General features: G+C 42.1%; 54 protein-coding genes, 2 rRNA genes and 1 riboswitch (2 of these 57 running past the window's edge). Of the genes, 47 read left to right on the top strand and 9 right to left on the bottom strand.

All coding sequences use genetic code 11. The features are described 5' to 3' along the window. The 5 genes in view from IGI66_RS12575 to IGI66_RS12555 are tightly spaced (at most 56 nt apart) and all read right to left on the bottom strand, a layout consistent with a single transcriptional unit that may run on beyond the window. Positions 1 to 629, bottom strand: the 5' portion of a protein-coding gene (locus IGI66_RS12575; RefSeq protein WP_438849156.1) for an ATP-dependent sacrificial sulfur transferase LarE. The gene continues 196 nt to the left of window position 1, outside the view; only the first 629 of its 825 coding nucleotides appear in the window; its start codon is at positions 627 to 629; the stop codon falls past the left edge of the window. A 56-nt stretch (positions 630 to 685) separates the two neighbouring features. Further along, complete coding sequence (locus IGI66_RS12570; protein WP_086306402.1) at positions 686 to 1,396, bottom strand: ABC transporter ATP-binding protein; 711 nt, start codon at positions 1,394 to 1,396, stop codon at positions 686 to 688. A gap of 2 nt (positions 1,397 to 1,398) precedes the next feature. After that, positions 1,399 to 2,184, bottom strand: coding sequence for an energy-coupling factor transporter transmembrane component T family protein (locus IGI66_RS12565; RefSeq protein WP_438849155.1), 786 nt, complete (start codon positions 2,182 to 2,184; stop codon positions 1,399 to 1,401). After that, entirely contained in the window at positions 2,177 to 3,160 is a 984-nt protein-coding gene (cbiM, locus tag IGI66_RS12560) for a cobalt transporter CbiM (RefSeq protein WP_438849154.1), read from the bottom strand. Before cbiM ends, IGI66_RS12565 begins: the two co-directional genes overlap by 8 nt. Before the next feature lie 45 nt (positions 3,161 to 3,205). Next, positions 3,206 to 3,862, bottom strand: a complete 657-nt coding sequence (locus tag IGI66_RS12555; RefSeq protein ID WP_010779579.1) for a Crp/Fnr family transcriptional regulator — start codon at positions 3,860 to 3,862, stop codon at positions 3,206 to 3,208. A gap of 161 nt (positions 3,863 to 4,023) precedes the next feature. On the opposite strand from IGI66_RS12555, the gene larA reads away from it, so the two are divergent. From larA to IGI66_RS12510, 9 genes are all read left to right on the top strand, one after another. Next, the gene (gene larA, locus IGI66_RS12550; protein ID WP_301516694.1) at positions 4,024 to 5,298 is read left to right on the top strand and encodes a nickel-dependent lactate racemase; all 1,275 of its coding nucleotides are present in this window, start codon (positions 4,024 to 4,026) and stop codon (positions 5,296 to 5,298) included. A 24-nt stretch (positions 5,299 to 5,322) separates the two neighbouring features. Then, a complete protein-coding gene (gene larB / locus IGI66_RS12545; RefSeq protein WP_438849153.1) occupies positions 5,323 to 6,063 on the top strand; it encodes a nickel pincer cofactor biosynthesis protein LarB in 741 nt (246 codons plus the stop codon). Next, positions 6,060 to 7,340 (top strand): nickel pincer cofactor biosynthesis protein LarC, encoded by a 1,281-nt coding sequence (gene larC / locus IGI66_RS12540; protein WP_438849152.1) that lies wholly within the window; start codon positions 6,060 to 6,062, stop codon positions 7,338 to 7,340. The genes larB and larC overlap by 4 nt, the downstream gene beginning before the upstream one ends. Positions 7,341 to 7,354: 14 nt before the next feature. Continuing rightward, positions 7,355 to 8,065, top strand: a complete 711-nt coding sequence (gene larD / locus IGI66_RS12535; RefSeq protein ID WP_010779583.1) for a D/L-lactic acid transporter LarD — start codon at positions 7,355 to 7,357, stop codon at positions 8,063 to 8,065. Between the two features lie 133 nt (positions 8,066 to 8,198). Beyond that, positions 8,199 to 9,008, top strand: coding sequence for an ATP-dependent sacrificial sulfur transferase LarE (gene larE, locus IGI66_RS12530; RefSeq protein ID WP_438849151.1), 810 nt, complete (start codon positions 8,199 to 8,201; stop codon positions 9,006 to 9,008). Positions 9,009 to 9,035: 27 nt separating this feature from the next. After that, positions 9,036 to 9,581: a DUF924 family protein gene (locus tag IGI66_RS12525; RefSeq protein ID WP_367378450.1), complete on the top strand. Its 546-nt coding sequence runs from the start codon at positions 9,036 to 9,038 to the stop codon at positions 9,579 to 9,581. Between the two features lie 296 nt (positions 9,582 to 9,877). Then, complete coding sequence (gene ruvA, locus IGI66_RS12520; RefSeq protein ID WP_010779586.1) at positions 9,878 to 10,471, top strand: Holliday junction branch migration protein RuvA; 594 nt, start codon at positions 9,878 to 9,880, stop codon at positions 10,469 to 10,471. 65 nt (positions 10,472 to 10,536) lie between these two features. After that, positions 10,537 to 11,538: a Holliday junction branch migration DNA helicase RuvB gene (gene ruvB, locus IGI66_RS12515; protein ID WP_010779587.1), complete on the top strand. Its 1,002-nt coding sequence runs from the start codon at positions 10,537 to 10,539 to the stop codon at positions 11,536 to 11,538. 11 nt (positions 11,539 to 11,549) lie between these two features. Next, positions 11,550 to 12,125: a TetR/AcrR family transcriptional regulator gene (locus IGI66_RS12510; RefSeq protein ID WP_010779588.1), complete on the top strand. Its 576-nt coding sequence runs from the start codon at positions 11,550 to 11,552 to the stop codon at positions 12,123 to 12,125. A gap of 2 nt (positions 12,126 to 12,127) precedes the next feature. Here IGI66_RS12510 and IGI66_RS12505 read toward each other — a convergent pair whose 3' ends face one another. Then, a complete protein-coding gene (locus tag IGI66_RS12505; RefSeq protein WP_288226125.1) occupies positions 12,128 to 13,096 on the bottom strand; it encodes a 2-hydroxyacid dehydrogenase family protein in 969 nt (322 codons plus the stop codon). A 53-nt stretch (positions 13,097 to 13,149) separates the two neighbouring features. Here IGI66_RS12505 and IGI66_RS12500 point away from each other — a divergent pair, with 53 nt between their 5' ends. From IGI66_RS12500 to thiT, 3 genes are all read left to right on the top strand, one after another. Beyond that, on the top strand, positions 13,150 to 13,608 hold the full coding sequence (locus tag IGI66_RS12500; protein WP_010779590.1) for a low molecular weight protein-tyrosine-phosphatase: 459 nt from the start codon (positions 13,150 to 13,152) through the stop codon (positions 13,606 to 13,608). Between the two features lie 72 nt (positions 13,609 to 13,680). Then, positions 13,681 to 14,043: a hypothetical protein gene (locus IGI66_RS12495; protein WP_010779591.1), complete on the top strand. Its 363-nt coding sequence runs from the start codon at positions 13,681 to 13,683 to the stop codon at positions 14,041 to 14,043. Positions 14,044 to 14,110: 67 nt separating this feature from the next. Further along, a riboswitch (TPP riboswitch) is annotated at positions 14,111 to 14,209 on the top strand. A 48-nt stretch (positions 14,210 to 14,257) separates the two neighbouring features. Beyond that, a complete protein-coding gene (gene thiT / locus IGI66_RS12490) occupies positions 14,258 to 14,845 on the top strand; it encodes an energy-coupled thiamine transporter ThiT (RefSeq protein WP_288226124.1) in 588 nt (195 codons plus the stop codon). Between the two features lie 38 nt (positions 14,846 to 14,883). Here the strand turns inward: thiT and IGI66_RS12485 are convergent, their stop codons facing one another. Continuing rightward, on the bottom strand, positions 14,884 to 15,654 hold the full coding sequence (locus tag IGI66_RS12485; protein ID WP_010779593.1) for a hypothetical protein: 771 nt from the start codon (positions 15,652 to 15,654) through the stop codon (positions 14,884 to 14,886). A gap of 267 nt (positions 15,655 to 15,921) precedes the next feature. Between IGI66_RS12485 and IGI66_RS12480 the strand changes: the two genes are divergently transcribed. The 20 genes from IGI66_RS12480 to IGI66_RS12385 all read left to right on the top strand — a co-directional run bounded on the left by IGI66_RS12480 (position 15,922) and on the right by IGI66_RS12385 (position 36,202). Beyond that, positions 15,922 to 16,626, top strand: coding sequence for a class A sortase (locus IGI66_RS12480; protein WP_010779594.1), 705 nt, complete (start codon positions 15,922 to 15,924; stop codon positions 16,624 to 16,626). Between the two features lie 117 nt (positions 16,627 to 16,743). Next, positions 16,744 to 18,360, top strand: coding sequence for a patatin-like phospholipase family protein (locus IGI66_RS12475; RefSeq protein WP_438849150.1), 1,617 nt, complete (start codon positions 16,744 to 16,746; stop codon positions 18,358 to 18,360). A gap of 61 nt (positions 18,361 to 18,421) precedes the next feature. Beyond that, positions 18,422 to 18,637 carry a YdbC family protein gene (locus tag IGI66_RS12470; protein ID WP_438849149.1) on the top strand — a complete coding sequence of 72 codons (216 nt, stop codon included), beginning with the start codon at positions 18,422 to 18,424 and terminating at the stop codon, positions 18,635 to 18,637. Between the two features lie 21 nt (positions 18,638 to 18,658). Then, positions 18,659 to 19,543 (top strand): YicC/YloC family endoribonuclease, encoded by an 885-nt coding sequence (locus IGI66_RS12465; RefSeq protein WP_438849148.1) that lies wholly within the window; start codon positions 18,659 to 18,661, stop codon positions 19,541 to 19,543. A gap of 109 nt (positions 19,544 to 19,652) precedes the next feature. Beyond that, positions 19,653 to 20,267, top strand: a complete 615-nt coding sequence (gene gmk, locus IGI66_RS12460) for a guanylate kinase (protein ID WP_010779598.1) — start codon at positions 19,653 to 19,655, stop codon at positions 20,265 to 20,267. A gap of 4 nt (positions 20,268 to 20,271) precedes the next feature. Next, complete coding sequence (rpoZ, locus tag IGI66_RS12455) at positions 20,272 to 20,574, top strand: DNA-directed RNA polymerase subunit omega (RefSeq protein WP_010779599.1); 303 nt, start codon at positions 20,272 to 20,274, stop codon at positions 20,572 to 20,574. Between the two features lie 147 nt (positions 20,575 to 20,721). After that, the gene (gene priA, locus IGI66_RS12450; protein ID WP_314579614.1) at positions 20,722 to 23,124 is read left to right on the top strand and encodes a primosomal protein N'; all 2,403 of its coding nucleotides are present in this window, start codon (positions 20,722 to 20,724) and stop codon (positions 23,122 to 23,124) included. Positions 23,125 to 23,449: 325 nt separating this feature from the next. Continuing rightward, positions 23,450 to 23,941, top strand: a complete 492-nt coding sequence (gene def / locus IGI66_RS12445) for a peptide deformylase (protein ID WP_086306415.1) — start codon at positions 23,450 to 23,452, stop codon at positions 23,939 to 23,941. Further along, positions 23,934 to 24,875: a methionyl-tRNA formyltransferase gene (fmt, locus tag IGI66_RS12440; protein ID WP_086306416.1), complete on the top strand. Its 942-nt coding sequence runs from the start codon at positions 23,934 to 23,936 to the stop codon at positions 24,873 to 24,875. Before def ends, fmt begins: the two co-directional genes overlap by 8 nt. Next, complete coding sequence (rsmB, locus tag IGI66_RS12435; protein WP_438849147.1) at positions 24,875 to 26,227, top strand: 16S rRNA (cytosine(967)-C(5))-methyltransferase RsmB; 1,353 nt, start codon at positions 24,875 to 24,877, stop codon at positions 26,225 to 26,227. Before fmt ends, rsmB begins: the two co-directional genes overlap by 1 nt. Positions 26,228 to 26,248: 21 nt before the next feature. After that, positions 26,249 to 26,992: a Stp1/IreP family PP2C-type Ser/Thr phosphatase gene (locus tag IGI66_RS12430; RefSeq protein ID WP_438849146.1), complete on the top strand. Its 744-nt coding sequence runs from the start codon at positions 26,249 to 26,251 to the stop codon at positions 26,990 to 26,992. Continuing rightward, a complete protein-coding gene (gene pknB, locus IGI66_RS12425; RefSeq protein ID WP_438849145.1) occupies positions 26,989 to 29,148 on the top strand; it encodes a Stk1 family PASTA domain-containing Ser/Thr kinase in 2,160 nt (719 codons plus the stop codon). Before IGI66_RS12430 ends, pknB begins: the two co-directional genes overlap by 4 nt. A gap of 217 nt (positions 29,149 to 29,365) precedes the next feature. Next, on the top strand, positions 29,366 to 30,247 hold the full coding sequence (rsgA, locus tag IGI66_RS12420; protein ID WP_288226128.1) for a ribosome small subunit-dependent GTPase A: 882 nt from the start codon (positions 29,366 to 29,368) through the stop codon (positions 30,245 to 30,247). A 79-nt stretch (positions 30,248 to 30,326) separates the two neighbouring features. Next, a complete protein-coding gene (gene rpe / locus IGI66_RS12415; RefSeq protein ID WP_010779607.1) occupies positions 30,327 to 30,977 on the top strand; it encodes a ribulose-phosphate 3-epimerase in 651 nt (216 codons plus the stop codon). After that, entirely contained in the window at positions 30,977 to 31,615 is a 639-nt protein-coding gene (locus tag IGI66_RS12410) for a thiamine diphosphokinase (protein WP_288226116.1), read from the top strand. Before rpe ends, IGI66_RS12410 begins: the two co-directional genes overlap by 1 nt. A 159-nt stretch (positions 31,616 to 31,774) precedes the next feature. Beyond that, complete coding sequence (mreC, locus tag IGI66_RS12405) at positions 31,775 to 32,635, top strand: rod shape-determining protein MreC (protein WP_010779609.1); 861 nt, start codon at positions 31,775 to 31,777, stop codon at positions 32,633 to 32,635. Beyond that, positions 32,632 to 33,162, top strand: coding sequence for a rod shape-determining protein MreD (gene mreD / locus IGI66_RS12400; protein ID WP_010779610.1), 531 nt, complete (start codon positions 32,632 to 32,634; stop codon positions 33,160 to 33,162). Before mreC ends, mreD begins: the two co-directional genes overlap by 4 nt. Before the next feature lie 218 nt (positions 33,163 to 33,380). Then, positions 33,381 to 34,835 (top strand): NlpC/P60 family protein, encoded by a 1,455-nt coding sequence (locus IGI66_RS12395; RefSeq protein WP_431378648.1) that lies wholly within the window; start codon positions 33,381 to 33,383, stop codon positions 34,833 to 34,835. 63 nt (positions 34,836 to 34,898) lie between these two features. Beyond that, positions 34,899 to 35,402: a VanZ family protein gene (locus tag IGI66_RS12390; protein ID WP_431378647.1), complete on the top strand. Its 504-nt coding sequence runs from the start codon at positions 34,899 to 34,901 to the stop codon at positions 35,400 to 35,402. 77 nt (positions 35,403 to 35,479) lie between these two features. Next, entirely contained in the window at positions 35,480 to 36,202 is a 723-nt protein-coding gene (locus IGI66_RS12385) for a YebC/PmpR family DNA-binding transcriptional regulator (protein ID WP_010779613.1), read from the top strand. A 352-nt stretch (positions 36,203 to 36,554) separates the two neighbouring features. Here the strand turns inward: IGI66_RS12385 and IGI66_RS12380 are convergent, their stop codons facing one another. Both IGI66_RS12380 and IGI66_RS12375 read right to left on the bottom strand, forming a co-directional pair. After that, positions 36,555 to 37,961, bottom strand: a complete 1,407-nt coding sequence (locus IGI66_RS12380) for a L,D-transpeptidase family protein (protein WP_010779614.1) — start codon at positions 37,959 to 37,961, stop codon at positions 36,555 to 36,557. Positions 37,962 to 38,170: 209 nt separating this feature from the next. After that, positions 38,171 to 39,151 carry an L-lactate dehydrogenase gene (locus IGI66_RS12375; RefSeq protein WP_010779615.1) on the bottom strand — a complete coding sequence of 327 codons (981 nt, stop codon included), beginning with the start codon at positions 39,149 to 39,151 and terminating at the stop codon, positions 38,171 to 38,173. Positions 39,152 to 39,499: 348 nt separating this feature from the next. Between IGI66_RS12375 and pth the strand changes: the two genes are divergently transcribed. The 15 genes from pth to IGI66_RS12300 all read left to right on the top strand — a co-directional run. After that, the gene (gene pth, locus IGI66_RS12370; RefSeq protein WP_288226578.1) at positions 39,500 to 40,057 is read left to right on the top strand and encodes an aminoacyl-tRNA hydrolase; all 558 of its coding nucleotides are present in this window, start codon (positions 39,500 to 39,502) and stop codon (positions 40,055 to 40,057) included. A gap of 99 nt (positions 40,058 to 40,156) precedes the next feature. Beyond that, positions 40,157 to 43,669, top strand: a complete 3,513-nt coding sequence (gene mfd / locus IGI66_RS12365; RefSeq protein WP_010779617.1) for a transcription-repair coupling factor — start codon at positions 40,157 to 40,159, stop codon at positions 43,667 to 43,669. A 39-nt stretch (positions 43,670 to 43,708) separates the two neighbouring features. Beyond that, complete coding sequence (locus IGI66_RS12360; protein ID WP_086306436.1) at positions 43,709 to 45,271, top strand: putative polysaccharide biosynthesis protein; 1,563 nt, start codon at positions 43,709 to 43,711, stop codon at positions 45,269 to 45,271. A 3-nt stretch (positions 45,272 to 45,274) separates the two neighbouring features. Then, positions 45,275 to 45,544 carry an RNA-binding S4 domain-containing protein gene (locus IGI66_RS12355; RefSeq protein WP_010779619.1) on the top strand — a complete coding sequence of 90 codons (270 nt, stop codon included), beginning with the start codon at positions 45,275 to 45,277 and terminating at the stop codon, positions 45,542 to 45,544. 74 nt (positions 45,545 to 45,618) lie between these two features. Further along, positions 45,619 to 46,053, top strand: a complete 435-nt coding sequence (locus tag IGI66_RS12350; RefSeq protein ID WP_010779620.1) for an FtsB family cell division protein — start codon at positions 45,619 to 45,621, stop codon at positions 46,051 to 46,053. Between the two features lie 56 nt (positions 46,054 to 46,109). Then, positions 46,110 to 46,556, top strand: coding sequence for a S1 domain-containing RNA-binding protein (locus IGI66_RS12345; protein ID WP_010779621.1), 447 nt, complete (start codon positions 46,110 to 46,112; stop codon positions 46,554 to 46,556). Between the two features lie 81 nt (positions 46,557 to 46,637). Further along, a complete protein-coding gene (tilS, locus tag IGI66_RS12340) occupies positions 46,638 to 47,972 on the top strand; it encodes a tRNA lysidine(34) synthetase TilS (protein WP_438849144.1) in 1,335 nt (444 codons plus the stop codon). 13 nt (positions 47,973 to 47,985) lie between these two features. Continuing rightward, positions 47,986 to 48,531, top strand: coding sequence for a hypoxanthine phosphoribosyltransferase (hpt, locus tag IGI66_RS12335; RefSeq protein ID WP_010779623.1), 546 nt, complete (start codon positions 47,986 to 47,988; stop codon positions 48,529 to 48,531). Positions 48,532 to 48,627: 96 nt separating this feature from the next. Further along, a complete protein-coding gene (gene ftsH, locus IGI66_RS12330; RefSeq protein WP_010779624.1) occupies positions 48,628 to 50,697 on the top strand; it encodes an ATP-dependent zinc metalloprotease FtsH in 2,070 nt (689 codons plus the stop codon). 224 nt (positions 50,698 to 50,921) lie between these two features. Next, positions 50,922 to 51,224 (top strand): bacteriocin immunity protein, encoded by a 303-nt coding sequence (locus IGI66_RS12325; RefSeq protein ID WP_438849143.1) that lies wholly within the window; start codon positions 50,922 to 50,924, stop codon positions 51,222 to 51,224. A gap of 255 nt (positions 51,225 to 51,479) precedes the next feature. Then, positions 51,480 to 52,364: an Hsp33 family molecular chaperone HslO gene (hslO, locus tag IGI66_RS12320; protein WP_438849142.1), complete on the top strand. Its 885-nt coding sequence runs from the start codon at positions 51,480 to 51,482 to the stop codon at positions 52,362 to 52,364. 11 nt (positions 52,365 to 52,375) lie between these two features. Beyond that, complete coding sequence (dusB, locus tag IGI66_RS12315) at positions 52,376 to 53,374, top strand: tRNA dihydrouridine synthase DusB (RefSeq protein WP_438849294.1); 999 nt, start codon at positions 52,376 to 52,378, stop codon at positions 53,372 to 53,374. 120 nt (positions 53,375 to 53,494) lie between these two features. Further along, positions 53,495 to 54,958 (top strand): lysine--tRNA ligase, encoded by a 1,464-nt coding sequence (lysS, locus tag IGI66_RS12310; RefSeq protein WP_086306438.1) that lies wholly within the window; start codon positions 53,495 to 53,497, stop codon positions 54,956 to 54,958. Between the two features lie 594 nt (positions 54,959 to 55,552). Then, positions 55,553 to 57,111 (top strand): 16S ribosomal RNA (locus IGI66_RS12305). A 242-nt stretch (positions 57,112 to 57,353) separates the two neighbouring features. Next, positions 57,354 to 57,671: ribosomal RNA gene (locus tag IGI66_RS12300) — 23S ribosomal RNA — on the top strand (it continues 2,595 nt past the right edge of the window). The 16S and 23S rRNA genes sit together here, the layout of an rRNA operon.

The following is a 57,671-nucleotide window of genomic DNA, read 5'->3' as shown; positions in this document are numbered from 1 at the left end:
ACGATGGGAAAGCCGATCTCACGTAAATATTTTTCGCCTTCAAAAACCTTTTCGATATCGCTGAGGGTCAATTTTTTTCCTCGAGGAAAACGGTTCGCCAAGCTCCAGAGACTATTTCTGTTCCAATTAGAAAGGCCGGCCTCCTTCGCTAATTGCCTGACGTCTTCTTCGTACAAATCAGCTTCTTGTAAAAAGCTGATGATGCCTTCCTCGTCTCGGGCCTTTAACCCAAGTTGGAAATCTTCTTTGTTGTCCATGATCATTCCATCCGCAAGGGCCGGAAATCCTTCTTCGACGGCTGCGGCATGGATCGTTTGATAGAGCATCTTTTTGCTGTAATACAAACTGACAGAAGTATTTGTGGCGATTTTAGGCTGAGAAAGCTCGCTCATTTCAAGACCTAAAACATTTGCGCCCATCGCTTCAGCCAAATCTAACGCCTCATTAAATTCTTCATCAGAGATCAATTCAGAATTCATGACGATCGCTAAGATGTTGCGGGGACCTAACACGTTTAGTGCGGTATGGAGGAGGTAGGAACTAGCGACACCTCCAGAATAGGCAATAGCAAGTTTGTTGGTTTCTTTTAATTGTTGAATCAGCCGTTGTTCTTTTTCTAACGCTGTCATTTGAAGCATCTCCTAATAAGTGGACTCGTCGTCTAAGCGGTATAACGGATAAACGATTAATAACTAGCTAAACGAGCAATCAATTTTTGATCCTTTTGAATGTCTTCTTTTTTATAGGGAGTGATTTTTTCCGTGAAAAGCAAGACATCGACGGGTTCGTCTTGAAAGCTGCGGTAATCATGGGAAGCAATCAAAATGGTTTTTCCCAAGTCGTGGAGCTTCCGCAAGATCTCTTTGAATAATTTTTCCGAATCCTTCGTCAATCCGTTGAAGGGTTCGTCCAGTAAAAATGTTTCAGGATTCATGGCTAAAATACTGGCGAAGGCGACTTTTTTCTTTTCACCGCCAGACAGTTGATAAGGAACTCGTTGGCGAAGGGGCGCAATCGACAGCAAGGCAAGACAATCCTCCACTCGCTGACGCACTTCTTCCTCTGATAACCCTAGCTGTCTAGGCCCAAAAGCAATCTCATCATACACAGAATTGTTGAATAATTGATGATCAACTTCCTGAAAAAGAATGCCAAAGTGCCGGTAAAAAGCTTTTTTCTTCTTTTGCCATTGGCGCATATCCTCGCCTTTAAACAAAATCTTTCCCGCAGACGGCTGCTGGAAACCGGCTAAAAGATTCAGCAGTGTCGATTTTCCGCTGCCGTTGTCCCCCATCAATAAAAGATAGGCCCCTTGAGGGATCGTGGTTGAATAAGGGGCGAATACCTCCCGCTGTGTCTCAGGATAACTAAAGCAAACATCTTCTAATTCAAACATCATTACACCTTCCCAATGAAAAAAAGAACGAATAAAAGCATGACCTGCGTCAAAATATAAACGTAGTCGATTTTCTTCAAAGCTAGTTTATGCGTGGGATACGTTCCGTTGAATCCGCGTGCTTCCATCGCTTGCTGGAGTTTTTTTCCATAATCAAGCGAACGTAAATAGATCAAAGCAATCACGTTGGTCCCTAGATACAGTTTCACCTGTTGATTGCCTACATGACGCGCACTGATTCCTTTCATCATATGAACCATTACCTTCGCCAAAATATAAATGTATTTGATCGTGATATCCAATTGAAATAAGACGATATTCGGCAAGTACCAGCGCTTTAACAAAGAAAGCAGCTCGTAAGTCGTAGCCGTCTCCGTATACTGGCTGATCAAGCAGGCGATCAGCGGCACACGTATCAGGAAAAGAAACGTCCCTTGATGCAGGAGGAGACTAGGCAAGTAGATGAGAAAAGGCATAGCTGACAAGAGCACGCTTTTTCCTAAAATTTTCTTGAGGTCCTTTTGAGAAAAGAAAAGCAGCCCACTAAAAATATACAACCCGCAGATCCACAGCACCAACATTTTTTGTGACAGACTCACGATCAGCAGCAAAGCAAGCGTTGAAAGAAAGCGAAGCGAAGGATGGATCGCTGACGCCGCGCTTCTCTCTGATCCATGATCAAATTTCTCAAGGATAAAAAGAAGCCCTTTCTGATTTTTCATCAGAAAGGAATTTTTTTTATCAAGCAGCAACGCGTCCTCATTTTGCGACGTCAACCAATCAGGCATGCTTGTTCCTTCTTTCAAAAAGAACACGATAAATCAAAAGAAAGACCAAAATAGCGGTGACGCCGCAGAGAATATACCCAATTCCTACAGGCAATCCTGGGATCGTATAGTCCGTAAATAAAGAATGGAAGCTCCAGCCTTTCACCATTCCTTGCGGCTTGTTGACGGGTAAATGGTAGTTGCGCAAGGTTTGGAGCAGCTCTTGCAGATCCCATTCGCCAAAAGCAGTCCCACTGGCTAATAAGCCAAGCGGAGAAAGTAAAAGAAAGGCGATCAGAACATACTTCAACCGTTGTGTATTTGTTCCTTCGACGGGTGCCGACAATGCCGCGGTTTCGTTTGTTCGTTTGACAAATTTCAGCACACCTAATGTGAAGAACCCTTCAACAAAACCGATGATCAGCAGATGCGTGCTCATCATCGCGGGAATAGTGATGGCTAACGGGTACGGATTGTAAAGGGGATGATTGGCAGCATCATGGAAAAGCACAGGTTGTATGCCCAGTAAGACCGCTGTCGTAAACGCTGCGGCATTTACACCTAGATACGCAGCCAGAAAGGCGCCTATTTTAGGCCAATGCTTTTTAACTAATTGATAGACACCGTATCCAACAAAAGGCATAACGATAGCCATCGTAAAACAGTTCGCTCCGAAGGCGAGAATCCCGCCATCGCCGAAAAGCAGCGCCTGTAAGAGCAGTGCTGCCGAGACAGAAAGACAAGCAGCCCAGGGACCCATCAAGATTGCAAGAAGAACACCTCCGACTGCATGAGCCGTTGTTCCCCCCGGTACCGGAAGATTAAACATCATGATCAGAAAAGAAAGAGAGGAGGAAAGACCCAGCATAGGGATCGTTTCCTTGTGCAGTGAGACTTGCGCTTCGACCTTTCGTATAGAGAGATACCAAAACGGTGCAGCTGTGGCCAGCATGACGCCGCAGGTTTCAGGACTAAGATAATTTTCAGGGATGTGCATACGGTAAGACTCCTTTTTCATAATAAGGAAAAAATCATTTTTTTGTCATTGTGTGGTGTAATCAGCAAGATAGTCTAGATCAAGAACGACGATTTTTTGATGCTGGATCTCGATCACTTTTTCTTGTTTAAGGTCGTGGATGATTCGATTCACGCTGTTTCGCGTCGAGATGCCGCAGAACCCAGCGATGTCTTCATTTGTTATAGGAAAATCGATCAAGATTCCCGACGCTTGCTTGATGCCAAAAAGGGTGACGAGTTTATTGATAAAGGCGCAGACTGCTCCTTTTTTCCCATTCATCGTCATGTTTTGCAGGGCTTGTATGTTTTCGGATAATTTTTTTCGATAATAATCTCGAACATAGTCCTGTAATTGCTGGTTGTGTTTGACATATTCCCAAAAGCTCGCTCGCGGAATACGATAGAAACTCGCTTCCTCCGATTCGATCCGGACGTTAAAGGGGGCTGAAGTGTAGTTCGATACCTCATCCTTTAATAGAGAAATAATGTCTGGAGCAACAATATACGATAGATTAAATTCTCGCCCGTCTTTAAGAATGATACTCGTTTTGACGATCCCATCCTTTAGGACATACGTATAGGCCTCCTCTAATCCGTGATAAGACAAATAGGTATGTCTTCTCTTTTTGATAATGGTCGTTTGCTTCTCTTCTAAGAAAGAAACTAAATAATCTGCCTCCACCAAAAAAACTCCTTTTTCTTTTTTTGATTTGATTTCCTGTTACATATTATCTACGCGATCGAAAAAAACACGTTAACAAATATTACTATCAATTGCGCTATCTCTGAAATTTCATTTCAGTATACTAACGTCCGTAAGTAAAAAATAGGAGATGACACACGATGGTAGACGTTAAATTACCATACGACAAACAATTGATCACAGCAAAAATCCCTGAAAAGAATTTTGCAGGTCTATTGGAGTCAAAAGCAGAGAATTTCCAAGCGGCTCTTTCAGAAAAAGAGACCGTAGAAAAATCATTGGACGATCCGATCGGAAGCCGTTCATTAGAAGAATTGGCGAAAGGCAAGAAGGACATCGTCATCATCAGTTCTGACCACACAAGACCCGTTCCTTCACATATTATCACACCTATTCTGTTACGCCGTATCCGAAGCACAGCCCCAGACGCCCGTATCCGTATTTTGGTTGCGACAGGGTTCCACCGGCCATCCACACGGGAAGAACTTATCAATAAATACGGTCAGGAAATTGTTGATAATGAAGAAATCGTCATGCACGTCTCAACAGATGATTCTTCGATGAAAAAAATCGGTCAACTGCCCTCCGGCGGCGACTGCATTATCAATCGCATCGCGGCAGAAGCGGATCTGCTGATTGCCGAAGGGTTCATTGAATCCCACTTCTTCGCAGGCTTTTCTGGCGGACGAAAGGCAGTTTTACCGGGGGTTGCTTCTTATAGAACCATCATGGCTAACCACTCTGGCGAATTTATCGACTCTCACAAAGCGAGAACAGGAAATTTGAATCACAATCCGATTCATAAGGATATGGTATATGCGGCTCGCACAGCCAACTTAGCGTTCATCGTGAATGTGGTTCTTGATGGAGAAAAAAAGATCATCGGCTCCTTTGCGGGAGATATGGAGGACGCACATAAAGTCGGCTGTGAGTTTGTTCGTGAATTAGCCAGTGTGCAAAAAATCCCAAGTGACATTGCGATTTCAACAAATGGCGGATTTCCTCTTGACCAAAACATTTACCAAGCAGTGAAAGGAATGACCGCAGCCGAGGCAACAAATAAAGAAGGCGGCGTCATTATTATGGTCGCTGCATCAGGAGACGGTCACGGCGGCGAAGGGTTTTACCATAATTTAGCAGATGTCAGTGATCCAAAAGAATTCTTGGATCAAGCAATCCATACACCGCGCTTAGAAACGGTCCCAGATCAGTGGACATCGCAAATCTTAGCAAGAATCTTGGTTCACCATCATGTGATCTACGTTTCTGATAAAGTTGATCCGACATTGATCACGACTATGCATATGGATAGTGCTCAGACCATTGATGAAGCGATGGAAAAGGCGTTTGAAATTGAAGGCAATGAGGCAAAAGTCACGGTCATCCGAGATGGCTTATCTGTAATCGTTCAATAGAAGTCGTTTGGAGGGATGAACACGATGGACAAGAAAGAATTGCTTAGAAACGTACAGCTAGGAAAACTGTCCGTTGAGGAAGCTGCTGAAAAACTGACGGGCTTTAATGAATTAGGTTATGCCAAGATCGACACGCAACGAAAAGAAAGAAATGGTTTTCCTGAGATCATTTACGGCGAAGGAAAGAACCTTGAACAGATCATCGGAATAGTGACTGTTCTTAAAGAAGAACAAAAGCCGATTCTTGCGACGCGGATATCTTCGGAAAAGGGGCGTGCGTTGCAGGACACGTTCCCGGATGGAAGTTATTTTGAGCTGGCCCGGTGCTTTGTCCTTCAGCCAGTCAAGCCAGACTCTGAAACGTATATTGCGATCGTTACTGCGGGGACATCCGATGTTCCTGTTGCTGAAGAAGCAGCCGTGACAGCAGAAACTTTCGGCAATCAGGTGAAGCGGATCTATGATGTGGGCGTTGCTGGGATCCACCGGCTGTTTGCTCGTTTAGAGGAGATTCAACAGGCGTCTGTCGTGATCGTGATCGCTGGAATGGAAGGCGCATTGGTCAGTGTAGTAGGAGGCTTGGTCAATGTGCCGGTGATCGCTGTTCCAACAAGTATCGGATACGGAAGCAATTTTCAAGGAATGACGGCCTTATTGGGGATGCTGAATAGCTGTTCTTCTGGTGTCAGCGTCGTCAACATCGATAACGGATTCGGTGCAGCCTACTCAGCCAGCATGATCAATCAATTAAGGAGAAAAAAATGAAAAATCTATATTTAGAACCATTCTCCGGTCTTAGCGGAGACATGCTAAACGGACTTTTGATCGATCTAGGCGGAGATGTGGCGGCGTTAGAACAAGAATTAGCCAAGCTGTCTGTAGGGAATTACCATCTCCATGTTCAAAGGATCGCTAAAAACAGTATCTTTGGAACTGATTTTGATGTTCATTTAGCCCACGGAATCAAGGATAACGGTGTCCCTCACGATTTCGATGCACACGCGTCTCATGTGCATCCTGCCCATGAGCAGGTCCACGAACATAGTCATGCCCATACGCATAGCCATTCAGAGGCTCGAAATCTACGGGACATCTTAGCGCTGATTGATCAGAGTACCCTCTCTCAACAGGTCAAGCAACATAGCCGACAGGTCTTCAACGACATTGCCAAGGCAGAGGCCGCTGTACACAACAAACCAATCGAAGAAATCCATTTTCATGAAGTAGGGGCGATCGATTCAATCGTCGATGTCGTAAGTTTCTTTATTTTATGGGAACAATTGCAAATTGCGCACGTTTATTCCTCGCCGATAACAGAAGGCTCTGGCACGATCACCGTCGCCCATGGGGTCATGCCTGTTCCTGTACCGGCAGTGATGCAATTAAGAAAAGGAACCAACTTGATCATCCATCAAGACACTGACGTGCGGACAGAACTCGTCACACCAACCGGTATCGCGATTTTCAAGGAAATTCACCCTTCATTTGTTCTCAACGGTGTTCAGCAAATTGAGAAAGTGGGGTATGGGTTCGGCAAACGAGAAACAGGGAAATTCAATGCGCTGCGAGGTTCGTTGATGGCTGTCGAGCCAAGTAAACGGGGGAATCATCAGACGCAAGATCAAATTTTAAAGATCGAGGCGAATATTGACGATCAAACGCCAGAGCAATTAGGGTTTGTGATGGCTCTCTTATTGGATCAAGGCGTGCTTGATGTTTTTTATACGCCGATCCAGATGAAGAAAAACCGGTGTGGGATTCTACTGACGGTCCTCTGTACACCAGAGCAAAAAGAATTCTTTACGAAGCTTTTGTTCAAACAAACAGCAACGATCGGGGTGCGGTATACCCAGATGGCTCGAACAGTGATGGTGCGACAGTTCGTTACGAAGCAGACACCGTATGGAGAAATCCAGGTGAAGCAAAATCGTTACGAAGACATTGAAAAAAACACGCTGGAATTCCAAGACTGTCAACGAATCGCTAAAGAAAATAATTTATCGATCTATGAAGTATACAAAAAATTAGAAAAATATAGTTAAAAAGGAGCATATTTATGTTACATCACTTATTGTCAGAATTCATGGGGACCGCATTAATGATTATGTTTGGTCTAGGCGTCCATTGCGACGATGTTTTAAAGAAAACGAAATACGCAGGCTCGGGTCATTTGTTTGCCATTACTACATGGGCATTCGGGATCACTGTGGTCTTATTTATTTTTGGTGGTGTGTGTATCAACCCAGCAATGGCGCTAGCACAAGCAATCTTAGGGATGATCCCATGGAGCTATTTTGTTCCCTATGTGATCGCTGAAATGCTAGGCGGACTTGTCGGTGCTATTATTATTTATATTATGTATGCAGATCATTTCAAGGCTTCTGAGGGACAAGTTGATCCAATCGCTATTCGCAATATTTTCTCAACGAACCCTAATTTACGGAACTTGCCTAGAAACTATTTTGTGGAAACAGTCGCTACGTTTATTTTCTTAACAACGATCCTTGCCATCGCACATAATGCAGAATCTATGCTGCCGATCGGTGTTGGTTTGCTGGTTTGGGCAATCGGTATGGGATTAGGCGGTACGACAGGATTCGCCATGAACCAAGCCCGTGACTTAGGTCCGCGAATGGCCTTCCAACTGCTGCCAATCAAAAACAAAGCGAACAATGACTGGCAATATGGCTTGATCGTACCCGGTACCGCGCCTTTTGTCGGAGCCGCTTTAGCAGCGATGTTCGTAAAAGGATTTTTGAAATTTTAAACGCTGAGTAATCTTAAAGAGGAGCTTTTGTACATCTATACCACTTTCTCGTCTGCTTTTTCAAGAGTAGATGAGAGAGTCTTTTATAGCTGATTGCCAAAGGGATCAATCCTAAAAAAAGGAAGTTTTACAAATGGAATACATAGAAAAGGTAGAAAAATTAAAAGCTGTTTTGGCCTCGATGGAGAAGGTCGTGATCGCTTTTTCAGGCGGTGTGGATAGTTCTTTAGTTCTAGCGGCGGCACTAGATGTTTTAGAAGAAGAGAACGTTCTTTCTGTCGTAGCGGATTCAGAATTAATCATGAAAAAAGAATATCTCGACGCGATGGAGAATTCAAAAAAAATCGGTGCCCGCACTCAAGGTGTTTTTTTGGATGAATTGAGTATTGAGGAAATCAGAAGCAACCAACCTTCAAGCTGGTTTTACAGTAAACGTCTGCTCTACCAAGAATTGTCGGCAATTAAAGAGAATCTAGGATTTAATTGGGTTGTTGATGGGATGATCATGGATGATGCTTTTGATTACCGCCCAGGGTTAAAGGCCAGAGACGCATTCAATGTCCGAAGCCCTTTGCAGGAAGCGGAGTTTTACAAGCCCGATGTCAGAAAAGCATCAAGAGACTATCAAGTTCCTACTTGGAACAAGCCAGCGACCTGTCATATTCTATCAAGATTTGAATACAATGATGTATTGACCAGCGAACGACTGGAGCGTGTTAAAAAATCTGAAATCTATCTTCAAGAGCAAGGATTCAATATTGTCCGCGTACGAGACCACAATACAGTTGCAAGAATCGAAATCGAGAAAGAGAAGTTTCCGCTTTTCCTTGAGAAATCAGAAGCCGTCGAAAAAACGCTCGAATCTTTTGGATACACATTTGTATCTTTGGACATAAAAGGCTATGCTTATGGAAAAATGAACAAACTATTGGAGAAAAAATAAGTCGTTCAAAAAGCAGGAGTGGAGCAAATGGATTCTTATGATTATGAGAGCGTATTGACTTTTTGGTTCAAGGAACTAGATCCTAGTGACTGGTTTGCATCTGATTCGGAATTGGATAAGACAATTGAAAAACGTTTTGGTGACATGCTGACAGCGGCAAAAAAAGGTGAGCTGGTTTTTTGGAGAAAAAATATGCGGGGCAGATTGGCAGAAATCATCGTATTGGATCAGTTTGCCAGAAATATCTATAGAGAAGATGGACGCGCTTTTGAAGGAGACGCGGTGGCATTGGTGTTGGCACAAGAAGCGGCACTCATGAAAGAAAAAGAGAACCTGAGTGTAGAAGAGCGCTCCTTTTTATACATGCCATTCATGCATTCTGAGTCGCTGGTTATTCAAGAAACGTTTTCGCTGACCTATTTTAAGGAGCCCGGCTTAGAGAAACGGTACCGCTACGCAAAAGAACATCATGACACCATCAAGGTATTTGGACGATTTCCCTATCGAAACAAAGCATTGGGTCGAATCACTACGGCAGAAGAACAAACGTATTTAGAAAAGGCGAAGTCCTAGAGACTTTGTCTTTTTTTCATAACCGTGGATGGGGGAGATCCAAAGGTAAGAGTTTTTTACCGACGCATTTTGTGCTAAAATAATGAGAACATATGTGCAGAAATTGCCTGCTGATCACTAGTATGCTTGTTTTATGGACACTAAAGGTTTTTATTACAGTCCAAAGGATAAAGGGATTGACGGGAGGCTGTCAATGTTTCTTCATGTTTACGTGTTACCATGAAAAGAAGAATCCAATGAAAAGAAGAATCCAATAATAGTAGAAAAATTTTCTTTGATACAAGAAAGGAACCACTATGTACGAATATATTACAGGCCGTTTGACCTTCATCAGCCCCAGCTATGTGGTGCTGGATGTGAATGGTATCGGTTATCAAATCGCGTTGGGAAATCCCTATCGCTACAGCAGTAAAATGGAGCAGTCGGTGACGATCTATGTCCAGCAGATTATCCGAGAAGACGCGCATTTATTATATGGCTTTGAGACATTGGCTGAAAAGGAATTGTTTTTGCGCCTGCTTTCTGTTTCTGGAATCGGCCCGAAAAGCGGGTTAGCGATCATGGCAAATGAAGACCATCAAGGACTGATCCAGGCGATCGAAGCAGGAGATGTGACTTATTTGACCAAATTCCCAGGAGTTGGCAAAAAAACAGCACAGCAAATGGTTTTGGACTTGAAAGGCAAGCTAGCTGAATTGGTCGATGATCCAATGTCCTTGTTCTATGAAGGAAACGACGATACTGCCTTGGCGGAAGCGATGGAAGCTTTACAAGCGCTAGGCTACAGTCCAAAAGAAATCAAAAAAGTCGAAAAGATTTTGGAAAAAGAAACGCTGCAAAATACCGACGATTATTTACGGGCAGCACTGAAACTAATGATGAAAAAATAGAGGATCAAAGGTGTTTTTCGTTAGTGAAAAATGCATTTATGAACTAGGAAGTAGGAGGAAGAGGGATGGATGAGGAACGTTTGCTTTCACCCGATGCGGATGAGAGTGATAAAAGTTTAGAAAAATCACTGCGTCCCCGTTATCTTGCACAATATATCGGTCAGGACAAGGTCAAGCAAGAATTATCAATCTACATCGAAGCGGCAAAAAATCGCCAAGAGGCACTCGACCATGTGTTATTATATGGCCCGCCAGGTCTTGGGAAGACGACAATGGCGATGGTGATCGCCAATGAAATGGATGTCCAGATTCGCTCGACAAGTGGTCCGGCGATCGAACGTCCAGGGGATCTAGTAGCGATCTTGAATGAATTAGAGCCTGGAGATGTGTTATTCATCGATGAGATCCATCGACTGCCGCGAGTAGCGGAGGAAACACTGTATTCAGCGATGGAGGACTATTATGTAGACATCATGGTAGGCCAGGGACCAACTGCTCATCCCGTGCATTTCCCGTTGCCCCCCTTTACGTTGGTGGGCGCTACCACTCGTGCTGGGATGCTGTCAGCACCATTGCGTGACCGATTCGGGATCATCTCTCATATGGAATATTATGAAGAAGACGACTTGCGGGAAATTGTTTTGCGTTCAGCCGACATTTTTCAGACAGAGATCGTAGGAGAAGGTGCGGTAGAGATCGCCCGACGTTCACGAGGCACCCCCCGAATCGCCAATCGCCTCTTGAAGCGTATTCGTGATTTTGCACAGGTGCAATCAGATGGGGTGATCAATCAAACGATCGCTGACCAAGCACTGGGGCTGCTACAAGTCGATGAAGCCGGTCTCGATTATATCGACCAGAAGCTGTTAAAGACAATGATCGAGCTTTACCACGGAGGCCCCATCGGATTGAGCACATTAGCGGTGAATATTGGCGAAGAACGAGAAACAGTGGAAGATATGTACGAACCGTACCTGATTCAAAAAGGCTTTATTAAGCGGACACCGCGGGGGCGGATGGCGACACCGCTGGCCTATGAGCACTTCAATTATCCGTATCAAGAATAGAAGGTGAAAAGATGGCGGAAGGAAAAGCGACCAAAGAAACATTTGTTCAAGCGTTAGTCGCCGCGTGCCGAGAAAAAAGTTACGACAAAATTACCGTTCAAGACATCAGTCAGCAGGCCAGCCTGAACCGCCAAACGTTTTATTATCACTTTAAGGATAAGAATGACCTGCTCCACTATGCTTATTATCAGCGAGGCCTGCAGTATTTGATTTCTGTGGAGCTGTCTCTTACAAATTGGGAGGAGTCTGTTCTCAAAATGTTAAAGGAGATGCAGCTCTGTCATCAATTCTATTTGAATACTGTAAGGGCAAGACCGGAGATACTGACGAAAGAATTTAATGAGCTGGCGAAGCAGTTGTTTGTCCGCTTGTTCGATGAAGTCGATCAGGAAGGAGAGCTTTCACCTGCTGATAAAGAATTTTATGCTCGTTTTTTGGCTCACGGGTGTGGCGGGATTTTGATCGACTGGCTGCTGGCAGGAGCGGAGCAGCCGCCGATTACAGTCGCGGCACAATTGTTTCGTTTTGCTAAGGACATCGAGTTCTTTGCGTATCGACTCTATGAAAAAGACTGGAATGAGCGTTAGGCTCAGTCCAGTCCGTTGACGATATGAGTAATTGGTTCTTTTTTCGAAAGAGCGATCGCATTTTTTGCGACAATTTCTGCCATCTGGTCTCGTGCTTCTACACTGGCATTGCCAATATGAGGCGTTAAGACGACATTCGATAATTCCTTCAGCCCTTCAGTAACCTTCGGCTCAAATTCATAGACATCCAAAGCAGCTCCAGCGATTTGCTTGTCGTTTAATGCTTGTAGCAAGGCAGCTTCATCAATGAGCGGTCCGCGAGCGGCGTTGATCAAGAAGGCGCTGTTCTTCATCTGTTTAAAGGTCTCGCTTGTTAAAAGATGGTGTGTTTCTTTCGTTAACGGTGCATGAAGCGTTAGAATATCTGCTTGGCGTATGACGTCCTCTTGTGAAGCGAACGTTGCCTGCAAGTCATTTTCTAGTTCAGGCGTTAAGGGGTGTCGTTGGCTATAGACGATTTTCATGCCAAAAGCAGTCATCATAGTAGCTAACGCTTGTCCGATTTGGCCCATTCCGATGATCCCTAATGTCTTATCTTTTAATTCATGGCCCAAGAAGAAGAGAGGCGCCCACCCATCAAAACCTTTGTCGTGCATCAAACGGTCGCCCTCAACAATGCGGCGAGACAAGGCAATGATCAATCCGGCAGTCAGCTCAGCAGTTGCGTTAGTAGAGACGACAGGCGTATTTGTTACATAGATATTTTTTTCTTTTGCATAATCGGTATCGATATTGTTGAATCCTGCACCGAAGTTTGCGATCAATTTTAAGTTTGGAGCGGCATCTATGACGTCGCGATCAACTTGTGTGGATAGCGGACAGATCAATACCTCACAATCGGCGACCTGTTGGATCAATTCTTTTTTAGTGATCAACCCATTGCCTTCATAGACCTTATAATCAAGTGCTGCTTTTTTTAATAATGTTGTGCCAAGCTCAGGAAGTTTGGCGGAAAGATAAATTTTACTCATTTACGATCCCCCGTTTCATTTCTATAAATTGACTATAGCACAGGAGGAATGACATGAAAAAGATTCTATTTGTTTGTATGGGAAATATTTGCCGTTCGCCAATGGCAGAAGCAATTTTTCGAGACGCGCTTCAAAAAGAAGGAAACGGCACTTTCGAAGTTGACTCAGCAGCAACGAGCCGTTGGGAAGTGGGAAATCCGCCTCACCATGGAACACAGCAGCTATTGGCGGAGCACTCGATTTCCACCAAAGGAATGCGCGCACGTCAAGTGACGACGAATGATTTTTATACGGCGGATTATATTATAGGGATGGATCGAGAAAACGTCAGCGACCTTCAGACAATGGCGCCTGAAGGGACAAATGATAAGATCTATCTTTACTTGGATCGTGTCTCTGGATATGCAGGAAAAGATATTCCAGACCCTTGGTACACCGGGGATTTTGAAGAAACGTACCAATTGATTCAAAAAGGTTTAAATGAATGGTTAACTTTTTTTGAAATGGACTAGATTCCTTGTTTTTTCCTAGAAATTTAAGTAAAATCATACTACGTAATCATGCTCTTGATAGGAGGAAGCTGAATGACTAAAAACGAGAAACCTAAAAAGAATTTAATCAAGCTGTTTTCTAATTCATCGTATCGTTTCATCTCGGATTTTTTGAATGATTCTGCTGAAAAACGTGCGCAAGAGCAAGCAAATGAGAACATTTTTCTTAAACTAAAAATGGCGGCCCTACAAAATAGTTTAGTGGTCATTCAAGTGCAAGATGAAAAAGACGAAGAAAAATTTCAAACAATCTCTGGTTGGTTGCCTAAAGTGGTAACGAATGATTCGATTGTTATTCGAACACAGGACAATCAGTTAGTGATGTTGACGATCGATCGCATTAAAAAGGTGACGACGTTGTCCCCAAGCGGCGATCAAGAGAGCATTTCACGTTAAAAGTATTGTATACCTTTACGGGCATGCAGACATCTGATATACTTTGAGGGAACAAAAAAAGAATAATACTTTCACAAAGGGGAGCCTTCGGGCTGAGATTGAGATTACTCTAAACCCTGGTACCTGTTTCGGTTATTCGAGCGTAGGAATTGTGATGAAGTAAGATTATTACTTCTCCTTTGTGGACTGTATGTTCAAAAGGAGGAGTTTTTTTATGCATAACAAAACAAGAATAATGATTGAAGGAACGATTGTGGCGGCTTTGGCATTCATGCTGTCTCTGATCCCAACGACGATCGGCAGTAGTTTCACCCTATCGTTGGGAATGATCCCAATGACTCTGTTTGCCTTGCGTCGTGGAGTGAAGCCTGCGCTGCTGTCTGCATTTATTTGGGGAATCCTGCATTTTCCGGCAGGTGATGTGTATTTCTTAAGTGTTATTCAGGTGTTGATCGAATACCCGATCGCGTTTACGTTTGCTGGATTTGCTGGACTTTATGCCAAGAAGGTACAGCAAGCATTGCTAACTGAAGATACAAAAGGGGCACGTAAAAATATTATTTTAGGTGCTTTTGCTGGAACGGGAGCGAGATTCTTTTGGCATTTTATCGCCGGTGTGGTTTTCTGGGGGAGCTATGCGTTATGGGGAATGAATCCTTGGATATTCTCGTTTATCATGAACGGGGTCAGCGGCTTAGTTACAGCTATCGTGACGGCGATTGTAGCAGTTTTAGTAGCAGAAAAAGTTCCGCAGCTGTATTTACCGAAGGATGGAATCTTGGTTCGTAAACAAAGTGAATAATAAAAAAGAAGCATTTGTCTGCCGGACAAATGCTTCTTTTATCTAAATGAGAATACAGGATCATCATTTTCTACATCCAAGGACCACTGTTGTTTCGATGTGTCATAACTGATCTCTGCAATTTGTTGATCTTTTTTATAATTCTTAGGACTGCGCCGCCATCCCTTTTCATCAGATAAAAATATAGGGATTCGGTAGGTTTTATTTTTTAATTCAGATAAATTAAAGCAGAAAATGGCTCCTTCTTGCAAAATAGGGTACAATTCCTTCAATAGTTCCCCATCCAATGGGGCGACAGAAGAACCTTTACGGAAAAACGACCGGCGATCATTGACTTTTTCCAAAACGATCCGAGTTAACTTGCTAGCTAGGATGCGGTAAAATTCATCTAAATAGCGATAGTAGATACGCATGGTTTCATTGCCTAAGTTGAAATAGACAAAATTGTTTTGTAATTTATAAAAAAAGGGAGAATGCAGATGCGTCCGCATATGACCAAAATAAAGCAATTCAGAAATTTCTAATGGAGTGAGTTCTTTTAACATCGCAAGATCATTAAAATCGATCCATTTGGTTCCCTTTGAGTTAGTAAAGACTTTATTAGCGAAAAATTGCTGTACTTGTTCAGGGCTAGTGACGACCTTTAAACCTGTATGGGGTTCGTATTCTCCAGCTTCTGCAACGGGATCCAGCAATAACAAATGTTTTGGCTGATGAACGATTCCTTCAACAAAATCAGCGGGTGAAAAACCTTTTGAGAGAACAGCATTACTTGTGGAATCGATGTAAGCAAATAACGTATCTGGCACAAATTTTCACCCTTTCTAATAGTTGTCACAATCATTTTAACCCAATAATAAAAAAAAAGCTCGTATCTTTTATTTTAAAATTAGATTACAAACCCCTTAAAAACTGCAACACTATCGCACCTTTTTAACATTTAAAATGATTTTAATAAATAACGAATCCCTAATGCAATTATTTCTTTTTTTAATTTTTTTTGTAGTAAGTGAAAGTAGTATCACCGGTTCTAAAAGAGTATGATATGATTAGCGGGAGAATGCAGGAGGCTTGTGATGAAGAAAAAAAGAAATTGGATCCTTAATATTTTTCTTTTCTTATTACTTTTAGTAGGTTTGGCTTTGATTTTCAATAATCAGATCAAGTATTTTTTGATGCAGCATAATGGCGAACGTTATGCCGTGTCCCAACTCGATCAAGCTGAAATCGATAAAAATATGCAAAAAGAAGAGACGTTTGATTTTGATGCTGTACAGCCAGTCAGCACAGAAGCCGTGCTGCAAGCACAGTTGAGTAACAAGCGCTTGCCTGTGATCGGCGGGATTGCGATCCCTTCTGTAGAGATCAATCTGCCTATTTTTAAAGGCTTATCCAATGAAGTCCTCTTTTATGGTGCAGGAACCTTGTCTCCTGACCAAAAAATGGGCGAAGGAAATTATGCATTAGCCAGCCACCGTGCGGATCGGCCTGGCCTATTGTTTACACCACTTGATAGCATCAAAGAAGGCGATTTGATCTATCTAACCGATCTACACAATATTTATACCTACAAAACGACGTTGAAAGTCCGCGTGCAGCCGACAGAAGTAAAATATTTAGATGTGCATCCAGACAAACAACAAGTCACCTTGATTACTTGTGGCGAGATCGAGGGCGTTACACGGATTATTGTTCAAGGAGAGCTGACGGCGATCACACCGACAAAAAATGCGACAGATACGATGCTCAAAGCCTTTGAAATGGAACAACGAACATATTAAAAATAAAGCGTGGCAGAACAATCAGGTTCTGTTGCGCTTTTTGTTGCGGTAAAATTTCTGCTATACTGGACACAGACACTGAATGTATCAGTCACAACAGTAATCAAGGAGGCCTAGATGACGCTCAAAAGGATGTACGTTTCGGATCTATTAGCGAGTTGGAAAGTGTTCCAGCAATCACATTTGCTTTTTCCTTTCTATCCCTCTCACGGACAAGCGCGTTCAGAATTTTTTGCTGCTGTCAGACGCGGGGAAGGGTATTGGGTTCAGCGTGATTCTCAATGGCTGTTAATAGAGAAAGTCGATGCCGGAGAGACTTGGCGAATCACTAACTTGTTGATTTCAACTGAAATGGACTGGCAGACCGCTTTTCAATTATTAGAAACGACAGCCCGTCAAATGTTCAAACGATCCATACAATTGAAGCTTGAGGCAAACTTGGTTATTCAGCAATGGTTAGTGACGCAAGGGTATCATTTCAATGAAGGTATCTGGCAGAAAGAATTGGTCTATCATACAGGACTTGTCTTAGGTGGCGGCGGTGCGCGTGGTGCCTATCAAATCGGTGTTTGGAAAGCGCTATTGGAGAAAAACATTCAATTTGAAGTGATTACGGGTACGTCAGTCGGAGGGCTAAATGGCGCATTGATTGCCCAAGGGGACTATGACCAGGCCTTCTCTCTATGGAAAGAAATTGAAACGGACAAGGTTTTAGATATTACCTTTAAAGAAGTGGAGATACTGGATTTTTCCGCGCAGGTCGATCAATTGCGAACCTTTATTCGAACCTCTTTAAAACAAAAAGGACTCTCTTCCGAGCCGCTTAGAAGGTTGCTGGAGGAACGGTTGGATCCGAAAAAGATTCAGATGGGTTGCCCATTTTCTATCGTGACAACAAAAGTTCCGGCTTTTCAGGAAGTCATTGTTTCGTTGAATGATTGCCCCAAAGAAGAGATTATTGACTGGCTGCTAGCTTCTTCCGCCTTTTTCCCCATGATGGCAATGGCAAAATTAAAGGGTGAGTTCTATGTAGACGGGGGCTATCGCAACAATTTACCCGTGGATATCGCTTTGAGAGAGCCGATTACTGAGGTGATCATAGTAGATGTTCATGGTCCTGGACTAGATAGGAAATATCGGTTGTCAGACGGAATTGCTGAGCTATATTTGGCCAGTCCGTGGAGTTTGGGAGATTTATTATTGTTTCATAGTGATCGTTCGTCAGAAAATATTGATCTGGGCTATTTAGAGGCTAAACGAGCATTTGGAGAGTTGCAAGGCTATCGTTACTTTTTTGAGGATCATGCTGATTTTGAAACGTTAACAAAAAACTTTTTACGCAGTGTTAAAAAAGCATTTCCAATTGACGCAGCGTCTCTTTATCCAGAACTGCAAAAATATTTTCGACAAAGTATCCCGGTAGAGATGCTAAGCTTAGCCTTCTTGGAATTCTTTGCCTATTGGGTAAAGGTACCACCAGTGAAAGTCTATACCCCGGAAGAATTTATCGAGATCCTCTTGCAGCAATTTGAGATGCCGGTCAAAGGGACGATCCCGTTCTCTGTCCAAGAGCAGATTGAAGATTTTATTGAGAATCATAATGTGTTTTCAGATTATTACCACGTGCTGCAACTGTATCAGAGAAAAGGCGCCTTTAAATCTTTTTACCACCGTTGGCCGATTCCGACGCTGCTGGCACTTTTTTTAAACTATATACGTGAGGGTTCTATTTAATCGTTTTTTACCTATAACAATAAGGAAAATACGGAATACATATAAATTTGGAGGAATTACAATGGCAGAATTTAATTATGAGATCGTGGAAGAAATCGCTGTGCTGTCGGAAAATCTGAAGGGCTGGCACAAAGAGCTGAACTTAGTGAGCTGGAATGAACGCCCGCCAAAATTTGATTTGCGTGATTGGGCGCCTGACCATGAGAAAATGGGAAAAGGTGTTACATTAAGCAATGAAGAATTTGCTATTTTGAAAGAGACGCTCGCAAATATGTAGCGAAGGAAAGGAAAAAAGCGCATGAAAAGTATGACTGGATACGGACAAGCGGCTAAAACGAACGAAGCCTATGAGTTAACGATTGAGTTAAAAAGTGTCAACAATCGCTTCTTAGATTTGCAGATTCGGATGCCCAAAGAATTGAATCCCTTTGAAGCGTTGATCCGCAAAGCCGCAAAAGAGAAAATTCAACGTGGTCGGGTGGATGTATTCATTAACCTTGCTCCCCTAAAAAGCGGCAATAAGAAAGTTTCAGTAAACTGGGAACTGCTAAACCAATTAGTTACTGAGCTTCAAATAGGTGGAAAAGAACATTTTGGTGTTGTCGATTTTCCAGTAGAGCAGGTGCTGGTGAAGGCGATGGAACAATCCGATTTTGTGACCTTGGTAGATCAGCCGACGGAAGAAGACACGTTAGAAGAATTGGTCCAAACGGTTGCTAGTGAAGCCTTTACGCAGCTGGCGGCTAGCCGGGAGCATGAAGGATCAGGGATTCAAAAGGTGCTGGCAGACTACAATAAGCAAGTTCAAGCATTGGTGACAAAGCTGAACGGGTTTGTGACCGAATACGAAGCCGATTTTCAGCAGCGTTATCAAGCGAAGCTGGAGGAATACTTAGGCAATACGGTTGACCAAGATCGATTGCTGACAGAATTAGCAATTTTATTGGAACGTGGCGATATCCATGAAGAGTTGGATCGGCTGAGTATCCATTTAGAGAAATTAGCAAAACTGCTGCAGGTAAAAGAACCGGTAGGACGGGAATTGGATTTTCTTTTGCAGGAAATGAATCGTGAAGTCAATACAATCGGGTCAAAATCCAGCCCTATCCAGATCAAAGATATCGTTGTCCAATTAAAAACGGTGTTAGAAAAAATTCGCGAACAGATTCAGAATGTTGAATAAATAGCTGTTTTTCTAAGAAATAGCGTGCGGGTCAACGATGCCTCTTGAAATATTCACAAAAAAAGTGCACAATAGGCGTTAGCTAAAAAGAGCATGAAAGGGCGTTAGTATGTCTGAACGAGGACTGTTGATTGTATTGTCGGGACCTTCCGGAGTTGGAAAAGGAACGGTCAGAAAAGCCATTTTTGAAAGAGACGATAACGAGTTTCAATACTCTGTCTCAATGACCACCCGTCCGATGCGGGAAGGGGAAGTAGACGGTGTCGATTATTATTTCCGCACCAAAGAAGAATTTGAGGCCATGATTGAAGCTGGCGAAATGCTGGAATATGCAGAGTATGTTGGAAATTATTATGGCACACCGCTCACTTATGTGAACCAAACGTTGGACGAAGGCAAGGACGTCTTTTTAGAGATTGAGGTCCAAGGGGCGCAGCAAGTAAAAGAAAAAGTCCCAGACGGCGTCTTCATCTTTCTCACGCCGCCGGATCTTGCAGAATTAAAAGCGCGGATCGTTGGACGCGGTACGGACAGCCCTGAAGTGATCGAAGAACGCATGCGTGTTGCACGCCAAGAAATCGAAATGATGGCCCTTTATGATTATGCTGTCGTTAACGATGAAGTATTCAAAGCTGTTGATCGTATCAAAGATATCATCGTCAGTGAGCATTACCGAGTAGACCGAGTCATTGGCAACTATATAAAAATGTTAAAGGAGATATAAGCTTATGATGTTAAAACCTTCAATTGATACATTGTTAGACCATGTAAATTCAAAATATTCATTAGTTATTTTAGCCAGCAAACGTGCCCATGAATTAGATGCCGGTGCACAACCAACATTAGAAACTTTTGAATCTGTAAAAAGTGTAGGGCAAGCCCTAGAAGAAATCGATGCCGGTGCTGTGATTAACGATCCGCATCCAGAAATCAAACGCGAACGGTTGAAAATGGAAGAAGAAGAACGCCACTTGCAACGTGAACGTGACCAACGTGATCTAGAAGCACGGATTCGCAACGAACAAAACTAAGCGTAACTGTTCTCTCACGAATGAAGCGTAAATGGGATTGTACCAATACTTTTGGCGCAATCCCTTCTTTTTGTGTTACATACTGTCATAAATTTAGACGTACATAGAGAAAATTTAGTACACTGTTTAAGAATGGAGGCGGAAGAAATGAAATTAGCACAAGTGATCGTAGATGTGCCGGCGATGCAGACGGATCAACCCTTCAGTTACTTGATCCCGCCTCAATTAGCGGTAGAAATCGGTATGCGTGTAGAAGTTGGTTTTGGCTCACGCCATGTCCAAGGGTTTGTCGTTGGTTTTGAAACAGCCCCAGAGCCTTTGCCGGACAACTTAAAACCAATTATTCGCGTATTGGATCTAGCACCCGTATTAAACCAAGAACTATTGGCATTGGCAGATTATATGAAGGAAACGACCTTTGCATTCAAAGTGACCTGCTTGCAAACAATGCTGCCTAGCGTCATGAAGGCGGATTATCAAAAGCGCCTATATCTTTCTGTTGAGGACGCCGATGTTCGAGAGAAATATTTTGGCGATGCCGAGTCGCTGACTTGGGAAGACGCAGAAGAAAAAGGCTGGCTGAAAGAACTGGCCGTTCTTCGAGAACAAGGGATCGTGGAGCTGCGCTACGAAGTACATACAAAAAACAAAGTGAAGACCGAACGATATATCAAACGGTTATTCCAGCCAGAAAAGAAGGAGTCATTAAAAACAACACTGCGGAAAAATTCGCATAAGCAAGAACAGCTGCTGGATTATTTAGCGGCACTGCCTGAAGAAGAATTGATTGCCGTTAAGCAAATGAAGGCAGAAGATTTTTCTTTAGCCAACTTGAATCAAGCAGAGAAAAAAGGCTGGTTGGAATTTGTCGCGGTAGAAAAATATCGGGACCCTTATGCGAATAGAAACATTCAACAGACGTCTGCCTTGGATTTGAATCCAGAGCAACGAATAGCGTATGAAGAAATCAGCAAAAAAAGTGCCGATCAGGAGCATCAAGTCTTCTTATTGGAAGGCGTGACTGGCAGTGGAAAAACGGAAGTCTATTTACAAGTTATCCAAGATGTACTGGCGCAAGGACAAACAGCCATGATGCTAGTACCTGAGATTTCGTTAACACCGCAGATGGCGACACGTTTCAAAGCTCGATTTGGCAGCGAAGTAGCTGTATTGCATAGCGGATTGTCACAAGGAGAGAAGTATGACGAATGGCGAAAATTGGAACGCGGAGAGGCCCATGTAGTCGTAGGTGCCCGTTCAGCAATTTTTGCTCCTTTAGAAAATCTAGGCGTCATCATTATTGATGAAGAGCACGAGACAAGCTATAAACAAGAAGAAACACCGCGTTATCATGCTAGAGACTTAGCAATCTGGCGTGGGAAATATCAACAATGTCCAGTAGTTTTAGGAAGTGCAACGCCTTCTTTAGAATCGCGGGCGCGAGGGCAAAAAGGTGTTTACCGCTTATTGAAATTGACAGAACGTGCCAATGCACAGGCAAAATTACCTGAGGTTGAGATCGTTGATATGCGAGAAGAGATGCAGCGTCGGCTGAATTCCTCTTTTTCGGAAGCGTTAGAAGATAAGTTGCGCGACCGTTTAGCAAAAGGTGAACAGAGTGTCCTTCTGCTAAATCGTCGTGGGTACTCTTCATTTGTGATGTGCCGTGACTGCGGATTTGTTTTGCCTTGTCCGAACTGCGATATATCCCTAACACTCCACATGGATACGAAAACGATGCGATGCCATTATTGTGGACATGAAGAAGGCATCCCTCATCGTTGTCCAAACTGCGGAAAAGATAAGATTCGCTATTTTGGAACGGGAACTGAAAAAGTGCAAGAGGAATTAGAGCAGCTGATCCCAGAAGCACGAGTGCTTCGGATGGATGTAGATACGACTCGCCGTAAGGGCGCACATGAAAAAATCTTGACTGCTTTTGGAGACAAGGAAGCAGACATTTTGCTGGGAACTCAGATGATTGCGAAAGGATTGGACTTTCCGAATGTCACACTCGTCGGTGTACTGAATGCTGATACAGCATTGAATCTGCCAGACTTCCGATCTAGTGAGCGGACGTTCCAGTTGCTGACCCAGGTCAGCGGGCGCGCAGGACGTGGAGAAAAAGCCGGGGAAGTCATCATCCAAACCTTTAATCCAGAACATTATACGATCCAATTAGCGCAACATCATGACTATGAAAGCTTCTTTAAACAAGAGATGCAGATTCGTCATCAGACAGATTACCCGCCGTATTATTACACAGTCAAAGTGACGATTTCTCATCAAGAAGAGATGCGCGCGGCGCAAAAAGCTTTTCAATTAGCAGAAAAACTACGGCAGCAATTAAGTCCTCAGAGTATTTTGCTAGGGCCGACGCCGGGAGCCATTTTAAGAATAAAAAACCGTTACTATTACCAATTGATCATTAAATATAAAAAAGAACCTAAGCTGCAAGCTGCGTTAGAAGATATTTTACAGGTGAGCCAGAAAGACCAGCGGCAAGGCTTGCTGATCGCAATTGACAATGAACCTATGTATTTTATTTAAGACATAGGAATAAGGATGTCAGTTCCACTTTTTAGCAGTAACTAATGAGAATAATTGAAGCAGCAAGTTAAGAAAATCAAGATGAAGAAACTAGTGGAATGATATACGGCATGACATCAAATTTATTTTTCTGAAAGAAAAATAAATACATTAATAGGAATAAGGATGTCAGTTCCACTTTTTAGCAGTAACTAATGAGAATAATCGAAGCAGCAAATTAAGAAAATCAAGATGAAGAAACTAGTGGAATGATATACGGCATGAACATCAAATTTATTTTTCTGAAAGAAAAATAAATACATTAATAGGAATAAGGAGGACGTCTATGCGTTACCCAATTATTATTCACCCGGATGATCGACTGTTAAAAAAAGCAGCACCGATCGAATATATCACCGATGAGATCGTCACTTTATTAGACGATATGTACGAAACAATGGTTGCCCATGATGGAATCGGACTTGCGGCACCCCAAATCGGCAAGAATCTCCGTATCGCAGTCGTAGAAGTTGATGAAGGCGATCGTTTTGATTTTATCAATCCTGAGATTATTGAACGTAAGGGAACTAGTATTGACGTGGAAGGGTGTCTTTCAATCCCTGAAACCTATGGAACAGTTGCGCGCGCAGATGAAGTGACTGTGCGTTATTATGATCGTGAAGGTTCGGAGATGGAAGTAACGGCTTATGGGTATTTAGCCCGAGCCTTTCAGCATGAAATTGATCATTTAGACGGAAAACTATTTATTGACCAAGTGATCGAAAAAATTGAACCAGAAGACTTAGAACGGTATATGGAGGAACACGTGGATGACTAAAATTGTATTTATGGGAACACCGGCCTTTTCAGTGCCGATTTTAGAGAGCTTGATTGAAGCAGGGTATGATGTCGCTGCAGTGGTGACACAACCAGATCGACCAGTGGGAAGAAAGAAAATAATCACACCAACACCGGTGAAAGAAGCAGCACTGAAGCATGACTTGTTGGTATTGCAGCCAGAAAAAATCAGCGGGTCACCTGAAATGGAGAAAATCAAAGAACTAGCCCCTGACTTATTGATTACGGCTGCTTTCGGCCAGTTTTTACCAGAGAAATTACTGCAAGTTCCTAAATTGGGAGCAATCAATGTTCATGCCTCTTTATTGCCAAAATATCGTGGCGGCGCCCCCGTTCATTACGCTATCATGGAGGGTGAAGCTGAGACAGGCGTAACGATCATGGAGATGATCAAGAAAATGGATGCTGGCGGTATTTTCAGCCAACAAAAGATTGCGATTACTAAGCAAGACGATGTCGGTACCATGTTTGAAAAACTAAGCCGAGTGGGTAAAGACTTGCTGCTGGAAACCTTGCCTAAAATCATTTCAGGTGAATTAAAGCCATTACCGCAAAACGAAGAAGAAGCGACCTTTTCACCAAATATCAGTCGTGAGCAAGAAGCGATTGACTGGGAAAAAACGGCTGAAGAAGTAGACAATCAAGTTCGGGGAATGCATCCGTGGCCTGTAGCATTTACCACCTACGAAGGTGCGCGATGGAAAATCTTCCACACAACGCCCGTAGAAGAAACGACGTCAGCGAAACCCGGAACAATCACAGCGCGCACAAAAAAAGCCTTACACATCGCATGTGGGAAGGGCACGGTTCTAGCAATTGAAGAATTGCAGCCTGCAGGCAAGGCTAAACAAACGATCCAAGCCTTTCTAAATGGCAGCGGACAAACAATCGAAGAAGGACAACAGGTGGGCTAATGGGAAAAATTCCAAAAAAATTATTGCGGTCTGTTCGTTTTACAGCTTTAGAAGCCATTGAACGTATCAATCGAGGCGGTGCTTATTCCAATTTGCTGCTAAACGAGTTGATCCAAAAGAATCAAGTGGATGGCAAGGATACTGCATTGCTAACAGAGCTTGTTTATGGAACGATTAGTCGTCAGCTGCTGTTAGCCTACGATATTGAGCCATTTATCAAAAAAGCGAAGAAAGTCGATCCGTGGGTCAGGAGCCTATTGCAGCTTTCCATTTATCAAATGCTTTATTTGGATCGAGTCCCAGACCATGCGATCATCAACGAAGCAGTAGAAATCGCTAAGGCGAAAGGAAATCCTGGGACAGGAAAGTTTGTCAACGGGGTGCTGCGTTCGTTCCAACGTGAAGGAGCGCCTTCGCTAGACTTGATTTTGGACCCTATTGAACGCTTAGCAACGGAAATCAGCTTACCAAAATTTTTAACAGAAAAATTTGTCGCAGAGATTGGTGAAGAAGAAACGCGCAAACTAGGTCTCTCTTTGCTAGAGCCGAGTCGTGTTAGTGCACGAATTGATTTGCGCTTCTTAACACGAGCAGAAGCAATTGAGGCGTTAGAAGAAGATGGAATAGAAGCACGCATCAGTGAGCTGTCACCCTATGGTATCGTTGCGGACCGAGGGTTTCTAGCAGGCAGCGAGTTGTTTCAAAATGGGTGGCTGACCATTCAGGATGAAAGCTCGATGCTCGTTGCTCAAGCTATGCAAATTGAACCGGGTCAAAGGGTGCTAGATGCTTGTGCAGCTCCTGGAGGAAAGACGACTCACATTGCGGCTTTGCTAAATGATGAAGGCTCGGTGACTGCTCTAGATATTCATGACCATAAGTTAAAGCTAGTACGCGAAAATGCAGAACGTTTGAGGGTCTCAGATACTGTCGTAACGAAAAAGATGGATGCGCGAGAAGCCGCGGAGAATTTCCCATCAGAAAGCTTCGATCGTATTTTAGTGGATGCACCGTGTTCAGGCTTGGGCTTGATGCGCAGAAAACCGGACATCAAATACCAGAAACAGCCGCAGGATTTTGTTCAATTACCTAATATTCAACTAGAAATCTTAAAGAATTGCGCCCCCACATTGAAATCAGGGGGGATTTTGGTATACAGTACATGTACAACGGCTAAAGAAGAAAATCAGCAAGTGGTGAATGAGTTTTTGAATGAAAATTCAAATTTCGAAAAGATCGACTTAAATTTAGAGTCGAAATTAGAACCAGCGATCCATGATCAAATGTTGGTTTTATATCCAGAAATGTTTATGACAGACGGGTTCTTTATTTGTGCAATGCGAAAAAAATAGATAAATGAGGTGGACAAAAAGATGGAGATCCAATTTCAATCAGACATCGGCAAGCGGCGCAACATGAATCAAGACTATGCAAATGTTTTTACCAATCAAGCAGGTATGTATTTAGCGATATTAGCTGATGGCATGGGCGGGCATCTAGCTGGCGATGTTGCTAGCAAAATGGCTGTTGACGGTTTAGGCGCTGCTTGGTCAACCTCGACGATTGCACAGCCTGAGGAAGCTGGGCACTGGTTTACAGGAGAAATTCAAAAAGTAAATGAAGCAATCTATCAAGAAGGAATCGCGCATCCAGAGATGCAAGGAATGGGAACAACGATTGTCAGCGCAGCTTTATTAGACGAGAAATTCGTTCTGGCACATGTTGGCGATAGTCGTGCGTACCTGATTCAAAATAGTCAATTGCAGCAATTGACAGATGATCATTCATTAGTGAATGAGCTGTTGAAGTCTGGGGAGATCACGAAAGAGATGGCAGCAATCCATCCGCAAAAAAATGTACTGACTCGTTCAGTAGGGATAGCTGGAACAATCAAAACGGATGTTTCAGAGCATGCGTGCCATCAGAATGACTATTTGCTGCTATGTTCAGATGGATTGACTAATATGGTGAGCGAAGAAAATATTCTTTCAATTGTAGAAAGCGATCAAACATTGGAAGCAAAAACGAAGCAGCTGATCAATGCTGCCAATGATGCTGGTGGTGCAGACAATATTACTGTCTTGCTGATCCATTTTGAAGGGGAGGCTCGTCCATGATTGAAATAGGCAAGTTGGTCAATGGACGCTATAAAATCATCGCCAGCATCGGTAGCGGCGGTATGGCAAACGTCTTTTTGGCCCACGATTTAATTTTGGATCGTGATGTTGCCATCAAAATATTACGCTTTGACTTTCAAAATGATCAAACTGCAATTCGTCGTTTCCAGCGTGAAGCGTTAGCGGCGACCGAAATGGTTCATCCTAATATCGTTGGTGTATACGATGTAGATGAAGAAAGCGGCATGCAGTATTTAGTCATGGAATATGTAAAAGGAATGGATCTGAAACGCTATATCCAGTCGCGATCGCCAATTCCTTACGGCAAAATTATAGATATTATGGAACAAATACTATCTGCGGTTAGTTTGGCTCATGCTCACGGCATTATTCATCGTGATTTGAAGCCGCAAAATATTTTGATGGATCAGGCAGGCGTTGTTAAAATCACTGATTTTGGAATCGCGATCGCCTTGTCAGAAACCTCTCTGACCCAAACCAACTCCATGCTAGGCTCTGTGCATTATCTTTCTCCAGAACAAGCCCGAGGCAGTATGGCAACGAAGCAATCAGACATTTATGCCTTAGGGATCATATTGTATGAAATGATCACTGGGAGTGTGCCGTTTGACGGAGAATCTGCGGTAACGATTGCCTTGAAACATTTTCAAGATGACATGCCTTCAGTAAAAGGCTTTGATCCTGAAGTGCCCCAAGCCTTAGAGAATATCGTGATGCATGCTACAGCAAAAGATCCAGCAGATCGCTATAAGACTGCTGATGAGATGGCGGCGGATCTTTCAACAGCGTTGATACCAGCACGCGTAAATGAATTGCCTTGGCAGCCAACGGTGATGCTTGATGAAACGAAAGTATTGACGCCAATCCAGCCAGAAGAGGCACCGGCTATTGAAAAACCAAAAGAAGAACCGCCAGTACCAGAAGAAAAGCCGAAGAAGAAAAAAGGCAAAAAACGCTTTGTTTTTCTTTTTCTACTACTGATGCTGGCGATCGGCGGAGTAGTAGGCTATATGATGACTAGTTCGGCAGAAGTATCTGTCCCGCAAGTGGAGGATATGACTGAAGCGGATGCGCGAACAGCCTTGAAAGCGGCGAAATTGACTGTTGATAGTAAAACCGATGAAGCACCAAGTGATACTATCAAAAAGGGTCGAGTAGTCAGAACAAATCCTGATGCTGGAACTATGATCAAAAGAAGCCAATCTGTCCGGTTGTATATAAGTTCGGGAACGAAAAAGGTCTCACTGAAAAATTATAAAGGGGATACTATTGACGATGCAGAGGAAGATCTGCTAAAAATTGGATTCTCCGAAAAAAATATTCGTATCAAGAAAATTTTTGACGAAACAGCTCCGAGTGGTCAAATTTTGAGTCAAGATCCTAAAGAAGGAACAAAAAGTGATCCAAAGACAGATGAGATTACTTTTGAAGTATCCGATGGTCCTCAAAAAATTAAAATTGGTGATTATTCGCAAATGAGTTATGCGGAAGCGGAACAAAGTTTGCTGGAGCTAGGGCTGACAAAAAATCAAATCAAGCGTGTAAATGTTTCAAGTGAAACGGCCTCGATTGATGAAGTGATCAGCCAAGACCCTGTAAGCGGGGCTGGTTTGACGTCAAAAGATATCATTACTTTAAAAGTCAGTTCGGGCTCTGCCTACGTTAAGCTAGATGATTTAACCGGCCAAGATAAAGCAACGGCAGAAGCAACGATTACAAATTCAGGTCTAAAGTATTCTGAACAACAAGAATTTTCTGATGAGGTAGAAGCAGGAAAAGTCATAAGAACAGACCCGGGAGCGGGAACTTCTTCTCTAAAAGCAGGTGATACGGTGACAGTGTATGTCTCTAGAGGACCTGAAAATAAGGAAAATACATTTGATGTGAAGATTTCCGCCCGGTTCAATGGGCCGGATGACAAACAGGATACAATTTCCGTGATGCTAAAAGATGCAAAAAACACGAGTGCCGTGGAGGTTTTAAACTTCCCATTAGATAAAAATACGCCTACGACAGAACAGACTGTCTCCGTAACCACCACTGAAGGCGGGTCCGCTACAATAGAGATTCAACGGAATGGAAAACCAGCTGTTACAAAAAGCGTTACAAAAGCAGAGACAATAACCGTACCGTAGAAAAAACCTTTCCTCCATGAGGAAAGGTTTTTTAGGTCATTTGTACTGAAAATGGTTTTAAAGTATGCTACAATAAAATGGAATTTGAACTATATATCTCTTGCTTATTCGATAGAAAAAGAACTATTGGATGATTGTGGGCGTACGTTTGAATGTAAAAGGATTCTCATTAGGAGTTAATCTACGTTAAAATAGTTAGATGTTTACAAAAAAGGAGATGAGTCGGATCGAAGGACAGATTCGTAAAGCACTAAGCGGTTTTTATTATGTTGCGAGTGAAGGAAAGACCTATCAAACACGTGCACGCGGGAATTTTCGTAAAAGAAAGCTGACACCTTTAGTAGGCGACGAAGTAGTTTTCAGCAGTGAAGAAAACAGTGAGGGGTACATCCTTGAGCTGCTGCCAAGAAAAAATGAATTGGTTCGACCGCCAGTTGCCAACGTGGATCAAGGCGTGATCGTAACCAGTTTAGTTGAGCCTAACTTCTCTTACAATTTGTTGGATCGTTTTTTAGTGACTTTAGAAAATAAATACATCCATCCGATTATTTATTTATCGAAAACAGATTTAGTCTCAGACCATTCATTAGTTGACGACATTCGTTCTGTCTATGAGCCTTTAGGCTACCCGGTAATCGACGGGGATCAGGACAAGGAAAAGCTAACAGACTTGTTTAAGGAAAATCTGACTGTGTTTATGGGGCAATCCGGTGCAGGAAAATCTACATTATTGAATGACGTTTCTCCTGATTTGAATTTAGAAACGGGTGAAATCTCGGATTCATTGGGACGTGGTCGGCATACGACGCGGCATGTAGAATTGCTGTATTTATTTGATGGTCTAGTGGCGGATACACCTGGCTTCAGCTCGATTGATTTTCTTGAAATCTCTGCTGAAGAATTACCCAAAGAATTTCCTGAATTCCGTTCGGCGGCTCCACGTTGTCGATTCCGCGAGTGCCGTCATGTGAAAGAACCTGGCTGCGAAGTAAAACGCCTTCTCGAAGAAGGGCAGATTGCACAAACTCGCTATGACAATTACTTGCAATTCCTGCAGGAAATTGAGAAGCGTCGTCCTATTTACAAGAAAAATAAATAATGAACTGGATCGTTTTTTAGTAGAGTAAGGCTTTAAAAGCATAAAATAAATACATTAAAATGAAAAAGGAGTACTAATTATGAAAATTGCCCCATCGATCTTAAGCGCAGATTTTGCAAAACTAGGTGAAGAAGTAAAAATGGTTGAAAATGCCGGCGTAGATTACATCCACATTGATGTAATGGATGGAAACTTTGTTCCGAATATTTCATTCGGCCAAGTTGTCGTGAGCGCCTTGCGTCCAGTAACTAAATTACCATTGGATGTTCATTTGATGATTGCTAATCCTGAGAATTACATCAATGATTTTGCAAAAGCGGGTGCGGATATCATTATGGCTCATGTGGAGGCTACGCCGCATATTCATCGTGTGGTTCAAATGATCAAAGCGGCAGGCGTGAAGCCGGGAGTCGTTTTGAATCCCGGGACACCGATTGAATCAATCGAATATATCTTGGGTGACGTAGACCAGATTTTAGTGATGACGGTCAATCCAGGGTTTGGTGGTCAAACATTCATAGAGAGCCAAGTTGAAAAAATCGCAGAATTGGATCGCCTACGAAAAAAACATGGCTACCAGTATGAAATTGAAGTAGATGGTGGTATTCAACCAGAATCAGCTAAAAAATGTGCGGAGGCAGGCGCAGATGTATTTGTTGCCGGCTCGTATATCTATGACGCAGAAAACCCGCAAGAAAAAATCGATGCTTTGAGAGCGGCTATCGATTAATGAAGATATTACTTGTTGCAGGCGGTGATCCAAATCACTGGCCTGCTTTTTCAAATGAATTCGATAAAGTCATCGGAATTGACCGTGGGAACCTCTTTCTGTTGCGTCGAGGAATCATTCCTGATTTAGCGATTGGCGATTTTGATTCTCTAAATGAAGAGGAAAAAAAGGAAGTATTTGACAGCGTCGCGGAAGTGATGACTTCTCCAGCAGAAAAAGATGACACCGATACACAATTGGCACTCCAAACAGCTTTTGAACGTTTCCCTGAAGCTGAAATAACGCTGATCGGTGCAACGGGCGGGCGGTTGGATCATCTGTTAGCCAATCTATGGTTAGGCGCTGAGCCGCGCTTTCAGCCATTTTTAAGTCAAATAGAGATCGCAGATGAAGGCAATGTTGTGAATTATATTTCTTCAGGACGTTATCAAATTGCTAAAAACCCAATGATGAAGTATGTCGCATTTTGCTGTATCGTTCCTGTAAAAAAATTGACATTGAAAAATGTGAAGTATGAACTCTCAAATGTAGACTTTGCACAACCCACTAGTTTAGCCAGTAATGAATTTTTGTATGGTGATGCAGAGGTATCCTTTGAGGAGGGATTGATCGCTGTGATTCAGAGTCGGGATGTATAAATAGAGGAGCAGCAGATTGTTTTTTTTAAAACAAATCTGCTGCTCTTTTTTTATTTGATGAGAGATACTAAAATTCTCTAAAATCAACCGTCCACGCTTTTTTATACCGCCATTTAGTGGTAAAATTCAATCTATATTATAGCGTTCAGAGGTGCCTAAGTGAGAAAGTTTAATCCGAATAAAAATATTATTATTATATTAATTGTTGTTATCGTTGTTGTGGCGACTGTTTCGATTACTGCAGCGAATCGTGCGAAAGACAGCGACACGAATATCGTCCAATCAGCTGTGAATGATACGATCAGTGTTGTCGATAAAGTAATTACAGCACCAGGACGTTGGCTTAGCAGCGGCGTTCATTCCGTGTCGAATTTGATGAACACGTATGAAGAAAATCAAAAATTAAAAAACGAAGTTGATCAATACGATGAAGTGAAACAGCAAACAAAAAATCAAGCACAAGAAATTGAACGTTTAAAAAACGAGCTAGAATTGAACCAAACATTGACCAGCTACGAGAAGGTAACGGCAAATGTCATTACCCGTTCGCCGGATACTTGGCAGGATATGCTGATCGTAGACAAAGGGAGCAGCGATGGTGTTGAGGGAAATATGGCGGTCATGTCCAAGAAAGGACTAATTGGTCGTGTGATGGAAGTAAATGCACATTCATCTAAAATCCAGTTATTAACATCAGATAATAAAAGCAGCAACCATTTTCCAGTAAAAATAAGTTCCGGCAAGGGAAATTCTTTCGGAGTATTAAATAAATACGACGTAAAATCGCAACAATTAATCGCATCGGAAATTACTGGCGAAGAAGACATCAAAGAAGGCGATGTCGTTCAAACGTCCGGTTTAGGTGGGAACTCTCCAGCAGACCTTGCTATTGGAACAGTTGTCAAGGTCAAGCCAGATAGCTATGGGTTAAATCGCGAGGTCTACATTAAACCCTATGCGCAAATGTATGATATCTCAGTCGTAACGATTATCCAAAGAATGGCGGGAGCAACTGAATGATTACGCGGACAACCTTAAAATATATTACGCCATTCCTCTTATTTTTCTTATTTTTACTAGACGCACATATCACGCGGATCATCGCTTCTTTGACAGACAATGTTTATGTTGCAAATGCGCATTTGGCACTGTTGGTTCTATTGATCCTGTCGCGCGTGATAGATGAACGGTTTTTGTTAGGAACGTCATTGTTTTTAGGAATCTTGTATGACCTTTATTACATAGGAGTTATCGGTATTTATGCCGTCATTTTCCCACTCTTGGTCCTACTGTTTTACCTTTTCAAAAAGACAATCCAGCAAAATATTTTGACGCTCTTTTTCACTATTGTGATTAGTGTGACGCTCTTTGAATTAATTAGTTTATTGTTGCAGTCAGTCTTTGGTTTAACAGGCATCAGCGGAGACTTTTTTGTCCCCCGATACCTAGGTCCAACACTGCTTTTTAATATTCTAACGTTTGTAATTTTAATCTTCCCATTAGAGAAAATTTTGATTGGCCCGCCTGAAGAAAACCTTGATTTATAAAGGGAAAACTAGTGGTATGGGTCAAATGAAAAAAACAGAAGAATTTTTCTTCTGTTTTTTTGTTGCCTGAATTTGTAACTCAAAAATAGTAAAATGAAATGTTTTTGTAACAAAGCTATTATATGGGTGACATACAGCTGTGGTAAACTCATGAATGTGTTAGAAAAAAAGTCTAATAAAATTCAAAATAAAAGATTAAGTAGTCGGAGGACATAAGAGTGAAAAAAAGTTTGTTATCAGCATTAATGGTATGTTCAGTAACATTAAGCGCATTAGCAGCTCCAGCCGCAGCTTCTGCCGATGAATTCGATAGTAAAATTGCTGATCAGGATGCTAAAATTTCAAGTTTACAGAATCAACAAACCGATGCACAGTCACAAATCAGTGCATTAGAAGGTGAAGTTGCTTCAATTAACGATAAAGCCCAAGGGTTATTAAACGAACAAGCATCATTAAAACAAAAATCACAAGAATTACAAAAGCAAATTGAAACGTTGGATAAACGTATCGAAAAACGCTCAGAAGCAATCAAAGAGCAAGCGCGAAGTGCGCAAGTAAAACAATCTTCAGGTTCAAATGTTGTGGATGTCGTATTGAACGCTGAATCATTTACCGATGTTGTTAGTCGTGTTCAAGCGATGGCAACAATCGCTAAAGCAAACAATGACTTAGTTGAACAACAAAAAGCAGACAAAGCAGAAGTTGAACAAAAACAATCTGAAAACCAAAAACAATTAGAACAAATCGCTGCAAACCAAGCTACATTGGAAAGCCAAAAAGGTGATTTGATTACGAAACAAGCAGACTTAAATGTCCAAACGACGACTCTAGCCGCTGATCAAGCAACTGCTGAAGGCGAAAAAGCTAGTCTGAAAGAAAAACAAGATGCTGCTATCAAAGAACAACAACGTGTGCAAGAAGAAGCTCGTAAAGCTGCAGAAGCACAAGAAGCTGCTAAAAAAGCTGAAACAGATGCAAAAGCAAAGGCTGATGCAGACGCGAAAGCGGAAGCAGATCGCAAAGCACAAGAAGAAGCTGCTGCAAGCACAACGGCAACTGAAAGCTCAACAGTTGAGTCTTCAACTACAGTAGAAACATCATCAACAGAACAACAAACAAGCACGACAGAATCTTCTTCATCAGAATCATCTAGCGAAGACAACTTCCAAGGTGGCGGTGCAACTCCGACTGATAATGGGAACTCAAGCGCTAATAACAATCAAGGTTCAACATCGTCATCAACGAATAATCAAACTCCGGCACCTACGCCAACACCGGCGCCGGAAGTACCAAAACCATCAACACCAACACCACCGCCTGCTACAAGCGGATCAGTGGTTGCTGAAGCGATGAAATACATTGGTACACCTTACGTATGGGGTGGTAAAACACCAGCAGGATTTGACTGTTCTGGTTTTACTTCATATGTATTCCGTCAAGCAACTGGTCGTGAAATCGGCGGATGGACTGTTCCTCAAGAATCAGCTGGAACACGCATCTCAGTCGGTGAAGCACAAGCTGGAGACTTATATTTCTGGGGTAGCCCTGGTGGAACATACCACGTAGCGATCGCAATGGGCGGAGGACAATACATCCACGCACCACAACCAGGTGAAACAGTTACAGTAAGTTCTGTAAGCTATTATGCACCAAGCTTTGCGGTTCGTATGTAATCAAACTAAATCACTTATGACCGGTACGGGTTTCGTACCGGTTTTTTTATTGGAGGAAAAGCAATGCAGAAACAAATGAAAAATGGTAATTTTTATTTAGGTATTGCCATTTTGATGATGGTCATTTTATTTATTAGTTCGTCGATGACGTATCAACAACAAAGTCAGGTATCCTTAATTCAAAAATTATTAGCAAACGAGCCGTTGAAAGAGTTCTTTAGTCGCGTTTCATTTAACTACGCGGGCAGCGAAGTAAGTATTTCTGCAAAAGGCTATGTTAAATTTGTCGAGTTTTTTATTCGCAAAGGTGCGCATTTCATGACGTATTTTATTTTAGGAGGAAGTCTATACTTAGGATTATCACCGAAATTGAAGCAAAAGTCATCAGTCTTAAGCCTGTATTTTGCTTGGATGGCTGCAACTGGGTATGCAGCTACGGATGAGTTTCATCAAATGTTAACGGGCGGACGAACGCCTTTATTCCAAGATGTGATGTTGGATTCTTGCGGTGCTTTGACGGCTTGCGTAATTATTATCATTTATCGTGCTCTTCGTAAGAAGCTTTAATCTGAAGATTATTCTTGACGAAAAATACAATCAGACGGACAATAAGAGGGATCAATAATTAATTGGAGGAATCTACCATGTCAGGACATAGTAAATGGAATAACATTCAAGGGCGTAAGAATGCACAAGATGCTAAACGAGGAAAAATTTTTCAGAAGATGTCTCGAGAAATTTATATGGCAGCTAAAGCTGGAGGTCCTGATCCAAGTGTAAATCCAGCCTTACGTTTAGTAGTCGATAAAGCCAAAGCCGCAAATATGCCAAACGACAATGTCGATCGTGCGATAAAAAAGGCTACTTCTGCAGGTGAAGGGGAACATTACGATGAGATCACTTACGAAGGGTACGGTCCGGGGGGCGTTGCTATCTTAGTCCATGCACTTACAGACAATCGCAATCGAACTGCTACTAATGTACGTGTTGCATTTTCTAGAAATGGTGGGAACTTAGGTGAGACGGGTTCTGTTAATTATATGTTTGATCGTAAAGGGTATATGGCGATTGAACGAGAGGGTTTATCAGTTGATGAGGATACCATGTTTGAAAACGTGTTGGAAGCTGGCGCGGAAGACATGGAGATCTCGCCTGAGGTTTTTGAGATTTATACTGCTGCAGAGGATTTTGTCAGTGTAAGAGATCAATTAGAGTCGGATGGGTTTGTATTGGCTCAAGCGGAATTAACAATGATTCCTCAAACGACTGTAAGTTTAGACGAAGAAAGCAAAGAAAAATTGGATCGCTTAGTTGAGAAGCTTGAAGATGATGATGATGTTTCTGAAGTATTTACATCTGCGGAGTAAGTGAGCACCTGCTCTCAAGTACTCAACTCTGCTAAGCTGAATAAATTTTTAGTGAGTATGTTGCGAGAACGAATGCGCAACATACTTTTTTTGATTAAAAATCAGAGATCTAAAAGAAGGAGAGTGTGTTGCAACTTTTTAATAAAATTTGTGTATGCTCTATTTTAAAGCAAAAACTTGAATGGCTCTTTTTTGCAGAGAGAAGTGCATTCATTTATCTAGTAGTAAAGAATGGTTTGAGAACTTTTCCACTAAAAAAGTGTTGACGGAAAATCAGTAAGACTTTTCCGTCAACACAAGTAGATATAAGAACTAAAAAAACCAGCGAAGCAAGTTCGCTGGTTTTAATTTATTAAAATACTAAAACAGGTGTACCGACATCAACCATATCGAAAAGTTTTGCCATAACGTCTGGTGGAGTGTTTACACAGCCATGAGAACCACGTGTTTTCCATAATTCGCCGCCGTATTCAGGCTGCCAATCAGAATCATGAAGACCTACGCCGGTCCAATCAATCGGCATCCAATATTTCACAGGACTTGCATAGTCAGTACCGTCATCGTTCTTTCCTCTTAATGTCTTATTCGTTTCTTTAGACCAAACATAGTCAACTCCTGGTGGGGTTGGAGAACTTGGTTTCCCGCTAACGATATCTGTTTCTAGAGCAACTTTTCCATCCTTGTAGTACCACATATGTTGGTTTTGAAGATCGACTTCAATGTATGTTTTATCCACTAATGGTTTGTCGGCTGTCGTTGCACCAGTAACGACAGGGGAACGAGTGAAATCTTTCCCTTCCAGAATTTGTTTTGTTAATGCTTCAACTTCTGCAGGAGTATTGATCGTCCAACTGAATGTACCAGATGGAACTGAAACTTTACCCCGACGAGTGCTGTTAAATTCTGTTGGTTTTGAGCTGGTATTGTATTTTTCACCTAAGCTCTTCACGTAAGCTGTTACTTTATCCTGATCTAGAGACATTGTGCCATTATCGTCAATCAACCAATCGTTAATGTCTGATGTAGGAATCTGGAAGTTTTGTCCATTGATGCTGTAGTTTGCTTTGATTTTTGCCACAGCATTCATTTTGTCCATTGTCTTTTTCAAATCAGCATTATCTTTAGTAATTGATGGTTTGGCAAGATAATGATCAAAATCAACAGTATGTTTCCCGTCTTTCGCTGCCTCTTTAAACGCAGTTACGGCTGCATCGACATCAATCGTGTTCCCTTGTTTTTCGGGAGTGATCTCAAAGCCTTCATTTGTACGAGAGACTTTTGCATTTTCAGTGGCAGTACGTGTTGTGTTTGTTTGTGTAAGTTCTGCTCTGACTGCTTCGCCAACGGCGTTTAATTTATTTTCGTCTAATGTATTGCCCTCGACATCTTTTGTGTCAGCGGCAGAAACTAACTGCATTCCCCAACTAAAGGGGTTTTGCTTTTCTTGCATTTCCTTTAAGCCAGGCAAATAATCATTTTTCCAGCCTAAGTCTTTGCGATTGATCTCTTTCCAATTTTGATCATCAATTTTAATCAAGAAAGGAGAGTCTGAAAGTTCGCGAGTGATTTTTCGATTGGCTTCACTTACTGTTAAATTATTAATCTTCACGCCATTGACTACCGTATTAGGGAGAAATCTTTGTGCGTAATATGTACTGCGAACGGCGTATCCGCCAACTAAAACTACCAATAAACCTAAAACAACAATCATGCCGATACGTGTTCGGCCACGAGAATTTCTTTTTTCATTTCTTGTCATCGAAATAACTCCTCATTGCTTTTCTGTATTTGGTTTTCATCCATTATCGAAGCATTTTCTTCTATATAATAGCCGCTAAGTGTAAATGATATACCGACTATAAATATACCACAGAATGAGTAAAATACGAGTGATATGTTCTGAAACATTAGTAAATATTAAAAAAGCCGCAAAGAATCATCAGATTCCTTGCGGCTTCGAAAAGTGTCTTATTTTCCTTCAGCTTCAAGATCAGCAAAAGCTTTGTCCATAACTTCTTTTAATTCTTTCGCAGAAGCATCCATACGATCTTTTTCAGCATCGCTTAATGGAATTTCGATAATGTTTTGGATACCTTTTGCATTGATAACAGCAGGTGCACCAATATAAATATCGCTTTGTCCGTATTGACCTTCTAAATAAACTGATAGAGGGAACACAGCACTTTCATCATTTAAGATTGCACGAGTGATACGAGCTAAAGCAACGGCGATACCGTAGAATGTTGCGCCTTTTTTCTCAATGATTTCGTAAGCAGCGTCACGTACACCGAAGAATAAGTTTACTAAAGCTTCTTCATCTACTTCTGGATTATCTTTTACCCATTCGTAAATTTGCAAGCCAGCTACGTTTGCGTGTGACCAAACTGGGAATTCTGAATCACCATGTTCACCAAGAATGTAAGCATGGACGTTACGTGCGTCAACGTCAACTAATTCAGCGATTGCTTGACGGAAACGTGCTGTATCCAATGACGTTCCTGAACCAATAACGCGTTCTTTAGGGAAGCCAGAGAATTTCCATGTAGAATACGTTAAGATATCTACAGGGTTGGCAGCAACTAAGAAGATGCCGTCGAAGCCAGAAGCAACGACTTGTTCTACGATGCTTTTGTTGATGCGTAAGTTTTTACCAACTAAGTCTAAACGAGTTTCACCTGGTTTTTGTGGTGCGCCCGCTGTAATAACAACTAAGTCAGCATCGTGACAGTCTTCGTAAGAAGCAGAATATATTTTTTTAGGTGATGTGAATGCTAATGCATGTGATAAGTCGATTGCGTCACCTTGCGTACGATTGGTATCGATATCGATAATACCGATTTCTTGAGCGATATTTTGATTGACAAGTGCGAAGGCATAGCTTGAACCTACGGCGCCGTCTCCGATTAACATTACTTTTTGATGGGTTTTACTTGCTGCTGTTGCAGTCATGTGTACCAATCCCTTCTTATATTTGTTTTCCAGTGGAATGATAACACTAATTAATGAAATTTGTCACGTGTTTTACTCATTAATAATACAGTTTTTTCAGCTGTTTCCAAAGTAAGCGTTTCATGCATTGATGCTCCAAGGTGCTGATATGATTAAGTTTTTGCAAAAATAACAGGTTTTTGAAAACAGGTTAGAGCATTGAAAACGGTCACTACAGTATAGTTTGTGTTATACTGTATAAAGAAAATTTCTTACTGGGTAGTCAGCTGACTATCCAGCATTTTGTCATGCAACTGAAAAACGATGGCATTTAGGTGACTATGATAATTATAAATGAGGCGAATACAAATGAAAATGATCGTTGGCTTGGGAAATCCAGGGAAAAAATACGAAAATACGAAACACAATATTGGTTTTATGGTGGTTGACCGTCTAGCAGAAGAACATGATGCTACGTTCAAAAAGAATACGTTTGAAGCGGAAGTAGCGGACTACTTTGTAAATGGCGAAAAAATCTTGTTGGTGAAGCCCTTAACATTCATGAATGAATCTGGTCGAGCAGTTGGCCCGTTAATGACGTACTTCGGTGTTTATCTTGAAGAATTAGTAGTCATCGCAGATGATTTAGATATGGATCTTGGTAAATTGCGTTTGAGAAAAAAAGGAAGCGCCGGGGGGCACAACGGATTAAAAAGTATTATTTCCCATATTGGGACACAAGAATTTAATCGTATCAAGGTTGGTATTGGACGGCCAAACGGTAAAACAGTTGTAAACCATGTATTAAGTACATTTAGTAAAGAAGAAGCAGAAACAATCGCTGTCAGTGTCGCCCGTGCGGCAGATGCCGCAGATGACTTTGTAGCAGGGGCGGATTTTCTACAAACAATGAATCGATTTAATTAACCCTGATACTGAGAAAATAGGAACTGCATGTGAGGCGAGAAGCTTTCTAAATAGTCTTGGACAGCACGTGCAAAGAGGAATGTATAAGGAGCAAGAACGATGAATCTAATTGAATTTATAAATCAGCTGCCGCTAATAAAAGAGTGGCAAGCGAATTTAAGCAAAAAAGCGAAGCGGCAATTGCTGATCGGTCTTTCTGGATCTGCCAAAGCTTTGGTGATGGCAGCGACGTATCAGACAAGTCAAAAGCAGACAATCATCGCAGTGCCCAATCTTTACTATAGTAATCAATTAGCAGATGAACTGCGTCAGATCGTCGACGATGTTCATTTGTTTCCTGTGGATGAAGTACTTTCGGCAGAAATGGCTTTTGCCTCGCCTGAAGCAAGAGCAGAACGCGTTGCTACGCTACAGGCGCTTTCTCAAGGTGAAAAAGGACTGTACGTTGTTCCGATCGCTGCATTGAGAAAGTATTTACCGTCAACTGAAACATGGAAAGCCAATCAACTACATTGGAAAATCGGCAGCGAAGTTGATTTAGATCACTTAGCACAACGGTTGGTATTGATGGGCTATGAGCGGCAAACAATGGTTGGAAAACCCGGTGAGTTCAGTATGCGGGGCAGTATTGTTGACATTTATCCTTTGACGACCGAATATCCTGTTCGTGTAGAGTTGTTCGATGTGGAAATAGATTCTTTACGCTATTTTGAGCCAGAGACGCAACGCTCTGTGGAGAATTTGGATGAAGCATGGATCACCCCAACTACAGATTTGGTTTTCTCTGCGGAAGATTTGACACAAGGCGCGCAGAAGGTGACTCAACTTTTACAAAATCGTTTAGCGGTCACGAAGGAAAAAGAAGCGTATAATTTCTTAAATGATTACTTTGGTCAGCTCATTGCGTCGTGGGAAGATGGAATCCCTACAGAGCAGGCCAAGTATTATACGGATTTACTATATGAAGAAAAAGTATCTCTACTCGATCACTTTGCTGAAGATGCGCTGCTATTCGTCGATGACTATCCTCGAATAATGGAAACGAACCGTGAAATGGAACGAGAAGAAGCGGAGTGGCACACTCAAAAAATCGAAGAGCTGAGAGTGTTTTCTGATCAAACATTTGGAATGAATGCCCACGACTTAATAAAGAAAGCTAAACTTGTAACAAGCTTCTTCTCCTTATTTCAAAAAGGAATGGGAAATTTGCGCTTCGAAGCAATCCATAATTTTCAGTACCGCTCGATGCAGCAATTTTTTGGGCAAATGCCATTACTGAAAACAGAAGTCGATCGTTGGCAAAAACAAGGACAAACAGTACTATTTCTTGTTTCTGACCAGGAGCGTCAAGAAAAACTCACACAAGAATTTCGAGATGTGGCTATCCAAGCAGTGCAAACAACTCCAGATAAAATAGTAGTAGGACAAACGCAAATTGTAATAGGAAATTTAACGAATGGATTCGAGCTGCCGCAAGATAAGTTAGTCGTGGTAACAGAACGGGAAATTTTCCAAAAGGTAACCAAAAAACGTGCGCGCCGCCAAACGATCTCCAACGCGGAACGCCTGAAGAGCTATAATGAATTAAAGACAGGCGACTATGTCGTTCATGCAAATCATGGAATCGGGAAATATATAGGGATGGAGACTATCGAAATAGATGGGGTCCATCAAGACTATATGTCGATTCTGTACCAAAAAGACGACAAACTGTTCATTCCAGTTACACAATTGAACCTAATCCAAAAGTACGTTTCTTCTGAAGCAAAACCGCCGAAAATCAATAAATTAGGCGGCAGCGAGTGGACTAAGACAAAGAGTAAAGTATCGAAAAGAATTGAAGATATCGCAGATGACTTGATTGAACTATATGCCAAGCGTGAAGCAGAGCGCGGGTATGCTTTTGGTCCAGATGACGAATACCAGAAGGAATTTGAAGATGCCTTTCCTTATAGTGAAACAGACGATCAGTTACGGAGTGCTTCGGAAATCAAGCACGACATGGAGAAGGCGCGCCCGATGGATCGTCTGTTGGTTGGCGATGTTGGTTTTGGGAAGACAGAGGTTGCGTTGCGCGCAGCCTTTAAAGCAATGAAAGAAAATAAACAAGTAGCATTCCTTGTTCCGACGACGATTTTGGCGCAGCAACATTACGATACGATGACCGAACGTTTTGAAAATTTCCCTATAAACGTGGGAATGTTGAGTCGTTTTCGTACAAAGAAGCAGCAAAATGAAACGATTGAACAACTTCGTACAGGACAAATCGATATTGTAGTCGGTACGCATCGTCTGTTGTCACAAGATTTAAAATTTGCAGATTTGGGATTATTAGTGATCGACGAAGAACAACGTTTTGGCGTGAAACACAAAGAGCGCTTAAAGCAACTCCGATCTCAAGTGGATGTCTTAACGTTGACCGCTACTCCGATTCCTCGGACGCTGCATATGTCGATGCTGGGCGTACGTGACCTTTCAGTCATCGAGACACCTCCGGAAAATCGCTACCCAATTCAAACTTATGTAATGGAGACGAATCCCGGAGCGATCCGTGAAGCGATCGAGCGAGAAATGGCACGTGGCGGGCAAGCCTTTTATCTGTATAACCGGGTAGAGACAATCGAACGAAAAGTAGAAGAATTACAAATGTTGGTACCAGATGCTAAAATCGGATTTGCGCACGGTCAAATGACCGAAGTACAGTTAGAGAATACATTGATGGACTTTATCGATGGACAATACGACATCTTGGTGACGACAACGATTATTGAAACGGGGGTAGACATTCCCAACGTAAATACGTTGTTTGTAGAAAACGCCGATTATATGGGGCTGTCCACATTGTATCAATTACGTGGACGTGTAGGACGAAGCAGTCGAATCGCCTATGCGTATTTCATGTATGAGCCGCAAAAAATACTGAATGAAGTCAGTGAAAAACGTCTGCAGGCAATCAAAGACTTTACTGAATTAGGCTCAGGCTTCAAAATCGCGATGCGGGACTTATCTATTCGTGGTGCAGGAAACCTTCTTGGTGCTCAGCAGCATGGCTTTATTGACGCAGTCGGCTTTGATATGTACTCACAAATGCTTTCTGAAGCAGTAGATCGGAAGCAAGGAAAAAATACCCAAGTGGAGCGTACATCAGTTGAAATCAACCTTGGAATCGACGCCTATATTCCGGGGACTTATATAGAAGATGAACGACAAAAAATCGAGATCTATAAACGGATTCGCGAACTAGAAAGCACGGAGATGCTAGATGAAGTCGAAGCAGACTTGATTGATCGCTTTGGTGATTATCCTGATGAGGTAGCCAATTTGCTGAACGTCGGTCAAATCAAAATGGATGGCGATCGGGCATTAGTTGAGAGTATACAAAAACGTCAGCAGCAGATTATCTTTACCCTGAGCAAAGTTGGAACAAAAGCGTATAAAGTCGAACAGCTTTTTGAAGCATTAAGTGTAACGAAGATGAAAGCAACTCTAGGTGTTGAAAAGGATCAAATGGTCATCAAATTAACTATTGCTAAAACCATGGATGAGGCTATTTGGTTACGAGAAATCAGCAAATTTATCCGGGCGTTAAGAGAACAAAAATACAAAGAATAGGTGGTGGAGGCACTGGCAAATAAAGAAATGCGGGTCATGATGCAAGGTGCCTTCGTCTTGACGGCTGCGTCATTCATCGCGAAGCTATTGAGCGCTGTTTACCGAGTCCCTTATCAAAACTTTGCAGGTGACGAAGGTTTCTATGTTTACCAACAAGTGTATCCAATCTACGGGATTGCGATGACACTTGCTTTAACTGGACTTCCGCAGTTCATTTCAAAATACGTAGTAGAGAAAAAAGAGCCTCGAAAGCAACGTCAAGCACTGGAAGAGTTATTTCCGTTAATCAGCAGTTTTGGTTTGATTTTATGGGCCATTTTCTTCTTTTCTGCTTATCCATTCGCTGTCTGGATGGGAGATGCAAAATTAGCTCCTTTGATTCGCGTGGTTTCGTTTACCTTTGTAATTATGCCGTTCCTTTCGATTACACGAGGAGAGTTCCAAGGGAAATTACTGATGGTGCCAACTGCCGTTTCTCAAGTGGTGGAGCAATTGATCCGGGTGGGTGTAATTATAATTGCTGCGTGGTCGTTCAGACAATTTGGTTGGAATGTTTACCATACAGGAACGGTTGCCATGTCAGGGGCATTAGTCGGTGGCGTTGCAGCAGTAGCTGTCCTCTGGTATTACCGACGGAAAGTCTTGTCTACCAGCATTCTTCTCAAGCTTCCCAGAGTGGGCGAAAATACGGTTAAGCTTGCTAAGCGAGTGGCTCTTGAAGGTGGTTTGATGACTGTCTACAGCGGTCTGTTGATTTTATTTCAACTCATTGATTCGTTTACTGTAAAAAAAGCGTTAGTTGATTTTGGGTTAAGCGAACATGGTGCGAAACTGGCAAAAGGGGTCTACGATAGAGGGCAGCCGCTGGTACAATTAGGATTAGTTGTAGCATTAGCTTTAAGTTCAAGCTTCTTGCCCTTGTTAACCCGCTATTTAATCAACGATGACCGTCGGATGTTTGTCAAAACGAGTCAAGTTTTCCTTCGATTGACCTGTGCAATTGCAGCGGCAGCTTCAATTGGATTAGCGATGTTGTTGCCGTATGTGAACTATGCGTTGTTCAAGGATTATCAGGGGAATGCCACGCTGGTGCTATTCGTATTCGCGATCTTTCTTATGGCGATGGTACAGGCTTACCAAAGTATTGCCCAGAGTCAAAATGAATACCGTAGTTCGTTGCAAGCAGCAGGCGTTGGATTGCTGTTAAAAGTTGTGACAACAGGGGGATTAACGAATCAATTCGGCACAATTGGTGCTAGCTTATCGACTCTGCTGGGGTTAGCAGTCGCTTTATTTGTTTTACATTATGCATGTAACCGTGAAACCCGCGCCTATGGAAAGCAACGACACTTTATGCGAAATCTTTTTATTTGTTTAGCGGGGATGATCATCGTACTCTTATGTTATTATGGCGGTATCAGCATTATCTTTGGTGCTATTCAAAAAAGAAGTTTTGCTTTAGTTGCAGCCATTTTTGGTGTAGGAATTGGAGGAAGTGCTTTTTTGATGCTGGCCATTCAACTACGTTTGTTAACCATTAGAGAGTGGTTGATGTTGCCATTTGGCAGCAAATTATTAAGAATAAATTGGAAAAGGAGATAATTCATGCGATTAGATAAATTTTTAAAAATAGCACGCATTATAAAACGTCGTACGGTAGCGAAAGAAGTAGCTGACAAGGGACGAATCCAAGTAAACGGAAAGTTAGCAAAATCTTCAACAGATATAAAAGTGGGAGATGAGCTTCGCATTCAATTTGGTAACAAAGTCCTAGAAGTGGCGGTAGAAGAGCTGCATGAGTCGACAAAAAAAGAAGATGCAGCAAAAATGTATCGGATCATTCGTGAGACACGAGTGGAAAATAACGGGAATTAAGGATAATTCAAATAGACAATTATATCCTGAATTGATATAATAGTAAAGAATTTCATGGTAAGGAGCGAGCAGGAATGAATGAAAACGAGACGCAGAAAATTGCTTCGTTAGATACGCCGTATGCAAAAGAGCAATATCGCAAATTTCAAAAGCAGCACCGTCAATTAATTTTTAAGCGTCGTCGTCTAGCAGCATTATTTGCTGTCGCAGCTTTTGCCGCTATCGTCATGGGAGTTCAAATCTTCAACGAACATCGTCATTTGAACGAATTGAAGCAAATTAAGGTTCAGACAGTAGCCGAATCTGCTAAAGTGGATGATCAAGTGAATGGGTTAAAACAAGATGTAAAATTGTTGAAAGATGATAACTATGTGGCAAAACTAGCTCGTAGTCGTTTCTATTATTCAAAAGATGGGGAATTGATTTTTGTTTTACCAGATTCAGCAAATACGCCTAGCAAAGACAAACAGTCTGCTGACGAAGTTGTAAAGTCCGAAACTGCTAATTAATATAAAATCGCAGTTTTAAAATAAATTGGAAAAAAATTAGGAGGAACATTTTTTTTATGTCAATCGAAGTAGGAGCTAAGCTGCAAGGAAAAGTATCAGGGATCACCAATTTCGGTGCCTTTATCGACTTGGGAGAGGGCAAAACGGGCTTAGTCCATATCAGTGAAATATCTAATGGTTTCGTCAAAGACATTCATGATGTTTTGACTGTCGGGGATGAGGTAACGGTAAAAGTTACGTCAGTCGGAGACGACGGCAAAGTAGGTCTTTCAATACGTAAGGCCCAAGATCAACCACAACCAGAAAAGAAACCTTTCAAACGTGAGTTTCGCGACAACAACCGCCCAAGACCAGCGGCTAAAGGCAAACCCCAACAAAATAGCGGCAAACAAGACTTCGATTCATTGATGAGTTCCTTTTTAAAGGATAGCGATGATCGCTTGTCATCGATCAAACGCAATACCGAAGGAAAACGCGGAGGCCGAGGCGGCCGTCGTAGTTAAAATAGGGAAGCTGAAATTCTTTTAGGATTTCAGCTTTTTTTATAGTTGTCACTACTATTTTTAAAAAATGAGGAATTTAATATGGAACACGCTTTTTTTAAAGAGAATCCAGAGTTAGTGGAAGGAAAAAAAATCTTAATAGCTGTCTCGGCTGGAGTCGATTCAATGGTATTGCTGCATCTGCTAGAACAAAGAAAGCTGAAAATAGGTGTCGCACACATAAACCATCAGTTACGTAAAGAATCCAAAGCAGAAGCAGCTTTCCTGCGTACGTATTGTGAAAAACAGCAAATACCGTTTTATTTAAAAGTCTGGGAAAAGCCAGCAGAGAAAAATGTAGAAGCGGAAGCTAGAAATGTTCGGTATGGTTTTTTTAAAGAAATTATGCAGAAAGAAAAGTATGATCTGATTTTAACAGCTCATCATGGCGATGATCAGCTAGAAACGCTATTGATGCGTCTGACTAGAGGCGGTTCGCTTGCAGGCCATGAAGGAATAGCACGTCAACAACGATTTGGTAATGGAGTTTTGCTACGTCCGCTGCTGCTATTTTCAAAAGAATCATTATACGATTACGCTGAAAAAGAAAATGTCCCTTATTTTGAAGATGGAACAAACACGTCTCAAGATTATTTTCGTAATCGTATAAGACAAAATGTTGTCCCTGAATTAAAAGAAGAAAATCCCCAAGTCTTACTGCACGCGCAACAATTTCACCAACAATTGACGTGGGCTAACCAGCTGATCAATGAAACGCTAAAAGAAAATTTAAGAAATGTTGAATTTGACGGTCAACGGTGGTCATTTTCCTATGAAACCCTTCCTCAGGAGACGGGCGCTCGTTATTATTTTCTTTCTTCGTTTTTTCAACAGGCCAGTGAACAGAAGACGCTCGCGGTCTCACAGCGTCAACTTTTTTTACTGTTAGATAAAATGGAAGATTTTACCAGTCAATGGCTAATAGACATCGGCAATAATTGGCAATTTGTACGTCGTTATCAGCATTTTTATCTAGAGCAGAAATCCCTGGTGGATAAAGAAGTTCTTTATTTAGATGAAGGTGAAGAGGCTGAGCTGTCTGATGGTGCAAGGATTGTGCTGAGAAAAAGCAGCGAAGCTTCCAATAAAGAGGGGTATCAAGTTTTCCTGCCCGCAACAGTGAACCTCCCGCTAAAGATTCGCAAGAGAGAAGCGGGAGATCGCATTCAATTAAGTGGGCGGTTGAATAAAAGGATAAATCGTTATTTTATTGACAAGAAAATCCCAACAGATGCACGTGATCGCGCATGGGTGGTAGAAGATTCTGCGGGAGAAATCGTAGCGCTTTTGCCTTTTGTCAATTCCTATTTGAGTATTACAACTGAAACTGATAGAATACACTACATACTTGACTATACGCTTCAGGTAGCGAAATGAAAGGAGTTTCCACATGCTAGCAAAAGATATTGAAAAAATCTTGATTACTAGAGAAGATATTCAAAAGCGCTGTGTTGAATTAGGCGCACAATTAACGACAGATTACGCCGACAATAATCCATTGGTGGTTGGTATTTTAAAAGGTGCTGTACCTTTTATGGCAGACATCGTTCGTGAGATCGATGCACACTTAGAATTGGACTTTATGGATGTTTCAAGTTACGGTAACCAAACCGTTTCATCTGGTGAAGTAAAAATCATTAAGGACTTAGACACAAATGTTGAAGGCCGTGATTTGTTGATCGTTGAAGATATCATCGATAGTGGTCGAACATTGGGCTATTTGGTGGACCTGTTCAAATACCGCAAAGCCAAATCAGTGAAAATTGTCACATTGTTGGATAAACCCGAGGGTCGTGTAGTTGATATCCATGCGGACTATGTTGGCTTTGATGTGCCAAATGAATTCGTTGTTGGTTATGGACTGGATTATGCAGAGGCATATCGCAATTTACCGTATGTAGGCGTATTAAAGCCTGAAATTTATCAATCAAATTAGTGACCGAAAAAATCACAGTGTGATATACTTAAAAGGTCAAAATTGATAAAACTTTTTTTACAAGCTAATGAGCTAACAAGCGCGAGGAGGACGCAGATGAACAAAAACAATAAGGGAGTAAAAAATGCTCTCTATTATATTCTCGTCATCTTGGCGATGGTTATGGTAGTGTATTTCCTTTTCGGGGATAACAAATCAGCTTCGCCAGATATCGAGTATTCAACCTTTACTGAACAAATGCAAGAAGGCAAAATCAAAAATGTTAAAATCCAACCTGCTGGTGGTGTGTACAAAATCACTGGGGAGTACAAAGAGAAGCAAGAAGTTGCAAACTCTGGTGGATTGAGCATCATTGGTTCAACCGATTCTACAACGACTCATTTCTCAACTATTATTTTGCCTAATGATTCAACGTTGAGCCAAGTTAATGATCTAGCAAAAGAAAACAATGTAAAAACAGAGATCGATGAAGAATCTAGCAGCGGTATGTGGGTGACATTATTAGTCAGCTTCTTACCAATCCTAATCATGATTTTCTTCTTCTATATGATGATCGGACAACAAGGCGGAGGCGGAGGCGGCAATGGTCGTGTCATGAACTTTGGCAAGTCAAAAGCGAAAGAAGCAGACAAAAAAGCCAACCGTGTAAGATTCTCTGATGTGGCCGGAGCAGAAGAAGAAAAACAAGAATTAGTAGAAGTTGTAGAATTCTTGAAAGACCCGCGTCGTTTTGTCGAATTGGGCGCTCGCATTCCTGCCGGTGTTTTATTAGAGGGACCTCCAGGGACCGGTAAAACATTGCTTGCCAAAGCTGTAGCCGGTGAAGCAGGCGTGCCGTTCTATTCAATTTCTGGTTCAGATTTCGTGGAAATGTTTGTAGGGGTCGGGGCTTCTCGTGTCCGTGACCTATTTGAAACAGCCAAGAAAAATGCTCCAGCAATCATTTTCATTGATGAAATTGATGCTGTTGGTCGTCAACGTGGCGCTGGTATGGGCGGGGGTCATGATGAACGTGAACAAACCTTAAACCAGTTACTTGTTGAAATGGATGGTTTTGATGGAAACGAAGGCGTGATCGTCATCGCTGCAACGAACCGTTCAGACGTACTAGATCCAGCGTTATTACGTCCAGGTCGTTTTGACCGTCAAATTTTAGTTGGACGCCCGGATGTTAAAGGCCGTGAAGCGATTTTACGCGTTCATGCTCGGAATAAACCGTTAGCAGACGACGTTGATTTGAAAGTTGTTGCACAACAAACACCAGGTTTTGCTGGTGCGGACCTTGAGAATGTTCTGAATGAAGCAGCCCTAGTAGCTGCTCGTCGAAACAAGAAGAAAATCGATGCTTCAGATGTTGACGAAGCAGAAGATCGCGTGATTGCAGGTCCTGCTAAGAAGGATCGTGTCATTAGCAAGCATGAACGTGAAATGGTCGCTTATCATGAAGCAGGTCACACAATTATTGGTATGGTATTAAACCGTGCGCGTGTTGTTCACAAAGTAACTATTATTCCTCGTGGACGCGCTGGCGGTTATATGATCGCTTTACCAAAAGAAGATCAAATGTTGATGTCGAAAGATGATATGTTTGAACAAATCGTTGGACTGTTGGGCGGACGTACTGCTGAAGAAATCGTGTTTAACGCACAAACAACAGGTGCTTCAAATGACTTCGAGCAAGCAACAGCACTAGCCCGCAGCATGGTAACTGAATACGGAATGAGTGATAAGCTTGGACCGGTTCAATACGAAGGAAATCATCAAGTCTTTGTTGGCCGTGATTACGGTCAAACAAAAGCTTACTCTGAACAAGTTGCTTTTGAAATTGATGAAGAAGTTCGTAGTATCTTAATGAAAGCTCACGAAAAAGCACGTGAGATCATCGAAACGCATCGTGATCAACATAAATTGATCGCTGAAAAGTTACTGGAATTCGAAACATTGGATGCGAAAGCAATCAAATCATTGTTTGAGACAGGGCAAATGCCAGAAGGCAAAGGCACTCCTTATCCAAGTGAAAAAGCTCAAGCACAAACCTTTGAAGAAGCAAAACGTGCTTTGGAAGAGAAAGATGCTGAGAAACAAGCAGAAGATAAAGATCCTGAAGAACACAAAGACTCAGACAATAAAATCGAGCCAGATGATACAAACGACAATCAAGAGTAAAATGAAACGGCATGTCCTTGGGCATGCCGTTTTTCTATTCTTCAGCTTTACAGCATTTGAGAGAACAAAGAATTTCGTTCGTTGATTTTCGAGTATTTAAAAAGTTTCAGACAATCTCTTTTTACATCTCAAAAGGATAAAAAATTAATTTATCGTTGATTTAAATGTATTTTGTTGGTCTATAGGTTATCTAGGCGTAAAATGATTTTAAAGAGGTGGAGAGCATGAAACGCGACGAAAAAGCTAAACAAATGATGGATCAGATTAGTTGTGCTTACGGGGATGAGTTTGTAAATACGAGTCCAGAAATCAAAAAAATGTTGTTTGAGAATGCGCAAGTACTTGAAAAAACGGAAGACTGCGGTTTAGTTGCAACAAAAATCTGTAAGGAAATCGCCCTTTATGCACTGTGTCATCAACAGGATTTTCCTGAGGCGCTAGGCACCCTACACAACCAGTTGAAAAGCGAAGCGATGAAGTATGATGCTACTGCAATGACAGCTATTTTATTGCCTTTGTGGTTTTAAGAAGCAGACGAAAATTCGTCTGCTTTTGTTGTGTTCGGCGAATATCACTTTGTTAAGCTTTTCCATTATGCAGGCGCAGAGAAGTTGAAAAAAGTTGAAACACCTAGTATGATGCAATCACGAGTAAAAAATGAACCACTTTAAAAAATGAATGAGGGTCTTATTTTTTTTAAAATAAAGTAAGAAAACAGATTAGACATTCTGAGGAGTGTTTCAGTAGTAAATAGTTCATTATTAGGGATAAGGAGCAGGTAAATGAGTGATTATTTAGTAAAAGCATTAGCTTATAGCGGATTTGTTCGAGCATACGCAGTAAACGCAACGGAGACGATTGGTGAGGCACAGCGCCGTCATGATACATGGAATACGTCCTCTGCAGCATTGGGTCGCACAATGATCGGTGCATTGATGTTAGGAGCCACGTTAAAAGGCAAAGATAAAATGACTATCAAAGTAGAAGGAAACGGTCCTGCGGGAGCTATCGTCGTTGACAGCAATGGTAAAGGAGAAGTGAAAGGATATATCAAGAATCCACATATCAGTCTACCATTAAATGAGATTGGCAAAATAGATGTGCGTGGAGCAGTTGGAACAGAAGGCATGTTCACTGTAATCAAAGATCTAGGGCTGAAAGAACCATTTTCTGGTCAAACACCCATTGTTTCTGGTGAAATCGGAGAAGACTTTACCTATTATTTGGCAGTATCCGAACAAATTCCATCTGCGGTGGGAGTATCAGTCTTAGTCGATACAGATGATTCTGTCAAAACAGCGGGTGGTTTTATGATTCAAATTATGCCAGGTGCAAGCGATGAGATCATTGATCAAATTGAAGAACGCTTAAAAGAGACATCACGTATTTCAACCTTGCTAGACGAGGGTCAAACGCCAGAAGAAATTTTGCAAAATTTATTAGCAACTAGCGATGTTGAATTTTTAGAAAAGATGCCTGTTCAATTTAAATGTGATTGTTCAAAAGAAAAATTCGCTTCTGCGATTCTCACATTGGGAGCCGACCAAATTCAGGAATTAATTGATCAAGATCATGGTGCAGAGGCGGTTTGTACTTTTTGTAATAACAAATACGAGTACAGTGAAGAAGAACTTTACGAACTTAAACAAGAAATTTTGGGGGAATAAACGTGAAACCATTGAATGGTACGTGGAAAATAGGCGATGTGGAGGTACCTAATCGGGTGGTTGTAGCTCCAATGGCAGGCATCTCGAATGCTGCTTTTCGAGTGACGGTGAAGGAGTTCGGAGCAGGTCTGGTCGTGTGCGAAATGATCAGTGATCAAGGAATCCACTTTAGAAATAAAAAGACGTTGGAGATGCTGTATATAGATGAACGAGAACATCCGTTAAGTGTACAAATATTCGGCGGGAACAAAGACTCATTAGTAGAAGCAGCGCAATTTGTCCAAGAAAATACGAAAGCTGACATTATCGACATCAACATGGGGTGTCCGGTAAACAAGGTTATTAAAGCAGAAGCGGGTGCTAAATGGCTGTTAGACCCAAATAAAGTTTATGAAATGGTAAATGCAGTTTCGTCGGCTGTAGATATTCCCGTAACTGTTAAAATGCGTGTAGGCTGGGATGAACAGCATATCTTTGCAGTAGAGAATGCTTTGGCGGCTCAAAGTGCAGGAGCTTCAGCCATTGCAATGCACGGAAGGACACGAGTGCAAATGTACGAAGGCAAAGCAGACTGGGCTGTCTTGAAGCAAGTAGCTGATGCGCTAACGATTCCATTTATGGGAAACGGCGATGTCCGTACGCCAGAGGATGCGAAACGAATGATTGAAGAAGTCGGTGTGGATGCGGTGATGATTGGCCGAGCGGCTCTAGGCAATCCTTGGATGATCCATCAAACCCAGCACTATTTAGAAACAGGTGAATTAATTCCCGAACCAAGTGCGAGAGAAAAAATAGAAACAGCCAAGCTGCATTTAGAACGTCTAATTCAGTTGAAGGACGAAACCATCGCTTGTCGTGAATTCCGTCAACATGCAAGCTACTATTTAAAAGGGATTCCTCGCTCTGCAAAAGCTAAATTAGCTATTAATCAAACAGAAGACAAACAAGTGATCGCAGATTTATTGGATCAGCTTGTTGAAAAGACTGAAGCGAGAGAGAAAATCAGTTGATCTTGAAGCCGAATGAAGAATTCGGCTTGATTTTTTGCTTATTCATTGGCATTATAAGAAAGAGTAATTACATTCTGAGGAGGAACATTCGTGACTGAAGAACAATCAAATTTAACAGAAATGAACGATCAGATGCGTGTTCGCCGAGAAAAAATGGAAACCCTTCGTGAAGAAGGCATTGATCCATTCGGTGCACGTTTTGAACGAACAGCAAATTCAAAAGAATTACACGAAACATATGACGAAAATACTAAAGAAGAGCTTCAAGAAAAACAATTATCGGCAAGCGTGGCTGGTCGAATGATGACGAAACGGGGAAAAGGGAAAGTCGGCTTTGCTCACTTGCAAGACCGGGAAGGCCAAATCCAAATCTACGTACGTAAAGACGAAGTCGGGGAAGAACCGTATGCGATCTTCAAAAAAGGGGATCTAGGTGATTTCTTTGGCGTAACTGGTGAAATCATGAAGACGGATACTGGCGAAGTCTCCATTAAAGCGAAAGAAATTACATTGTTGTCTAAAGCGTTGCGTCCACTGCCAGAAAAATATCATGGGTTGACCAACGTTGAACAACGTTACCGTCAGCGCTATTTGGATTTAATCAGTAATCGTGAGAGTTTTGATCGTTTTACTAAACGTAGTCAAATCATCAGTCAAATCCGACGCTATTTAGATGGACTCGGTTATATCGAAGTAGAGACGCCTGTGTTGCACAATGAAGCAGGAGGGGCGACTGCTCGTCCGTTTATCACGCATCACAATGCTCTTGATATGGATTTATATCTCCGAATCGCATTAGAGCTGCACTTGAAGCGTTTAATCGTTGGCGGAATGGAAAAAGTATACGAAATTGGTCGTGTATTTCGTAATGAAGGGATTGATACTACGCACAATCCTGAATTTACAATGATGGAAGTTTATACTGCGTATCAAGATTTCTTAGATGTAATGAATTTGACAGAAGGAATTATTCGAGATGCCGCGCAAAATGTTCTAGGGGAAACGACACTTTCATATGATGGTCAAACGATTGACCTAGGATCTGAGTTTAAACGTATCCATATGGTGGATGCAATCAAAGAACAAACAGGGGTAGATTTCTGGCCCGAAATGTCCATTGAAGAGGCTCGTGCGCTAGCTAAGGAACACCATGTTGAAATTAATGATAACATGGAAATTGGGCACATCATCAATGAGTTCTTTGAGACCTTTGTGGAAGAAACGCTGCAACAACCGACATTTGTGTATGGTCATCCAGTAGAAGTATCTCCACTTGCGAAGAAAAATGCAGAAGATGGACGTTTTACAGACCGTTTTGAATTATTTATCGTGGGACGCGAATTTGCGAATGCCTTTACTGAGCTAAATGATCCAATTGATCAACGTGAACGCTTCGAAGCGCAAGAAAAAGAGCGGGAACAAGGAAACGATGAAGCACATGGTGTAGATGAAGACTTCTTAGAGGCGTTAGAATACGGTATGCCGCCGACTGGTGGACTAGGTATCGGAATTGACCGTTTAGTTATGTTACTGACAGATGTTCAATCAATTCGAGATGTTTTGCTATTTCCGACCATGCGTTAGGAAATAATTTCAAGAGACGTTCAGCTATGCTGACGTCTTTTTTTGTATGTTTGAAAAGGTTTATTAGAAAATGATGTCATCTCCAGAATTAAAAATACGGCAGTTTGTGTTTTGAAAAGGAAATTTTCAATCAGCTTTCATGTTATTTACGAACGTTTGCAAGCAGGTTGCGAAGTATTGGTCAGTATTGAAAAAAAGTTCCGAAAAATCAATATTTCTAATTGACCAGATAAGATTATGTTGGTATATTATTTAATGTTCCAAGGCGAGGGAATATCGCTTAAAAAAACTTCAAAATTGTTATTGACAGATGGCTGACTTTCAGTTATTCTATCAAAGTCGCATAAAGCGATGACGACAACTTCTTCGAAAGAAACTTCAAAAAAGTGTTGACATTAAAACGGCAATCTGTTATGATTTAAAAGTTGCTGAAACAAAGCGACAAACAACGTAGACCTTTGAAAACTGAACGAATAAAACAAACCAAATGTGTAGGGCGCTTCTATTCTATAGAAGCAAACAACATAGCAAGCAATATGCTAGCAAGTCAATTATTAAATTGAGCTTAACAATCGCAAGATTGTTTCAAACACTTTATATGAGAGTTTGATCCTGGCTCAGGACGAACGCTGGCGGCGTGCCTAATACATGCAAGTCGAACGCTTTTTCTTTCACCGGAGCTTGCTCCACCGAAAGAAAAGGAGTGGCGAACGGGTGAGTAACACGTGGGTAACCTGCCCATCAGAAGGGGATAACACTTGGAAACAGGTGCTAATACCGTATAACAATAGAAACCGCATGGTTTCTATTTGAAAGGCGCTTTTGCGTCACTGATGGATGGACCCGCGGTGCATTAGCTAGTTGGTGAGGTAACGGCTCACCAAGGCAACGATGCATAGCCGACCTGAGAGGGTGATCGGCCACATTGGGACTGAGACACGGCCCAAACTCCTACGGGAGGCAGCAGTAGGGAATCTTCGGCAATGGACGAAAGTCTGACCGAGCAACGCCGCGTGAGTGAAGAAGGTTTTCGGATCGTAAAACTCTGTTGTTAGAGAAGAACAAGGATGAGAGTAAAAAGTTCATCCCTTGACGGTATCTAACCAGAAAGCCACGGCTAACTACGTGCCAGCAGCCGCGGTAATACGTAGGTGGCAAGCGTTGTCCGGATTTATTGGGCGTAAAGCGAGCGCAGGCGGTTTCTTAAGTCTGATGTGAAAGCCCCCGGCTCAACCGGGGAGGGTCATTGGAAACTGGGAAACTTGAGTGCAGAAGAGGAGAGTGGAATTCCATGTGTAGCGGTGAAATGCGTAGATATATGGAGGAACACCAGTGGCGAAGGCGGCTCTCTGGTCTGTAACTGACGCTGAGGCTCGAAAGCGTGGGGAGCAAACAGGATTAGATACCCTGGTAGTCCACGCCGTAAACGATGAGTGCTAAGTGTTGGAGGGTTTCCGCCCTTCAGTGCTGCAGCTAACGCATTAAGCACTCCGCCTGGGGAGTACGACCGCAAGGTTGAAACTCAAAGGAATTGACGGGGGCCCGCACAAGCGGTGGAGCATGTGGTTTAATTCGAAGCAACGCGAAGAACCTTACCAGGTCTTGACATCCTTTGACCACTCTAGAGATAGAGCTTCCCCTTCGGGGGCAAAGTGACAGGTGGTGCATGGTTGTCGTCAGCTCGTGTCGTGAGATGTTGGGTTAAGTCCCGCAACGAGCGCAACCCTTATTGTTAGTTGCCATCATTTAGTTGGGCACTCTAGCGAGACTGCCGGTGACAAACCGGAGGAAGGTGGGGATGACGTCAAATCATCATGCCCCTTATGACCTGGGCTACACACGTGCTACAATGGGAAGTACAACGAGTCGCGAAGTCGCGAGGCTAAGCTAATCTCTTAAAGCTTCTCTCAGTTCGGATTGTAGGCTGCAACTCGCCTACATGAAGCCGGAATCGCTAGTAATCGCGGATCAGCACGCCGCGGTGAATACGTTCCCGGGCCTTGTACACACCGCCCGTCACACCACGAGAGTTTGTAACACCCGAAGTCGGTGAGGTAACCTTTTGGAGCCAGCCGCCTAAGGTGGGATAGATGATTGGGGTGAAGTCGTAACAAGGTAGCCGTATCGGAAGGTGCGGCTGGATCACCTCCTTTCTAAGGAAATAGTTCATCTTAGATGAACGTTACGGAAACTACACAGGCTTGCTTTTATTCGTTCAGTTTTGAGAGGTCTACTCTCAAATCGTTCATTGAAAACTGGATACAGAAACAAAATGTTAAACAAACCGAGAACACCGCGTTGAATGAGTTTTTTAATAAGTTCAATTGCTTATTTATTACTAAGGAACATGATCGCTCATGGAAATTAGTAAGACCCTTGACGCAAGTCAAGATAAGGTTAAGTGAATAAGGGCGCACGGTGGATGCCTTGGCACTAGGAGCCGATGAAGGACGGGACTAACACCGATATGCTTCGGGGAGCTGTAAGTAAGCTTTGATCCGGAGATTTCCGAATGGGGAAACCCAGCATCTTTTATAGGATGTTACTTTTCAGTGAATACATAGCTGAATAGAGGTAGACGCAGAGAACTGAAACATCTAAGTACCTGCAGGAAGAGAAAGAAAAATCGATTCCCTGAGTAGCGGCGAGCGAAACGGGAAAAGCCCAAACCAAGAGGCTTGCCTCTTGGGGTTGTAGGACTCCAATATGGTAG

It is taken from the genome of Enterococcus sp. AZ048 (genome assembly GCF_051715125.1).
In the GTDB taxonomy this organism is placed as follows: domain Bacteria; phylum Bacillota; class Bacilli; order Lactobacillales; family Enterococcaceae; genus Enterococcus_A; species Enterococcus_A gilvus.
This window is presented reverse-complemented; position numbering and strand designations above follow the sequence as displayed.

Excerpts from the sequence above, each read along its gene's own strand:
- IGI66_RS12570 (WP_086306402.1), bottom strand. The coding sequence starts at position 1,396 with ATGTTTGAATTAGAAGATGTTTGCTTTAGTTATCCTGAGACACAGCGG.
- IGI66_RS12565 (WP_438849155.1), bottom strand. The coding sequence starts at position 2,184 with ATGCCTGATTGGTTGACGTCGCAAAATGAGGACGCGTTGCTGCTTGAT.
- cbiM (WP_438849154.1), bottom strand. The coding sequence starts at position 3,160 with ATGCACATCCCTGAAAATTATCTTAGTCCTGAAACCTGCGGCGTCATG.
- larA (WP_301516694.1), top strand. The coding sequence starts at position 4,024 with ATGGTAGACGTTAAATTACCATACGACAAACAATTGATCACAGCAAAA.
- larB (WP_438849153.1), top strand. The coding sequence starts at position 5,323 with ATGGACAAGAAAGAATTGCTTAGAAACGTACAGCTAGGAAAACTGTCC.
- larC (WP_438849152.1), top strand. The coding sequence starts at position 6,060 with ATGAAAAATCTATATTTAGAACCATTCTCCGGTCTTAGCGGAGACATG.
- larD (WP_010779583.1), top strand. The coding sequence starts at position 7,355 with ATGTTACATCACTTATTGTCAGAATTCATGGGGACCGCATTAATGATT.
- larE (WP_438849151.1), top strand. The coding sequence starts at position 8,199 with ATGGAATACATAGAAAAGGTAGAAAAATTAAAAGCTGTTTTGGCCTCG.
- IGI66_RS12525 (WP_367378450.1), top strand. The coding sequence starts at position 9,036 with ATGGATTCTTATGATTATGAGAGCGTATTGACTTTTTGGTTCAAGGAA.
- ruvA (WP_010779586.1), top strand. The coding sequence starts at position 9,878 with ATGTACGAATATATTACAGGCCGTTTGACCTTCATCAGCCCCAGCTAT.
- ruvB (WP_010779587.1), top strand. The coding sequence starts at position 10,537 with ATGGATGAGGAACGTTTGCTTTCACCCGATGCGGATGAGAGTGATAAA.
- IGI66_RS12510 (WP_010779588.1), top strand. The coding sequence starts at position 11,550 with ATGGCGGAAGGAAAAGCGACCAAAGAAACATTTGTTCAAGCGTTAGTC.
- IGI66_RS12505 (WP_288226125.1), bottom strand. The coding sequence starts at position 13,096 with ATGAGTAAAATTTATCTTTCCGCCAAACTTCCTGAGCTTGGCACAACA.
- IGI66_RS12500 (WP_010779590.1), top strand. The coding sequence starts at position 13,150 with ATGAAAAAGATTCTATTTGTTTGTATGGGAAATATTTGCCGTTCGCCA.
- IGI66_RS12495 (WP_010779591.1), top strand. The coding sequence starts at position 13,681 with ATGACTAAAAACGAGAAACCTAAAAAGAATTTAATCAAGCTGTTTTCT.
- thiT (WP_288226124.1), top strand. The coding sequence starts at position 14,258 with ATGCATAACAAAACAAGAATAATGATTGAAGGAACGATTGTGGCGGCT.
- IGI66_RS12480 (WP_010779594.1), top strand. The coding sequence starts at position 15,922 with ATGAAGAAAAAAAGAAATTGGATCCTTAATATTTTTCTTTTCTTATTA.
- IGI66_RS12475 (WP_438849150.1), top strand. The coding sequence starts at position 16,744 with ATGACGCTCAAAAGGATGTACGTTTCGGATCTATTAGCGAGTTGGAAA.
- IGI66_RS12470 (WP_438849149.1), top strand. The coding sequence starts at position 18,422 with ATGGCAGAATTTAATTATGAGATCGTGGAAGAAATCGCTGTGCTGTCG.
- IGI66_RS12465 (WP_438849148.1), top strand. The coding sequence starts at position 18,659 with ATGAAAAGTATGACTGGATACGGACAAGCGGCTAAAACGAACGAAGCC.
- gmk (WP_010779598.1), top strand. The coding sequence starts at position 19,653 with ATGTCTGAACGAGGACTGTTGATTGTATTGTCGGGACCTTCCGGAGTT.
- rpoZ (WP_010779599.1), top strand. The coding sequence starts at position 20,272 with ATGATGTTAAAACCTTCAATTGATACATTGTTAGACCATGTAAATTCA.
- priA (WP_314579614.1), top strand. The coding sequence starts at position 20,722 with ATGAAATTAGCACAAGTGATCGTAGATGTGCCGGCGATGCAGACGGAT.
- def (WP_086306415.1), top strand. The coding sequence starts at position 23,450 with ATGCGTTACCCAATTATTATTCACCCGGATGATCGACTGTTAAAAAAA.
- fmt (WP_086306416.1), top strand. The coding sequence starts at position 23,934 with ATGACTAAAATTGTATTTATGGGAACACCGGCCTTTTCAGTGCCGATT.
- rsmB (WP_438849147.1), top strand. The coding sequence starts at position 24,875 with ATGGGAAAAATTCCAAAAAAATTATTGCGGTCTGTTCGTTTTACAGCT.
- IGI66_RS12430 (WP_438849146.1), top strand. The coding sequence starts at position 26,249 with ATGGAGATCCAATTTCAATCAGACATCGGCAAGCGGCGCAACATGAAT.
- pknB (WP_438849145.1), top strand. The coding sequence starts at position 26,989 with ATGATTGAAATAGGCAAGTTGGTCAATGGACGCTATAAAATCATCGCC.
- rsgA (WP_288226128.1), top strand. The coding sequence starts at position 29,366 with ATGAGTCGGATCGAAGGACAGATTCGTAAAGCACTAAGCGGTTTTTAT.
- rpe (WP_010779607.1), top strand. The coding sequence starts at position 30,327 with ATGAAAATTGCCCCATCGATCTTAAGCGCAGATTTTGCAAAACTAGGT.
- IGI66_RS12410 (WP_288226116.1), top strand. The coding sequence starts at position 30,977 with ATGAAGATATTACTTGTTGCAGGCGGTGATCCAAATCACTGGCCTGCT.
- mreD (WP_010779610.1), top strand. The coding sequence starts at position 32,632 with ATGATTACGCGGACAACCTTAAAATATATTACGCCATTCCTCTTATTT.
- IGI66_RS12390 (WP_431378647.1), top strand. The coding sequence starts at position 34,899 with ATGCAGAAACAAATGAAAAATGGTAATTTTTATTTAGGTATTGCCATT.
- IGI66_RS12385 (WP_010779613.1), top strand. The coding sequence starts at position 35,480 with ATGTCAGGACATAGTAAATGGAATAACATTCAAGGGCGTAAGAATGCA.
- IGI66_RS12380 (WP_010779614.1), bottom strand. The coding sequence starts at position 37,961 with ATGACAAGAAATGAAAAAAGAAATTCTCGTGGCCGAACACGTATCGGC.
- IGI66_RS12375 (WP_010779615.1), bottom strand. The coding sequence starts at position 39,151 with ATGACTGCAACAGCAGCAAGTAAAACCCATCAAAAAGTAATGTTAATC.
- pth (WP_288226578.1), top strand. The coding sequence starts at position 39,500 with ATGAAAATGATCGTTGGCTTGGGAAATCCAGGGAAAAAATACGAAAAT.
- mfd (WP_010779617.1), top strand. The coding sequence starts at position 40,157 with ATGAATCTAATTGAATTTATAAATCAGCTGCCGCTAATAAAAGAGTGG.
- IGI66_RS12360 (WP_086306436.1), top strand. The coding sequence starts at position 43,709 with ATGCAAGGTGCCTTCGTCTTGACGGCTGCGTCATTCATCGCGAAGCTA.
- IGI66_RS12355 (WP_010779619.1), top strand. The coding sequence starts at position 45,275 with ATGCGATTAGATAAATTTTTAAAAATAGCACGCATTATAAAACGTCGT.
- IGI66_RS12350 (WP_010779620.1), top strand. The coding sequence starts at position 45,619 with ATGAATGAAAACGAGACGCAGAAAATTGCTTCGTTAGATACGCCGTAT.
- IGI66_RS12345 (WP_010779621.1), top strand. The coding sequence starts at position 46,110 with ATGTCAATCGAAGTAGGAGCTAAGCTGCAAGGAAAAGTATCAGGGATC.
- tilS (WP_438849144.1), top strand. The coding sequence starts at position 46,638 with ATGGAACACGCTTTTTTTAAAGAGAATCCAGAGTTAGTGGAAGGAAAA.
- hpt (WP_010779623.1), top strand. The coding sequence starts at position 47,986 with ATGCTAGCAAAAGATATTGAAAAAATCTTGATTACTAGAGAAGATATT.
- ftsH (WP_010779624.1), top strand. The coding sequence starts at position 48,628 with ATGAACAAAAACAATAAGGGAGTAAAAAATGCTCTCTATTATATTCTC.
- IGI66_RS12325 (WP_438849143.1), top strand. The coding sequence starts at position 50,922 with ATGAAACGCGACGAAAAAGCTAAACAAATGATGGATCAGATTAGTTGT.
- hslO (WP_438849142.1), top strand. The coding sequence starts at position 51,480 with ATGAGTGATTATTTAGTAAAAGCATTAGCTTATAGCGGATTTGTTCGA.
- lysS (WP_086306438.1), top strand. The coding sequence starts at position 53,495 with ATGAACGATCAGATGCGTGTTCGCCGAGAAAAAATGGAAACCCTTCGT.